Source organism: Micromonospora sp. URMC 103 (assembly GCF_051386435.1).
Taxonomy (GTDB): Bacteria; Actinomycetota; Actinomycetes; order Mycobacteriales; family Micromonosporaceae; genus Micromonospora.
The window spans coordinates 1,472,956-1,529,213 of sequence record NZ_JBPQTR010000004.1; the positions used below are offsets into that span (position 1 = coordinate 1,472,956).

Below are 56,258 nucleotides of genomic sequence, written 5' to 3' on the forward strand. Positions count from 1 at the left end.
GGGCGCCCCGAGGACATGGCGGGCACGGCGATCTACCTGGCCTCGCGCGCCGGCGCGTACCTCACGGGAGCGGTCATTCCGGTCGACGGCGGCATCACCACGCACGGCTGACGCGTGGCCGTCCCGGGGGAGGGCGGTGCGCGTACGCCTGCGGTGTGTGCCGGAGCCGCGCGGACTCGGCAGATCCGCGCGGCTCCTCGTGGCCGAAAGGCCGGTGTTACCCGGTGGAACGGTGTCTCAGCGGCCGGCGAGCAGCCGGTTGACCGCCGTGTCGACGTCCAGGTGCTCGGCCTCGCGGCCGCGCGGGACGACGACGTAGGTCCGCCGCAGGAAGCGCACCAGGACGCTCCTCGGCACCTCGAAGAGAGCGTTGCCGTCGGGTGACGACAGCGCGAGCGCGACGAAGTCGCCGCGCGGCGTGGCCCACGGCCACACTCGGACGTCGCCGATGCCTGCCGGCTCGTCGAGGCCGGTCACCAGCAGCTCGCGGGCGAAGGACCAGCTCACGGCCTCGCCCCCGGCCGACTCGGCGTGGAACAGGACATGGACCGCATACGGGTCAGCAGGGTCGTAACGCAAGCTGGCACGCACCGGCAAGGCGGTGGCGTCAGGCGCGACGAGCCTTAGCGACGTCTCGACCTCTACGGTCGTCGGTCGGATGACACTCATGGACGTTCTCCCCCCGGCACCGCTGCGGAACGCGCGTGTCCCGCTTTTCCCATACTCAGGTGCTACTCCTGGCTACGCTCCGCCATACGCTGACTTCACCCAGTGGTGGGAAGGAGTTCGGAAAGGCCTCCTGAATGTGAAAATTCATGTAGGATTTCCGGTTCTGCCCAGTGCGTGGTCCCGACCGGGATCGGGTGGTTCAGTCGTCGACTTACTCCGGTAACGTCCAGTCGTCGGAAGGGGTGACGGTCCCGGGCGACACTAGGGGGTGAAATGGTCACGAAACGATCCTCAGTGGATCCGATCGCGGCGCCCGGCCCACCGGAAGTCGCAGGTCGAGCAGCCGAAAAGCGGGGGTACGCGGTGCCGATGGAGCGACACGACCGGGCCGGTCGGACGGACTCCGGCGAACCGACGCCGGAGCGCGGCGCCGGCGGTCTCGCCCTGGCGGAGCGACGCCCGCCACGCTGGCGGCGACGGGTCTCCAGCACCCTCGACCTCATCCGCGCCAACCCCACCGGCCGGATCACCCTCAAGATCTTCATTGCCATCGCCGGTGCGCTCGTCGTCACTGTCGGTATCGCCCTCATCCCGCTGCCCGGGCCGGGCTGGCTCCTCGTCATCGCCGGGCTGGGCATCTGGGCCGTCGAGTTCCACTGGGCGCGCCGGCTGCTCGCCTTCACCCGCCGCAACGTGCAGAGCTGGACCCAGTGGGTGCGGCGCCAGTCGCTGCTCGTACGCGTCGTGCTCGGCTCGATCGGCCTGATCTTCGTGGCCGTGGTGCTCTGGCTCTCACTGAAGTACAGCCTCGGCATCGACGTGGTGGCGCGGATCATGCGCTACCTCGCGACGCACTGACCCCCGGATTCGCGGATGGGGGAGCCGATCAGGTACAGTCATCCGCGCTGAGGGCGATTAGCTCAGCGGGAGAGCGCTTCGTTCACACCGAAGAGGTCACTGGTTCGATCCCAGTATCGCCCACACAGGTCAAAGGCCACTTCCCAGCTCTGGGAGGTGGCCTTTTTGCTTCGGTACAGCAGCTAAGTACAGCAGTTTCGTCAGCGGCCGAGCGAGTCACCGAGACGTTTGAGGGCATCTCTGGCCGCTTTCGTCGATACCTGCGTGTAGATCTCCATCGTCACGGAGAAACGGGCGTGGCGGAGGACCTGCATGGCGACTCTGGGGTGGACGTCGAGGTCGGCGAGCAGCGTGGCGCAGGTGCGCCTGGCGTCGTGGACGGTGATCGGCATGACGTTGGCCTTCTCGCACCGGGTTTGCCAGGAGCGCTGGAAGTTGCGCGGCTCGATGGGTGTGCCATAGCGGCTGGTGAATACGAGGCCGGTTTCCTGCCAGGCGTTGCCGGCGGCTGCTCGTGCCTCGTCCCGTTGTTCCTGCCGGAGCTTGAGGGAAGAGGAGGATTTCGCCGAGGGCAGTGTGTCCGTCGGTGGTGATGGCGAGTTGGATGCTGTGGCCTCCGGCGCGGCGAGTGCGGGCTTGGTCGAGGTAGTTCCGCGCCGCCGTCAGGTCGAACGGCGAGGCCAGTGGCGTCCATTGGGCGACGTCGGGGTCGTCGAAGAGTTCGACCATGACGGGCAGGTCGTCGTCGGTCCATTCCCGCAGGTGGAGGCCGAGTCCGGATATGCGGATCGTCACGGTTGTCCTTCCGTTGCTGCTGGGCTTGCTGTCTGGTGCCAGGCGGCTCGGCGGAGCAGACGGAGTCCGTTGAGGCCGACGATGATGGTGGAGCCTTCGTGGCCGGCGACGCCGAGTGGCAGGGGCAGGGTGCCGATGAGGTCCCACGCGACGAGTACGGCGATGAACGTGGCGGCGATGGCGAGGTTGGCGACGACGAGCCGGCGGGCGCGGCGGGCCAGTTGGACGACGGCGGGCAGGGTGGCGAGTTCGTCGCGGGTGATGACGGCGTCGGCGGTGTCGAGGGCGAGGTCGGAGCCGGCGCGTCCCATGGCGACGCCGACGTGGGCGGCGGCTAGGGCGGGGGCGTCGTTGACGCCGTCGCCGACCAGGACCACCCGGTTGCCGCGGCTTTCCAACTCGCGTACCGCCGCGACCTTGTCCTGAGGGAGCAGGCCGGCGCGGACGTCGGTGATGCCGACCTCGGCGGCGAGGCGTCGGGCGGCGGGTTCGTTGTCACCAGTCAGCAGGACCGGGTTCCCTCCGGTTAGAGCGGTGAGCTGGGTGACGGTGGCGGCGGCGTCGGGGCGGAGCGTGTCGGCCAGGCCCAGCACGCCGACGGGTTCGCCGTCGACCTGGACCACGACGGCTGTTCGGCGGGTCTGCTCCAGCTCGTCGACGAGGGCGCGCAGCGAGCTGTGATGGCCGGTGTCGAGTGCGGTGGGGCGGCCGACGTCGACCTGGTGGCCGTCGACGCGGGCGGTGACGCCGCGTCCGGGAGTCGAGGTGAAGGCTTCCGGCGTGGGTAGCGGGAGCTGCGCCGTGCGGGCGGCGATGACCATGGCGCGGGCCAGGGGGTGCTCGGAGGAGCTTTCGGCGGCGGCGGCCAGCGCGAGCACCTCATCTTCGGTGCGCTTGGTGTGGGGTAGGAGCCGGATGTCGGTCAGGTGGGGGGTGCCTTGGGTGAGGGTGCCGGTCTTGTCGAAGGTGACCCGGGTGGCGGTGGCGAGGTGTTCCATCACGACGGCGGACTTGACGAGCACGCCGTGGCGGCCGGCGTTGGCGATCGCGGACAGCAGCGGCGGCATGGTCGCCAGGACCACCGCGCACGGTGAGGCGACGATCATGAAGGTCATCGCCCGCAGTAGCGTCGGTTGCAGCTCGGCACCCAGGGCCAGTGGGATCACGAACAGGGCGATCGTGGCGGCGACCATGCCGACGGAGTAGCGCTGTTCGACCTTCTCGATGAACAACTGCACGCGGGCCTTGGTGGCGCTGGCCTCGGCGACCATGGCGACGATTCGGGCGATGACGGTGTCGCTGGCTGGGCGGGTCACGCGGACGCGGAGCGCGCCGGTGCCGTTGAGGGTGCCGGCAAACACCTCGTCGCCGGGGTACTTGTCGACGGGTGATGCCTCGCCGGTGATGGTTGCCTGGTCGACCTCGCTCGCGCCGTGGGTGACCTCGCCGTCGGCGCCGATCCGCTCGCCGGGGCGGACCAGGATGACGTCTCCCACGTACAGGTCGGCGGCTTCGACGGTGTCCTCGCCGGTCGCGGTGAGGCGGGTGGCCGTGTCGGGTGCGAGGTCGAGCAGGCCGGCGACGGAGTCCTCGGTGCGTTTGGTGGCGATAGCTTCCAACGCGCCGGAGGTGGCGAAGATGACGATGAGCAGCGCCCCGTCGAGGACTTGGCCGATGGACGCCGCGCCGATCGCCGCCAGGACCATCAGCAGGTCAACGTCGAGTTTGCGCTCGCGCAGCGCCTGCAACCCGGCCCAGCCCGGCTCCCACCCGCCAGCGACGTAGCAGGCCAGGAAGAGCGCCCACCACACCCAATCCGGGGCGGGGGACAGGTGAGCCAGCAGACCCAGCACGAACAGGCCAGTTGCCGCCGCGGCCCAGCGGACCTCGGGCAGCGACCAGAGGGCGGTCCGCCGCTGACCCGCTCGGCGCGGGGGGAGCGGCGGTGCGGGTTGGGCGGTAAACGGGTTCTCGACGCTCGTCGTCACGGGGGCATCTTATATGCGCAGTCATGCAGATACGCAAGCAATCGGATGGCCGGTATGCTCCCAACATGCACACGTCGCTGCCCGACTTCGACATGCCCAACGAGGAGCAGGTGCATCTCGCGGCCGAGACGTTCCGGCTCCTGGCCGACCCCACCCGGATCAAGGTCCTGTGGGCGCTGTTGCAGGGCGAATCCTCCGTCGCCTGCCTCGCGGAACTGGCCGGAGCCGCACCCACCGCAGTCAGCCAGCACCTGGCCAAGCTCCGGCTCGCTGGGCTGGTCAAAGGGCGTCGCGAGGGGACTTTCGTCTACTACTCCGCCGCCGACGACCACGTCCGAAGACTGCTCCGGCAAGCCCTGTTCCACGCCGACCACATCGACCGCAACCTCTCCGAAGCGCCTACCGCTTAACCCGGCAGCGAGTAGCCACGCGAGTAGCCAAGGCGGCGAAACCACCCGGACGGTTGCGGACGTCACCGGACCGCCCTACCGGCCCGGGAACACCATGACCACGCCGTGCCCGCTCCTGGCAGTGTGGGGCACACAGGGGGCACAAGACGCTGTCAAACGTCGTCAATCAGCCACCAACGATGGCCGCCCGAGAGGCCGTGTGAGCAGGCGTCGGATGCCGTTCCCGCTGGTGGCAGCGCAGCGGCTCTAAGTTCCGCTTCAACGTATGACGCCTCTTCCCCTACGCTGCGCCGATGGGGATCTTCGATCCGGCCGCGGAATCCGAGGCGTTGGGTGACCGTGACGGATGTTGGACGTTTATCCGGAGGTTCGCCGCGGCTTGGCGTGAGCCTCTAGGACCAGGTGACGGGGAGAGCTGCGCTGCCATCGCCGCTGTGGAACAGCGGTTGCTCGTCCCGCTACCGGCTGCGGTGCACGAGGCGTATGCGTTGTTCGGCCGGCGAGATGACCTGACCCGCAACGAACACGGGATGCGCCGGCTGGACCAGCTGGACTTCTGGAGTCCTCACGGCCCGCACATGCTGGTCTTTCGAGTGGCGGGGCAGGGCGCTTTCCACTGGGGTATCCGCTTGGCGGACCTGCACCTGGACGATCCGCCGGTGATGGTGCGAACGGACATGCGGGGATGGTTCCGTTACCTGGACAGGTTCTCCCTTGCTGCCGCTGAGTTGGTGCTGTACGAGACAGTGGTCGGTGAGGGCATGTACTTGGCCATGGGCGACTACGACGAGGCTCTCGTGGCGCGGCTCACCGGGCAGTACGCCGCGTTGGAGCTACCGCCTGTGCCAGTTGACGAGGACGACCCGGTGGGCAGGGTGCACTGGTACGGGGGCCCGGATGTGCTCGTTTCCCTGCAAGGCGATGCCGCTGTGTGGGTCTGCGGACGTACCGAGCAGGATCTTGTCGAAGCCATCAGGCCCCTGCCCGGCCGGTGGTACCACTTCTTCTGAGGCCACCCACCCACTACCGGTGCCGGTGAACCTGGCGAGGGGCCGGCTGGGCCGTCTGTGGGCCGTCCTGGGACGTCAAGCGCCGACCAACGATGACCGAGGACGACCAGCAGCACCCGAAGAAACACCAGGTCAGCCACCACATGACGGCGGCTGACCTGGTGGGCGACGGACGAGTCGACCTGTACGCCGGATTCCGTTAAAGCGATGGTTCGTGGAAGTAGACGGTGGCCGACCACCAGTCACCGTCGGCAGTGACCTCGCTGTGCAGGATGACGTCCTGGACCTCGATGCCGGGCCGTTGTTCGATGCTGTCTGCGATGCGGCGTAGCAGCGCCGGGACGCTGTCTTGGCCGGGGCCGATTGGGTTGGCTTGCGAGAAGTGCTTGATGGTCCAGGATTCAGGTTCAGACGGCATGGCGGCAGTGTGCCAGGGGTTCGGACGGCGGCCGTCTCCTGCGGTGTGGGGCACATATGGGGCACAAGAACCGTCAAACGTCGTCAACCAGCCACCATCGTTGTCAGCCAGAGGCGGCGTGTGAGCAGGCGTCGGGCGCTGTTCCCGCTGGTGGCGGGACAGCGGCTCCATGTTCCGCTTCAACGTCTGACGCTCGGGCCTGGTTGACTAACTCATTTGATGCCGTCCGTCATCGGCAGATTGCGGGCCGGGGGCAGTGTGACGGCGCGCTGCTGGCGGAAGAACCGGTTCGACGGGGGCATCAGCAACAAGGCCAGCGCCACGAGTGGGAGGACGATGCCTACGGCTCTCGACGGCAGCTCGAGGGCGGACACCCAGCTGGGTTGCGTGGCGACGGTGAGCCGGGCCAGTTCCTCTACGAACAGGGACTCACTGGACTCACTGGTCGAACGGCCGGCAATGCCGGCACCCCAAGAGCAGCAGGTTGACAAGAGCCCAGCCACCGCAACGAGCATGATCCGCGCCGTCTGGTGCCCGCGTTGAACCCAGACTGCCAGCGCCGCCAACACCGCGGCGACCAAACCCTGCACGGCCGTAAGGGCAAGCCCGATCGCGGCATTGATGATGCGTTCCTGGGCCATCTGGGACTGGGTCGCCCCGGTGGCTTTGGCCACCTGCGGCAGGAGGCGCTGGACTCTGATTGTGGCCTCGATCGAATGTGCGGCGGCGGCTAGCAGCGTAACTACCACGATGCCCAGCAGGACCAGGGCCACCGTGACTGTCCAGGGTTGCGTCGGACGGTTGCCCTCTGTTGTCGGCAATCTGCCGGTGGCCGCTGCGCGTTTTGCCATGGCAGCCAATGTAGATGGCGGGCACCGCCTTGGTGTGACCTGCTTGAGCTATGCCAAGGCGCGCCTTCTGCCTGTCCGAACAGGGTCATGCCGAGTGAGTGACAAGCTGGGTGACGATGGGCGGGAAGACGGCCGTGTTCCCTTCCATCTCCCCAACTCAGCGGGTCGGGCCCTCGGCCGCTGTCGCGAGCCGATGAAGCGGATCTCTTACGAGGAGTACATCCTGGCGGCAGCGCTCACCCTCGCCCGGCGCCACCGCCCGGTCTGGTCATGGCGGCACTGGCGACGCATCTGCCCGCTGTGGCGCGGACCTGCCGTGCCGCAGCCGTCACCGCATCCCGATGAACCGCGGCCACTGGCCCGGCCAGGAGAGCCCCCGGTGACCACTCACCACCCGATCACGCCGGCCTGGACGTGCGGCGGCTGCGGTGCCGACTGGCCCTGCCAGACCCGCAGGCGGGAGCTGCGAGCGGAGTACGACAAAGCCCAGGTATCCCTCGCCCTCTACCTGGCCGCCCAGCTCGTCGACGCTGCCCAGGACCTGGCCCATGTTCCTGCCGGCCACCTGCACTACCGATTCGTCGGCTGGACTCGATGAGCATCCTGCGGCCCGGCGACGAGAAGTTCCACTACAGCGACGGCTCCCACAAGTGGACCCCGCCGGACCCGGACTACGACCAGGAGGTCTGGGAGGAACAGGTCCGCCAGCACAAGCAAGGCCACCTCAGAAACGAGCGCCCGAAGGTCCGCATCCAGCGCCTGATCTAGCGCCAGCAGTACAGCAGCGAAGTGCAGCAGCCGTGCCAGTCGAAACCAGACCGAGCAGTGCACCAGCAGGCCGTCTGACCTCGCATCGAGCCTGATCCGACCGGCTCGCCGACAGTTCACACCGAAGGGGTCGTGACAGGCGACCGTGCCATCGCCAGCCGGTGTGGACTGCGGCTGGTTCTCGCAGGCGGCGGTGCGACGCGGGCAGCGAGCGGTGAAGGCGCAGCCGGCGGGAAGGGCGGTGGATATCGGCGGATATGGCGGTCGCGGTGACGTCGGTGAGCCCTCTTGCGGGCACCCACCCGAGAGCCAACGCGAACACGGCTATCGCGGCCAGACCGATCCAGAACACCGGCATCGACTCGACCGTGTACGCGGCGGCCCGCAACACGCGGTCGAACAGCTCCACCGCGCCGGTAGGCGACGAGCGCACCCAGCAGCAGGCTTGCGACCAGGACCACGGCGAGGGTGATGCCGATCAGCAGCAGCGTCCAGCCGACCCGGGCGGCGAGCACCGACGCGCCCGGTTCGTGGCGGCTGGTCGACCAGCCCAAATCGCCTCGCAGCAGGTTGCCGATCCAGCACAGGTACTGCACAGGCAGCGGATCGTCGACCCCAGTTGTCGCGGACCTGCGCCAGGTTCTCCTCGCTGGCGGTGAACGCCGCCGCGCCCGCGTACTGCTTGGCCGGGTCGACCGGCGATGCTGCGCCCAGTGCGAACATGCCGACGCTGGTCGCGGCGAGCACCGGCACGGCGACCAGCAGCCGCCGCCGCACCACCGCCCCCGCCTCGGCCAATCGACCGGGGCGGGGGCGAGGTATGACCGGCCGCTGCGGTCACGGCCCTCCGTCGTGCTGCTAGACCGGTTCGAGGACACCCCGGAAACGGGTCAGAGCCATGAGGCGGACCATCGGAATGAGCGTCTGGGCCTTGCTCAGTAGCGGGTGCTGCTGGATTGCAGTCGCGGCGAGACCGTTGACGCTTGCCCGTCCACCGTGGCTCCGGCAAACTGCATCATCCGGGCCATCATTCGGTTGTTGTCGGCGGGGAAGTTCAATACGGGAGTGGATACGTTATCCAGTGTGGCGCGCTGGGCCTCAGTGAGAGTGACGTTCAAGGCATGCAGGTTGGCCTCGAGCTGGTCCATGCGGCGCGCTCCAATCAAGGTGGAGGTAATGCCGGGACGGCCTTGTACCCACGCCAGGGCCACTGCGGCGGGACTGGCGCCCACCTCGCGCGCGACGGCGTGGAGCGCGTCGATCACGACGTAGTCGGCCTCGTCCGGGACGCCGACCATCTGCGCGCGGGCGGTGTCGACCGGGCCGGTGGTGGCGCTGGAGTACTTGCCAGACAAGAATCCGCTCTTCAGCGGCCCCCATGGCATCACTCCCATGCCCAGGGCCTGAGCCATGGGGATCAGTTCCCCCTCCGAAGTGCGTTCGAGCAGGGAGTACTCCAACTGCAGGGCGACGATCGGCGCCCACCCGCGGAAACGCGCGACGGTGGCGGCCTCGGCAGTCGCCCACGCCGGGATGTCGGAGAAACCGACGTAGCGAACCTTGCCGTCGCTGACCAGATCATCCAGCGTTTTGAGGGTCTCCTCGACGGGGGTGGACGGGTCGAAGTTGTGCAACCAGTAGATGTCGACGTAGTCGGTCTGTAGGCGCCGCAGTGAGTTCTCCAACTGTTGCACGATCGCCTTACGGCCCGGTCCGCCGCCGTTAGGGTCGTTCTGGTAAAGGTTGCCGAAAAACTTCGTACCAATCACCACCCGATCGCGCAGTTCGCGCTGGCGAGCGAAGTAGTCGCCAATAATCTTCTCGGAATGACCGTTCGTGTAGATGTTGGCCGTGTCGATCGAGTTGCCGCCCCGGCCCAGGTAGGCCGCGAGGACATTCTTGGATTCCTCAGGGCTGCTTCCCCAACCGAAATCCTCGCCGAAGGTCATCGTGCCCAGCGTGAAGGGGCTGACGCGCAGGCCCGAACGGCCGAGCGTGACGTAGGAATCGAGCGACATCAGGGAGCTCCAAACTGACAGAGGTACGAGGCGGTGTCACGGACCGCCCCCGGGCGCCCCACCATCCAAGCCCTCGGAGCCTTGATCAACTAGCACGATACGGGCGACTTGTTGCACAATCCGCTCGCCCTCTTCGGGATCGTACGTGCCCCGGAAGATCAATTCGCGCGTTCCGCCCTGTTGACTCCACTGCTGCCGCGAAGTCCTGCTGGCACCTGCCCTCGGTGGTACGGGAGGGTGAACGGGGCTTTGGTTCAGGGTCGGCCGGGATTCGACGTGGGCGACGCGGCGGTGGAGGTCGCGCATCATGGCGCAGTTCGACGCTATTGAGGACGACGAGATCCTCGGCCTGATTGACGAGATCGTTCCACCGAGTTCCGACAGCGCTCCCAGCGTGAGCGGTTTGCACGTTGGCGCAGAAGTCTGCCGTCGAGCAGGTGCCCAAGCCGTTCGGTCTGTCAACGTCGAGGGAATCGGCGGACGGCAGTTCGACCTGGGGGAGAGGGCGGTTCGGGTGGGCGTCCTCGCGCGCGGATCGCGTCGGAAACGGCGATCCCGGCGAGGACCGCGGTGGCGGCGAGGGCGGCCAGCAGCGGCGGGGCGAGGAGCACTGCCGGGGCCAGGGCGGCCAGCGCAAGCACCCCCATCGGTTGATCCCGGGACACGCGGCCGAACACCGTGTGCTCGAAGATGCCGCGCCCGGTCAGGAACAGCGTGGGTCCGCCGAGGAGGACGGCGATCCAGGCCGGCTGTGTGTGCCCGAAGGGGTGGGCGATGACGAGCTCGGCGCCGACGGAGCTGGCCACGACGCCCGCCACCATGATCGGGTGGGAATAGGTCGCCGAGAGGCTGACTCGGAGTGGATCCGGAGCGGCCGCGATGGCTTCCGCCAACAGTTCCCCCGCTCGGAAGATATAGATCCGCCACAGCAACGCGGTGGTGGCGAACGACACCAAGACGGCAGCACTGTGCTCCGCGTCGAAGCCGCTCTCGCTGAACGCCAGTCCGGTGACCAGGATCATCTCGCCGAGCGCGATGATGAAGAACTGCCGGAAGCGTTCGGCCAAGTGCTCGCCCAGGATCGCAAGCTCTGACGCGTTCAGGCGACCCAACCCCGGCGTGGGCAAGCGGAGAGCGCTCGCCGTGTAGTCGGTAGCCACCGCCAGCGTCCACAGCGCCACACGCGCCGTACCGTGCGTGACGGCTCCCGCGATCCACGGCGCAGCGGACACGGCGAACCAGAAAAGTATCCGCTGGAAGGCGCGTTGCGTCTCGTGGCCTCGCACCAGTAGCGCGAGCACGACGCTGGCACCGATCTGGATGGCGACGTACGTGCCCGCGAAGGTCAGGCCATGCTTGCCGAACGCCTCAGGCAGCGCGGCGGCCATGACCAGGCTTCCGAGCATGGACGCGATGACCAGCAGCTGTATCGAAGGTCGGTGCGGGTCGAATATGTCGGTTGTTCCCGAAATGTGGGACCAGACAAACGACAGGGCCAGCAGTAGTACCAACGTCTGGAAGGCGCCGCTCCAGTTGAGATGGTCCAGCAGGCCATGCGAGAGCCGGAAGAGCGCGAGGACGAACACCAGGTCGAAGAACAGTTCCAGGAAGGTGGCCCGCTGCGGCTCCCCGGGTCTCCGCAGCAGCTCGCCCGCCATGCTCGTCGTCATCGGCTCGCCCGTTCTATCGGCTTTGTGCCAAAGTTAGGGCATTCGTACCACGCGCCGACGGTATGACGTACCTCGGTACGGCGTCCTGTTTTCATAGGAGTGCTCAACGGCCGGTCAAGCCGCCGAGCAGCAACAACGGGGCGCTGCGTAGTGCTTGACCTCCCAGTAGGGTCCGAAGTGGTCGCCTCCTGCTGCTCACATCATGCGATGCTCGAAGGCGCGTCTGGGGGCTGGGCAGCCAACAGCGCGACCGCTACGTCTGTCGACGAATCGGCTCGAGGGCGCCTGCTCGTCCGGTCCTGGTGCTCTCCTGCCGATGAGCGGATGTTGGCCGACGGCAGCGATGATCAAAGATGTAAGACATGGGTCACGAGCACCTCACGTTTCACAATCCTCCACCGGCGACGCCGGTGGTGGTCCAGATTGCTCTCGATCGCGATGACATAATCGGCGCTTTGGATGCGATGGTGGGATGCGCCCTATACGGCGATGGCGACTGGAGAGAGTCGCAGGAGCTCTACCTGGCTCTACTCGGTCACGATAACCAGCAAGTGCAGGCGCTCGCCGCCACCTGCCTTGGGCACCTGGCAAGGGTCTACGGTCAGCTCGACGAAGATCGCGTAGTCGCCGCGCTCCGTCGGGCGCGCGTCTTGCCTCACGTCAAGGGGACTGCCACCGACGCGCTGGAGGACATCGAGCGCTTCCTGCATCCTCTGCATGCTCGCTGGCAGGGGCGCCTGTGGCGACTTGTCCGCCCGTGGACTTGGTTCTAACGCAGGGCGCAGAGCCTTCAGCGGCCGCGGACACCTCACCCGGCTACATCCTCGCCGGGCTGCCGAGACGTCGACGATTCCGGTGCCCTCCGTTGGTAGCCGCAACGGTCAGCGGGCGGGTGACGACCAGGCGAGGAGATGTCCGCCTGTGCTGTTACCTTGCCGGCCGTGAATGATCAGCTGTCGTGGATCGACCGGATCATCGAGGTGACCGGGTGGCGCCATGAGCCCGAGGGCGCTGCCGGCTGGGAGCAGGCGGAGGCCGAGCTCGGCGTCACGCTGCCTGGCGACTTCAAGGAGTTGTGCCGGCGGTTCGTGCCAGGCCTGTTCATGGGCGTCCTTGACCTACTGCGCCCGACTGACGATCACGATTCGACTTCGCTGCTCGGGTGGTGGAACTCCGGCCGGCGTTGGGTGAGTGAGCATGACGATCCCGCCGCGCGCTTGTACGCCCCTTACGATCTGTATGGGCCCGACAAGGGGTCCGGGCTGATCGAATGGGGTCACGACTCGTCCGGAGGTCAGTACTTTTGGCTGGCGGACCGCTCGGTGGAGTCTGATCGGTGGCCCGTGCTCGCTCGGCACGACCCGCCCCACCCGTGGCACCGGTTCGACATGTCCATGACGGAGTTCATCTACCGCATGCTCGCGGACCCGGAGCTGGAGTCGTTTTCGATGGTCGCTCCGACGTGGCGACCGTTCTATCTGCCGTACTGGCAGCCGTTTCCCGCCACACCTGAGGAGTGGGACGCTCTCGGCGACCCGAACCGCGAAAACTGAGCAGTACCCGTCTCTGTCCGTCTCGGTCAGATGCCGAGCGAGTCGCCGGGCGGTGTCCGCGTGAGGCATGCCGGTCCTCTAGGAGCGCCAGCTCCGGCCCCGGGAGCCGGGTCCGTGCTGGTCGAGGTTGGGACAACTGCGCCACTGTGGCGGTGTCCGTCGAGGGCGCGGTCCACGGCACGAAAGCCGACTCAGGCTGTGTCAGGCGACGCCCGTACGTGCGTCAAAGCTCGCTTGACGTGGTGGACGGCCACGGCGGCTTCCCAGCCCTTCGTTGGAGGGCCAGTGCCTCTTTGGTGCGGGGAGCTACCGGCTGCACAATGTGCCGGTGACTGAGACGAAGCTTGAGCATCGTGACGACCGAGCCTGGCCGAAGGGCGCGATGCCCGCCTCTCTCTTGATTGGGCTGGCAGTGGTTGCGGCCGGCGTCACGGTGACAACAGCCTCCAGTCACGTGGCGCTTGCAGCGTTGTGTCTGTTGGTTGGCCTCGCGGTCGGCTCGTCATTGATTGTCATCGGAATCCGCCGGTGGCTCGACGGTCAGGCGATTCCGGCCGGGCTCGGCATGGTGTCGTTGTTGTTCGCCGTCGGTGGACTGACCCTCAACTGGAAAACTGGGTTCGTCGGCGCAGGCGGTGCGCTCCTTTTGGGGCTTGGAGGCGGATGCCTCCTTGCCAATGTCTGGGCGATCCGAGCGGCAGGGCGGAACCGTCATCGGTGAAGGACAGCTCGCCGTGGCCGCCGCTTGGGCATAGGTCGGTCTGCCGCACGGTCGCCACCTGTCAGTGGCTCGGCCAACCGTGGCGAGCCCCTGTGTCGAACCGTCGCCCGATGTCTCTGCCGTGCCCGTCTCGTCAGGTGAGGAGCGGTTAGCTTCTCAGTGGCGAAGACGACGGGTTGGCTGCGGGCGTTGCTGGATAGGGGTACTAGGGATCGTCGCGAGGAATCCTCTGACGCCAAGCCCTTCGCACCGGAGTGCATGTCGCTGCTTGAGTTGGCCCGGTTGCTCGCTGGTCGGGGGTACAGCGAGAGAGTTGCCAGTGCGTATGTCGAGGTGGTGACCTTCGCGTCGACTGACGAGATCGTGGCGATGCTGGACGTGATGCTGGAGGAGGACTGGATAGGTCTTCCGGTCTGGGCGCGAAACCTCGCGTTCCGGCTGGCCTGCCTCCAACGGCCGGAGGACGTCGAGTTGTTGCGTGTGGCGGCTACCGACCTACATGCCTTCGGTCCTGACTGGGACGCCATAGCTGCGGAACTTCACCGTCGAGCAGACCGATTGGAGGCCGGGCAGGAAGGGAGCCTTCCCTGACTCTTCTGCTCCTGTTCGGTTGCCCTGGTGCTTCCACAGCAACGGGGCCGGACGGGGATGGGCGCGGGCGGACAGCCGCGGATTGCCGCCCGAGGTCAGAGAAAGACGCAGACCGGCCGGACGGAGCGCCCAGAACTTACAAGCGAGGGGTCTTAGGCACCGTTGCGTCGGCCTGGAAGTTGGCGCGCCGTGTGTGAGGGGTTATAAGGCGGCGGGCAGGCCGGTAGCGTTGGTGCCACGGCGGCCCGGGGCCGATGGTGCATCCCGCGCTATGAGGAGGTTCGGGATGGATTCCTTGCCGGAGTTGACTTTCGGACAGCGGTTGAAGGTCTACCGGGAGCGGTCCGGGAAGACTCGCGCGGTGCTCGGCGGGTTGGTGGGCCGTAGCGCCGAGTGGGTTAAGGCGGTGGAGACCGACCGAATCCTGCCGCCGCGCATTCACATGCTGGATCGCATCGCGCGTGCGCTCAAGGTCGACGTGTCGGCGTTGGCCGGGGAGTTGAGCGACCGGTCTGCCGTGGTCAACGGGCCGGAGCATCCTGCGCTGGCGTCTGTCCGGGACGCCGTGAACCGCTTCGTACTTCCCGACGAGGCTTCCGCGGAGTCGTTGACGAGCCTGAGGGAGCGGCTGACGGTGGCATGGCGGGCACGCCACCATGCGTCGGCTCACCGTACGGTGTTGGGCCGGTTGTTGCCGGGGCTGCTTCGCGACGTGCAGCGCGCCGTGTTGGCGTACGAGGGTAACGAGCGTCGACGGGCTCAAGCGCTGTTGGCCGAGACACTCGGGTTGACGCAGATGTTCCTTGCCTACCAGCCTGCCGCCGAACTGCTGTGGCGGGTGGCTGATCGGGCGATGATGGCAGCCCAGGAGTCCGGTGACCCGGAGGCGGTGGCATGCGCGGGATGGTTCCTGTGCCAGGTGCATCGGGATGCCGGTGACTGGGACACCGCGATGGCGGTGACTCTGGACGTCCTGTCGGCTCTAGAGTCGCGCGCGGCCGACGGGAGCACGAACTTGCTGGCGTTGTGGGGTGCGCTTAACTTCGAGGCGGCCTACACCGCCGCTCGTGCTGGGGAGGAAGGCCGGGCCTGGCGGTACTGGGATCGCGCGGACCGGGTGGCGCAGCGCCTACCGCAGAGCTTCTATCAGCCGCAGACCTCGTTCTCGCGGGTCATCATGGGTGCTCATGCGGTGACCGTGGCGGTGGAGCTGCAAAAGTCTGGGGAAGCGGTACGGCAGGCACGCCGCCACGACTCGGCGGCCATTCCGTCGAGGCCGCGCCGGGCACGCCACCTCATTGAGGTCGCGCGGGCGCACTACGGCAAGGACGACAAGGAAGCGGCCGTGAAGACCCTTCGGCAGGCGTACGAGTCGGCGCCGGAAACGATCCGCTTCAACGGGTACGCCCGTCAGATCACCTTGGACCTGCTCGATGGTCCGCGTTCCACCCGGGACGACGCCCGTGACCTTGCAGTGAAGGTCGGGCTCCTCTCCTGATTCAGGGGTACAGACCATACCCATTCCGCTCCGCGACCCACCGTAGCTTCCTGCTCACGGGATGCGGCGGGCGGTGCGGGTATCGCCTGGTCGCCGCGTCCCTCTCAGCTGCGAGGGCAGGAAGCCGCCCTCGTGACCGACGAGGGAGGGTATGTGCGGCGCGTCTCGTATGACGACTACCTCTCGGCCACCGCGCTGACACTCGGCCGCAGGCATCGGCCGGTGTGGTCATGGCAGCTCTGGCGGCGCGTCTGCCGCTGTGGGGCAGACCTTCCCTGTCGCGCCCGGCATCGGGTTCCGATCAACCGTGGCCATTGGCCGCAGGAGGATGAGCAGTGAGAACCGGGCAGGAGCAGACGATCGTCGCCGTGCATATCCGAGGGCTGGACGGCATGTGCGTCGGCTGCCGCGCATGGTGGTCGCGGCTGGCTCCCTACCCGTGCTGGCAGGTGGAATGGGCGACCAGCCGGCAGGCCTGGATGATCACCGCTCGCTTCCTGGAGAGTGTGCGGTGACCACCCACGGCCCGGTCATGCCGATCTGGAGTTGCGGCGGCTGCGATCTGCCCTGGCCCTGCCCGACGCGGAAGCGGGAGCTGCGGGCGGAGTACGCGGATGCTCCGGTGTCGCTGGTCCTCTACCTCGGGAGCTATCTCGTCCAGGCCACCGAGGACATGCCCTGGACGCCGGCCGGCGTGCTGCACCGCCGCTTCCTCGGCTGGACCAGGGAAGCCGGCGAGCCCATGCCACCAGTACAGCAGCGAAATACAGCAACCATGCCAGCCGAACCGAGCCGAGAACCGCGTCAGCAGGCCGTCTGACCCGGACGCGGCCTTCGCCGCCGAGGGACGTGTGCTGGCGGCGCGTGTTGCGGAAGAGCTACCGCAGGCGGTGGTCTGGTTTTACGACGGCAGCAGCGCCGACACGGCTGGACCGGACTGAGCCGCGCCCAGGGGCGCGGCTGTCGACAGCAACGGCGACAGCAACGGGCCGGGACGAGGACGCCCGCCAGCCGGGCGCGGACAGTCGCCCGAGCTCACGGAGCGGACGGACCCGCTTAGACGGAGCGGGCAGAGCTTGTAAGCGGGCCGCCTTGCCGCTCGGGTCAAGCGCCGAATCTGATTTCCACCTCGGCTTTGGCCAACAAGGGGATTGCCTTCAACTCACCCTTGATCGACCATTCCTTCGGTTTCAGTAGGCCCGATATGAGGTTCCACAGATACCCCATGGCCTTTCGAATTAGCTGCAGGATTCTGGTGAAGGCTGCGGCCTTGCGGGGAGGCGTTACGGTGATCTCGTGGTCGGCCCAGTCGGGGCTGGATAGCTCGTCTTGAAACTCCGTCACCTCAGTTTGCAGGGACTGCATTGCCAACGCCATTGATGCTACGGCCCGACTTTGTGCGTCGGTGTCCTGAGTCACCAGGATCCTAAGCTGGTCAGTCAGGAAGTCGCAGCTAACGCTAACATCTTCCATGAACTGCTCCAGCTTGGCGACCGACACTTCGTCTGCCAAATTGCGCACTAGTGTTTGTGCGGCCTCTTTGACGCTGTTGACCGCCTCGATAAAGCGGGTCTCCCGGTTCCGGAAAAACTCTTGGGCGGCCGCGCTCTCTCCTCGAACCTCGCGTGGCCTCGGTGTTTCGGCGCCCTCCGCTGGTCTAGTTGCCTCAGCCGCCTCGAGCGGGAGCATGCGAGCGTCCACTGTAGGTTCAGGAATCGTCTCAGACGATCGTGTTGACGCAGGCGGAAAGATCCGGCGACGTTCTGTCCGTCGCAGCATCTCTATACCTGAAAGTGGGCTTTCGCGCTCGTCGCCGCCGAACTCCCTCATAGATGGATCGTCCTACAAGTGGCGTCAACATACTGTCGGGTTGTTGTCTAACGGTTGCCACGGGTCGTACCCGTGCTGCCCCATCTCGCCGTTCCTCAAGCCCCGCCATGCCGCGAGCCGATCAACCCGGCGGCATCGGCCGACCTAGGGGCTGCGGCAGCACCTTCGCTTGGAACTCGTCGGCCCCTACCCGTCCTACGAGATGCAGGAGTGCGGTGAGACGCAAGTAGGCTCCGCGCGGGAGCCGGACTTGCTGGCCTCGTTCGTTGGCCAGCGCCTGCTCGACGCCTCTCTCATCCGCGGCTACCAACAGAGCCGTCGGTCGGTGGTCTCCGACTGCGATTCGAACACGACGACCTGGTGGTGGCTTCGCTTGGTCATGAGTGGGTGCTCCGGCGCTCAACTCGGCGTCACCCGGTCACGTTGCCACCGACCTCACCCACCACGGCAGTCCGCGTACCGCCGCCGAGGGCGCCCGGATCATCGTGCGCCTGACGACGCTGGCCGCCGACGCCCCGAGCGGCGGCTACTTCAGCGACGCCGGCGCCCAGCCCTGGTAACCGCAACGGTGACGCACCGAGAGGTACGAGGAGACCGTCACCCTGCGGGATTGCTGCGCCACCCGCCTGACGGCCGCCGGTCCGGGGCAGCGGGCGGCCCGGCCCGCCACTACGGTGCGGAGGATGGACAGTTCCCATCCGCCGGTGGCCGGCATCGTGCACCAGGCGTCCGGCTCGACCGTACGGCTGCGCCCGGTGGCCGAGGACGATCTGGCGATGTTGCGCCGGTTCGCGGTCGAACCCGGACTGATCGGGCTCGACTGGGCCGGCTTCCGGGACGCCGCCGCGCCGGCCCGCCGCTTCGCCGAGGACGGCTATCTCGGCGAGCGGACCGGCGGCCTGGTCGTGCAGGTGGAGCCGGCGGCGGATGTCCGGGCGGGCTACCTCAGCTATCTCCAGGGTCAGTACGGTGGGCGGGCGCCCTACTGGGAGATCGGCATCGCGCTGCTGCCCGAGTGGCGCGGCCAGGGCATCGGCTGGCGGGCCCAGGCGCTGCTCTGCGACTACCTGTTCAGCCACACCCCGGCGCAGCGCATTCAGGCCACCACCCATGCCGAGAACGCCGCCGAGCGGCGGTCGCTGGAGAAGGCCGGCTTCCAGTTGGAGGGGGTCCTGCGGGCCTGCGAGTTTCGGGCCGGTGCCTGGCGCGACGGGTGTCTCTACAGCCGGCTGCGCGACGACCCGTCACCGCTGTGACCCCTCCTCAACTGGGAGGAGCTTGTCGAGGGTGATCGGTAGCTCCCGGATGCGGACGCCGGTGGCGTGGTACACGGCGTTGGCGATCGCGGCCGCCGCACCGACGATGCCGATCTCGCCGACGCCCTTGGTCCTCATCGGGTTGACGTAAGGGTCGTCCTCCTCGATCCAGTGCGCTTCGACGGCGCCGACGTCCGCGTTGCTGCTGATGTGGTACTGAGCGAGGTCATGGTTGATCACGTGACCGAACCGGAGATCGGGCACGCTCTGTTCGTGTAGCGCCATGGACAGACCCCAGGTCATTCCACCGATCAGTTGTGAACGGGCGGTCTTCGGGTTGACGATCCGGCCGCAGGCGAACACTCCCAGCTGCCGGGGTACTCGTATCTCGCCGGTGTCCTCGTGTACCCGTACCTCGGCGAACTGCGCGCCGAAGCTGTGCATCGCGAACTGCTTGAGGTATGGGTTCTCCGGCGTGTCGGCGGTGACCTCCAGGCCGTCCGCCGGCACGGTCCCGCCGTGCTCGGTGCTCAGTCGCTGACGCAGCTGGTCGGCGGCCGCGTATATGGCGGCGCCCCAGCTGGTGATCCCCGCCGATGCTCCCTCCTCGGCCGCGGGAGGGTATGCGGTGTCTCCGAGTCGCAGGTCGATCTGCTCGACGTCGACCTGCAGCGCGTCGGCGGCGACCTGGGTCAGCGCGGTGCGGGTCCCGGTGCCGATGTCCACGGCCGCGATCAGTACGAGGTACCGGCCGTCCGCGCCGGCCCGGATGGTCGCCTTCGATCCTGGCAGCCGCAGTACTGGGTACGTTGCGGCTGCCACTCCGGTGCCTACCAGCCAGCCTCCCTCCCGACGTGCCCGCGGGGTGGGATCGCGCTGCTCCCAGCCGAAGCGGCGGGCGCCCTCACGCAGGCAGGTGACCAGGTTTCGGCTGGAGTATGGTAGGCCGAAATGTGGGTGTTTGTCCGGCTCGTTGCGGATCCGCAGTTCGATGGGATCCAGGCCGCAGGCGATGGCCAGCTCATCCATGGCCGACTCGAGCGCGAACATGCCGGACGCCTCCCCGGGCGCCCTCATGATCGTCGGCGTCGGAACGTCCAGCTCGGCCACCCACTGCTGAGTAAGGCGGTTCGGTGCGGCGTACATGCTCGGGGTGCCTCTGGTGCTGTGCTCGGCGAACTCCTTGACCTTCGAGGTCTGCTCGATCGAGCGGTGGTCGATTGCGACCAGGCGGCCGTCGCGTCCGGCGCCCAGCCGGACCCGCTGGATCGTCGGTGGCCGGTAGCCGGTCAGGGAGAACGTCTGTTGCCGGGTGAGCACGAACTTTACCGGTCGGCCCGAAACGAGCCGGGCGGCCATCGCGGCGAGCACGACGTCGGCGCGCGGAAGTACCTTCGACCCGAACGCGCCGCCGACGTGCGGCGATATCACCCGTACCCGGCTGGGGTCGAGCCGGAAGGCGCCGGCCACCGCCCCCTGTATCCCGGTCACCCCCTGGGTCGACAGATGCAGAGTCAACCCCTCGTCGGTCCAGCAGGCGATCGTCGTGTGCGGTTCCAGCGAGTTGTGGCTTATCCACTGGGTGCTGTAGACGTGGTCGACGCGCACGTCCGCCGAAGCCAGCGCACCGTCGACGTCACCGTCGGCGGTGTCCATCGGAAAGAGCGGCAGCACCTCGTTCGGCACTCGTAGCTTCTCCCGGTGGCCCGGTACCTCGGCCTGGAGGTCGACGTTGTGGGGTCGCTTCTCGTAATCCACACGCACCAGGCTGGCGGCGTGCCGGGCGATCTCCGAGGTTTCCGCAATCACCGCGCCGACGATCTGGTTGCGGAAGGCGACCTCGTCGGACTGCAGGACGCGCAGCTCACCGTCGTCTGTGCCGAGCCGGGGAGCGTTCTGGTGCGTCAGGACGCCCAGCACGCCCGGCTGCGCGCTCGCCTGGCTGCAGTCGATCCCGGTTATCCGGCCAACCGCGACGGTGCTCAACACCGGGAACAGATACGCCGGGTGCTCAACCGGGTGCTCGAACGCGTACGGGGCCAGGCCGCGCACCTTCTCGGGTCCGTCGAACCTGTCCAACGCCTGACCGATGGCCGGGGTGGTTGTGCTCATCGCTGTCCTCCGGTCAGATCCAGCAGCGTTCGCACCATCGTGTTTCGGGCCAATGGGACCTTGAACGCGTTGCCCCGCAGCGGCCGGGCGTCGGCGAACTCGGCGTCGGCGGCTTGGCGGAACAGTTCCTCGCCGACCGGTCGGCCACGCAACAGTTCCTCGGCCCGATACGCTCGCCACGGCTTGTGCGCCACAGCGCCGAACGCGATTCGCACGTCACCCACCACACCATCTACGACGTCGATCGCGGCGGCCACCGAGACCAACGCGAACGCATACGAAGCCCGATCCCGGACCTTGCGAAAGTACGAGCAGGCCGCGAACGGCAGGGGCGGCAGATCAATCGCGGTGATCAACTCGCCGTGCTGAAGCACGGTGTCCCGCTGCGGATCCGCTCCGGGCAGGCGGTGGAGGTCGGTCATCGGTATCAGCCGCTCCCCGTCCGGCCCTTCGGTGCGCACCACCGCGTCGAGCGCGGCCAGCGCGACGGCCAGATCCGACGGGTGGGTCGCGACGCACTGCGGTGAGGCGCCGAGGACGGCGAGGTCTCGATGATGTCCCTCGATCGCCGAGCAGCCAGTCCCTGGTTCGCGCTTGTTGCACGGCGTTGTGACATCTTGGAAGTACGGGCAGCGGGTCCGCTGCAACAGGTTCCCCGCGGTGGTGGCGAGATTGCGTAGCTGCCCGGACGCGCCGGCCAGCAGGGCCTGGGAGAGCATCGGGTAACGTCGGCGAATCAGCGGGTCGGCGGCAAAATCACTGTTGGAAGTACCGGCGCCGATCCGTGCTCCACCGTCGGGCAACTCCTCGATCCGGTCGGAGGTCAGCCGCCGTACGTCAACCAGCAGGTCCGGCCGGGCCACGTCGAGCTTCATCAGGTCCACCAGGTTGGTTCCCCCGCCGAGAAAGGCGCCGTGCGGCGCCTCGGCGAGTAGCGCAATGGCCCCGGACGGGCTGCTGGCGCGTTCGTAGCGGAAAGGCTTCATCGCCGTGCCGCTTCCTGGACCGCTGGCACGATATTGGCGTACGCGGCGCAGCGGCACAGGTTGCCGCTCATCCGCTCGCGCACCTCGTCGTCGGTCAGTTGTTCCATGGTCGGGCGGTCACCCCCGCCATCGCCCACGGCGGCAGGCCGGTCCGCGGTCACCGCACTCGGCCAGCCGGCCTCGACCTCGCGGAGCATGCCGACCGCCGAGACGATCTGACCCGGTGTGCAATAGCCGCATTGAAAGGCATCGTGGCGGATGAAGGCACGCTGCATCGGATGTAGCTCACCGTCTGGGGCCAGCCCGGCCGCAGTCACCATCTCGGCACCATCGTGCGCCACCGCGAGGGCGAGGCAACTGTTGACCCGCCGGCCATCGAGCAGCACCGTGCACGCGCCGCACTGCCCGTGGTCACACCCCTTCTTTGCGCTGGTGATACCCAACCGCTCCCGCAGAGCGTCAAGCAGGGTTGTTCGCACATCGACAGTCAGCCGGTGCAGGGTTCCGTCCACGCGGAGGGTGACATCGACTTCCATGCTCAATAGCTCCCGACAACGTCCAGCCAACGGATGGTCCCGAAAGTAGTCTGTTATGCCCTCATCCGACCTATAAACAGGGGAAAGCGCGCTATATCTTGTGCGGGGCACCTCGGTGAGGAGTTGGTCGCCGTCGTGGATCCGGGAGGTGGTGCCGTCGCCATCGTCGGTACGCCGGCTCTGGATCCCGCAACGCCAGTCGCCGGGATGCTACTTGCGCCCGAGCGTCGAAAGGCGAGATCATCACCCATGCTCGACCCCTCGCCCGAGGACGAACGACCTTCACCGACGGTTACTACACCGGATTTCGTTGGTCGTGATCGGGAGTTGGCGGCGCTCCGGGCCGCCTTGGCCCGGCCACCGGCGATCGTGCTGGTCGAGGGTGAGGCAGGGATCGGAAAGAGCCGACTGCTGCGAGAGTGGTTGGCCGCGCCGGACCAGCGCACCGCCCTGGTCTCGGTGTGCCCACCGCTTCGAGAGTCGCTGACGTTGGGGCCGATCGTCGACGCGTTCCGTGGGATCGACCGGCCGGTGTCGCGGCTGCGGCTCACCGGCCTCGCGGGTGCGTTACGGCCCCTGTTCCCTGAATGGTCATCGGATCTGCCGCCCGCCTTGCAGCCCCTGGACGACGCGAAGGCGGCCCGGCATCGTCTGTTCCGCGCCCTGGACGAGCTGCTTCGGGCTCTGCGTGTCGACGTTCTCGTGCTCGAGGACGCTCACTGGGCCGACGAGGTGACGTTGGAGTTCCTGCTGTTCGTCGCCTCCCGACAGCAGTCGGACGGGCCAAGCCTCGTGATCTCCTACCGGCCGGAGGAGGTGGACGCCGGATCGCTGTTGCTGCGGCTGACGTCCCGGCTGCCTGCTGGCGTGACCCAGCTGAGGATCGCCCTGGCGCCGATGCGACCCGACGACACGGCGGCGCTGGTGTCCTCGATGCTCGATGGCAAGCCGATATCGCAGGAGTTCACGACGTTCATGCACGAGCGGACCGGTGGCGTTCCGCTGGCGCTGGAGGAGTCGGTTCGCCTCATGTGCGACCGTGCCGACCTCGTCTTCCGCGACGGGCAGTGGGTTCGGTTGAAGCTGCGCGAGCTACAGGTGCCGCCAACGGTGCGCGACTCCACCCGGGAGCGGGTGGGCCGTCTGTCGCCGACGGCGCAGCAGGTGTTGCGGGCCGCGGCGACGTTGGCCGAGCGGTCATCGGTGGCCACGATCGCGGTGACCGCCGGTCTGTCCCCTGATGCGTGTCGGGACGCTATCGCGGAGGCGGCCGATGCCGGTGTGCTGGACGGGGACGACCGCGGCCAGTGGCGATTCCGGCACGTGCTGGCCGCGACGGCCGTCTACGAAGCGATCCCGTTGACCGACCGCAGGCACCTCCACCTGCTGGCCGGCCGGGCGTTGGAGGACATCCAGCCGCCGCCTGTCGCACGCCTCGCCCGCCACTTCCGTGAGGCGGGCGACACGCAGTCCTGGGCGCGGTACGCCGAGCAGGGCGCCGAGCTGGCCATGGCCTCGGGTGACCACACCAGGGCGGTCGCCCTGCTGGTCGATCTGTTGTCGTGGTCCGGGCTGCCGCCGGCGGATCGGGCACGGGTCGCCCGCATCGCCGGCGTGGCCGCTCTGGGCCGTCGTGAACCGGTCGACGAGGTCTACCACCGCGTGATCCGCACCCTGCGCTCGGTGCTGGAGACCCCCGGTCTCTCCGCACGTCAGCAGGCCGAGATCCGCAACCCCCTGGGCCGGCTCTTGATCACCGGGGGTGAGGCGCAGGCCGCACTCGGCGAGCTCGAGCAGGCGGTGGCCAACCTCGACCATGACCCCGTCGAGGCGGCTCGGGCGATGACCTATCTCGGCTGGGCCTACGCGGGACCGTGGCCGGCGTCGACCCATCGGCGTTGGCTGGATCGCGCCGCTGAGCTCGCGGCCGAATTCGATTCTCCGGCGGAGCGGCTGAACCTGGCCGGCAACCGAGCCGCCGCGTTGCTCATGCTCGGCGAAGAGGAGGCCTGGGACGTCGTCGCTGGTCTGCCCATCGACGGCGCGACCCCGGCGGAGCGTCTCGACGTGGCCCGCATCCACGCGAACATCGGGACCGGCGCCCTGATCTGGGGTCGGTACGCCGACGCGGAGGAACACCTCGCCGTGGCCATGCGCCTCGCCGAGGCCGAGCAGGCGTCCCGGTTGCAGCACAACGTCCGACTCGAACAGGCCAACCTGGCGTGGCTCACCGGTCGGTGGGAGGGTCTCGCGGAGCGAAGCGCGGCACTCGCCGATGCCGACCGAGACCGGCCGGCGCACTACCTCGGCAGCGTTCGGCTCGCGGCCCGGCTGGCGGCCGCGACCGGACGACGGCGCGCAGCGGAGGAGCAGTTCCGGCTGGTGCTCGAGGAGTCCGCCCGTCTCGGCGCAGCCGACGACACGATGGAGGCCGCCGCCGCGCTGGCCAGACTGTGGCTGGCGGACGGAAACAGCGGCCGGGCGCTGCAGATCACGAACGAGCCGATGGACACCGTCCGGAGAAAAGGCATCTGGGTCTGGGCGACGGACCTCGTCCCCGCCCGGATCGAGGCGCACCTCGCGGCGGGCGACCTCAAGGCCGCGACACGCCTGGGCGACCAGTTCGCCAGAGGACTGCGTGGCCGTACGGCGCCTGCGCCTCGCGCCGCCCTCATCGTCTGCCGTGCCCTGCTGCTCGCCGCAGCCGGCGAGCACGCCCGCGCGGCGACGGCATACGACCGGGCGGCGCGCGCCTGGAGCGCGTTGCCGCGCCCCTACGACGCCATGCTCGCCCGCGAGCGTCAAGCCGAGGCGCTCATCGCGCACGGCCAGATTGAACCTGGCCGAGAGCTGCTGGCCGCACAGTACGAGCACCTGTTCAGGATCGGAGCACGCGGTGATGCGGACCGTGTCGCACAGCGGCTTCGCGAACACGGTGCCGAGGTTCCACGATTGTGGCGCGGTGGCCGGCGAGGGTACGGCGACCAGCTCTCACCTCGTGAGCTCGACGTCGTCCAACTGGTTGTCGCCGGCAAGACGAACCGGGAGATCAGCCGGATCCTGGCCAAGTCACCCGCCACGGTGGATCAACAGCTGCGGGCGGCGATGCGCAAGTTGAAGGTGACCTCCCGGACCGCGCTCGCGGTCAAGGCGGTCGAGGCCGGAGTGTTCGCCGAAGAGAACTCTCGATGACCCGTCGTGAAAATTGACGCATCCGCTGGATAGCGACGGCCGCTCGTCCCGCCGGAGCATGACTCCATGATCCATAGACCCAGGGCAGTGCATGCCTGAGCGACCTGCCGCGCGTGAGGACTCCGCCGGCGAGCACCAGCCGCCACTCGAGCTGCCGCGCGAGCCGCGCGTCAGCGCCCACGACATCCCCGATGCCCACGACGCCGACGGTGCCGAGAGCCACGACCCCTACCAACCCCTGTAGGCCGAAGGACCCATATGAGACTCAAAGCCCTCGCGGCTTCGCTGGCCGCTGCGGTCGGCCTGTGCATGATCCAGCCACCACCGGCGTTCGCCGCTGAGCCGGACCCCGGCGCGGCCGACAAGAAGATCGCGTCGAACCTGAAGGACCGCTTCCGCACGCAGCCGGCCGCCGACTTCTGGATCACGTTCGACACCAAGGCCGATCTCGCCCCCGCCAAGAGGATCGCGGACTGGACTGCCCGCGGTCAGTTCGTCTACGACGCGCTGAAAGCGGCAGCGAAAAGCTCCGCGGCGTCCGTCTCCGCCGAGCTCGACGCGGCGGGCGTGAAGTACACGTCCTACCCGCTCGTCAACGCCGTGCTCGTCAAGGGCGGCACCCAGAAGCTCGCGCTCGACGTCGCCTCGGTCCGGCAGGTCGCCGAGATCCACGCGGCGCCGCAGGTCGCGCTGGTGGAGCCGGTGGACGAGAAGGCGCCGGCCGACCGGGCCGCCCGCCCCGCCGCCCCGAAGGCCGCCGCCGAGGCAGGCACCGTCTCGTGGGGTCTGGACGCCATTCACGCTCCCCAGGCGTGGGCCATGGGCGCCACCGGTGCGGGCATCACCGTGTCCAACCTCGACTCGGGCGTCCAGTTCGACCACCCCGCCCTGATGCACCAGTACCGCGGTACGAAGCCCGACGGCACCGTCGACCACAACTACAACTGGATGGCCACCCGAGGCACCTGCGTCGATGCGCCGTGCGACGACAACGGGCACGGCACGCACACCATGGGCACCATGGTCGGCGACGACGGCACCAACCACGTCGGCGTCGCCCCGGACGCGCAGTGGATCGCGACGAACGGCTGCTGCGACAGCACCGGCGCCGAGTCGCTGCTCGAGTCCGGCTGGTGGCTGCTCGCCCCGACCGACGTCCACGGGAACAACCCTGACCCGTCCAAGCGCCCCCACGTCATCAACAACTCGTGGGGCCAAACGGCCGAGCACAGCTTCGACGACTTCTTCCGAGCCATCGACGAGGCCTGGAGCGCCGCGGGCATCTTCAGCGTCTGGTCATCGGGCAACACCTCGCCGTACGCGGCCTGCGACACCGTCTCCTCGCCCGGCTCCGCCGAGAGTGCCTACTCCGTGGGCGCCTACGCGTCGGACGGCACGCTCGCGTCGTTCTCCCGCAAGGGCGAGGGTGAAGGCGGCCGGATCAAGCCCGAGATCTCCGCTCCGGGCGACGCCGTCCGTTCGTCCTACCCGAACGACAGCTACACCGAGATGTCCGGCACCTCGATGGCGGCACCCCACGTCGCCGGCGCCGTCGCGGCGCTGTGGAGCTACGACCCGACCCTCATCGGGCAGGTCGAGGAGACCCGCCGTCTGCTCGCCGAGTCGGCCGTCGACGTCGACGACACCGAGTGCGGCGGCACCGCCGACTTCAACAACTCGTACGGCGAAGGTCGGCTCGACCTCGTCCGCCTGCTCGAGCTCGCGCCCCGGCAGGGCGGCACCCTCACCGGTGTCGTCACCGCCAACGGCGCCCCGGTCCCCGCCGCCGACGTGACGATCAGCGGACCGTTCAGCCGGTCGATCGGAACGGACAAGGACGGCCGGTTCACGACGAACCTCCCGGTCGGCGACTACCAGATCAGCACCAAGGTCTTCGGCTACCTGACCGCGACCGCCAACGTCACGATCTCCCTCGGCCAGGACACCTCCGTCACGCTGCCGCTCACGGCCGCCGCGAGGCACGACATCAGCGGCAGGGTCGTCGACGACAGGAAACAGCCGGTCCCGAACGCCGACGTCTCCGTCAGGGGCACGCCGCTGAAGCCGGTACGCACGGATGCCAACGGCGCGTTCACGATCAGCGCTGTCCCCGAGGGCGCCTACACGCTGGACGTCAAGCCCAACGCCTGCTTCTCGTCCACGACCGTCCCGTTGACCGTCGGCGCGCAGAACGAGTCGCCCGAGATCCCGGTCGGGCTCGTCGTCGACAAGGGCGGCTACAGCTGCGCCGTCTCCGACGGCGAGTACCTGCGCGGCAGCGACCCGGTCGCGTTCACCAGCGGCGTGTGGGCGACGGTGAAGCTGCCGTTCCCGATCGCGCTCTACAACGGCAGCCACGACACCCTCGGTATCGGCCTGCGCGGCGTGATCTCTCCGGACACGTCCACCGGGCCCGGCAGCGGCGGTGCGGGCATCTTCCCGTTCTGGGTCCAGAGCCCCGTCGAGTTCGCCCCCGGCGGGGGAGTCTTCACGGCGGCCACCAAGGTCAACGGCGAGGACGCGTTCGTCGTCGAGTTCCGCAAGGCCAAGCTCTGGGCCTATCCGACCCGGTCGGAGTACACGGAGCCGGTCAACTATTCGGCCACGCTCACCCGCTCGGGCACCGTGATCTTCGGGTACGGCGACGGCGTCGGGACCGACGACCCGGTGACCGCCGGCGCGCACGCCGTCACCGGCATCCAGGGCTGGGCCGGCGTCGACGGCATCCGGTTCTCCGACAGCACCCCGGTGCTGCGCGACGGGATGGTCGTCACCTACGACATGCCTGACTTCGGGTACCTCGACGCGACCGTCGTCGACAAGAACGACGGGCTGCCGGTGGCCGGGGCCAAGGTCTCGTTCACGAACAAGAACGGGCTCGTCGAGACCGTCACGACCAACGGGACGGGCGTCGTGCACCGGCAGCTTCCGGTCGGCGACTACACCATGACGGTCGACGCGCCGAACTACGCGATCGCGGCATACCCCTTCACCCTCGACAAGCTCTACGCGAACGCCAAGATCGACGCGCGTCTGACCACGGGCGTCGCGGGCGTGAAGACCGACGGCCTCGACGCGCTGTTGGGCACCGACCAGAACGGTGTGGGCTCGCTGACGCTGACCAACAACGGTTCCGCCCCACTCACGTACAACCTGAGCGAGGCCGCGCGCCACCCCGAGCTCGACGCCGCCGGCGCCACCGCGCGCACCGGGACGGGTGCGGCCAGCACGATCGACCTCACCGCGTGGAAGGCCGGTGCGAGCGGCATGAAGCCGTCGAACGTCGACGGAAAGGCCGCGACGGCGAAGGCCGCCGAAGCGCAGGCGGCCGGCAAGGTCGGCCCGACCTCCGGCGGGGACGTCATCACCCGGATCGCCATCCCGGGCACGATCGCCGAGAAGGAGCCCTCCGGCGTCGGGTACGACGGCGACGTCTGGGTCCACGACTACAACAAGCGGACCAACACCGCCTACACGGTGGCGGGCAAGCCGACCGGCAAGGTCTTCGACGCGTCGTGGAACCCCGCGTACCGGGCGTTCGACATGGCGCTCGACACCAAGACCGGTGACATGTGCCAGATGGAGGACAGCCCGGCCAGCTACATCCACTGCTTCGACCGGAACACCGGGAAGGAGACCCGGCAGATCAAGGGTGACTGGTCCACGCTGCAACTGACCGGACTCGCCTACAACCCGACGGAGGACGTGTTCTACGTCGGCGGTCGCGCGAACGGCATGATCGGAACCGTCGCCGGTACGTCGCACGACAACGCGGGTGCGCTGCTGTCCTTCTGCGCCCCGCCGCTGCCCGAGGTGATGGGCCTGGCCTACAACCAGGCGTCCGACACCATCTGGTACACCGACCTCACCTCGAACCGGCCCACCCGCCTGCTACAGGTCGACCCGGACGACTGCTCCCTCGTGAACGCGTGGTGGTTCCCGGGCCAGAAGGCGGGCCAGGGCGGCGGCCTCGAAACCGACTCGACCGGGGCGCTGTGGGCGGCGGACCAGGTCGCCGATGACGTCGTGCTGGTCGACGTCGAGGACGACCTGCTCACCGACCTGCCGTGGCTGTCGCTCTCCTCGGCCGGCGGCACCCTTGCCCCGGGTGAGTCGACGACCGTCAAGGTCTCGATCTCCTCGAAGGACGCCAAGCCCGGCGTCCTCGGCGCGAACATCGTGGTGAGGTCGGACTCCGGACGCCAGTCCAAGACCTACGTCCCGGTGACGCTCACGACCACGAAGTACCAGGTCGGCGTCAACGCCGGCGGCTCGAAGTTCACCGACGGCTCCGGCTACACCTGGTCCGGCGACCACGCCGCCGGCAAGGCGACGTGGGGCTACGACGGGAAGACGAAGGTCGCCACCACGACCGCCGAGATCGCAGGTACGACGGACGACGCCCTGTTCCAGTCGCAGCGCACCACGCCCGACAAGCAGTTGTTCTACCGCTTCCCCGACGCGCCCAAGGGGACCTACGCGATCGATCTCGGGTTCGCCGAGATCGAGAAGGTGGCCAAGGGCAAGCGGGTGTTCGACGTCCTCGTGGACGGGTCGCTGACGGAGTACGCGTACGACCCGGCCGCGGCCGTGGGGCCGAACACCGCCGACTGGCGCACCGCTGTCGTGAAGCACGAGGGCGGTCCGCTCACCGTGGAGCTGCGGGGCTCGAAGGGCCTGAAGGCCCCGACCATCGCCGCGCTGCGTGTGACGCTCGACCCGCGCGCGGACGCCGCGGAACCGGAGCCGCAGCCCGAGCAGCCGGAGCCGGGCCCCGTGCCGGTGGCTCCCGCCGGTCGCTCGTACTCGATGAAGGTCACCGAGGGGCTCTACCGCCAGGGCACGGAGGAGTCCGGGTGGCACGGCGATGACGTCTGCGGCGTGCTCTGGTTCGACACCAGCTTCCTGTTCCCGTTCTACGACACGGCCTGGGACGGCGTGTGCGTGACGACGAACGGCCAGCTGATCTTCGACCAGGCCAGCGCCGTGGGGAACAACACGGAGCTGCCGTCGCCGTACGCGTTCGACGCGATCTATCCGCTCTGGGACGACCTGGTCGTGGACGACCAGGCGGGCATCTACTTCGGCAGGACCGAGGTGGACGGCCTGGCCGCTGAGGTCATCGAGTGGCGCAACGCCACCTTCTACAGCGACCAGACGGCTCGCGTGAGCTTCTCCGTCACCCTCATCGCGGACGGCCGGATCCAGATCGGGTACGGCGACGGCGTCGGCGGCGACAACCCCCTCACCCGCGGGTCGTCGGCGACGGTCGGTGTGGAGAGCCTGACGCGCAACCCCGCGGGCCAGTACTCCTTCGACCAGCCCGTCCTGAAGGCCGGCCTGGGGCTGGAGTACACCCTCCCGGCCGCGGGCACGATCGAGGGCACCGTCACCGACAAGAACGACGGCAAACCGATCGAGGGCGCGATCGTCACGCTCAAGGGACCGAACGGTGAGCGGGTCATCACGGCCGACGCGAAGGGCCGGTGGAAGGCCCAGGCGCTGGTCGGCGAGAACACCGTTCAGGTCGAGGCGCCGAACTACGTCACCGCCAGCCACCCCGTGACCATTGCCAAGAAGGATCAGGCCGAGGTGGTCGACACGGCACTGACCACGGGCATCGCCACCGTCACCGGAGGTGACTTCGACTGGCTCCTCGACAAGGGCCAGAAGGCGACGGCCGACGTGACCGTGACCAACACCGGCTCCGCCCCGCTCGAGGTGCGGCTCAGCGAGCAGAAACGCACCAGCGACGGCGGGCACGAGGCCGCCGACCTTCCGTGGCTGGCCCTCACGGGCGCGGCCGCAACCGGCACGGTCACGCTCGCGGTCGGCGAGTCCACCACGGTCACGGCGACGGCCGACAACGCCGACGTCGAGCCCGGCGTGCTCGTCGGGGACGTGCTCGTGGCGTCGAACACCGGCAAGAGCGAGGCCCAGCTCAAGCCGGTCCGCCTGGCGACCTCGGCCTACTGGAAGGGCGTCGACGTGGGCGGATCCGGGTACGTCGGCAGCGACGGCTTCGTCTGGTCGCCCGACCAGGAGCTCGGCTCGCGGCCGTGGGGCTACGTCGGCGGCACGGCTCGTGCCACCAAGGCCGACATCGGCCGCACGGAGGACGACGACCTGTTCCGCAGCCAGCGGACCGGCAAGACGTTCACCTATGTGTTCAAGGACGCGCCCGCCGGGACCTACCGGATCGGCCTCGACTTCGCGGAGATCGAGAAGGTCAAGGCCGGCATGCGTACCTTCGATGTTGTGGTCGACGGCAAGGCCGTGCTCTACGACCACGACGTGCAGGCGAAGGTGGGTGCGCTGACCGCGGACGCGAACGCGGTCACCGTCGAGCACGCCGGTGGCGATCTGAAGGTCGAGTTCCGCGGCGAGATCGGCGAGCGCGACCCGATCCTCAACGCCCTGAAGGTCCAGGAGGACCCGCGCCTGTGAGATAGCCGGACCGGTCAGTGGTCAGAGCCTCCTCGGATCGCCGTGGAGGCTCTGACCACGACCACCGGGTTCGCGGCTCTGGGCCGTACTCGCGCACTCGGCCCGCCTTGGATCCTCATCACCGCACCTTCGGAGCCCCCCGACGCGACAGCTTGTCCAGGTCGCGCACGCAGAAACCGTGGTGTTGCCACTCCTCGTTGAGCACGGTGCCGAGGCATTGCCGCACGCGCCGGCCCTTGGCGTACGGGGGCCATCTGTCGTCGTCCGGCACCGGCGCGGGCCTTGCGAGCTGCTCGGGTGTGACCTCGGCCAGCCACGCCTCAATTTCCGAGGCCTGCCGATCGCGCACGGTCAGCACCTCGTCGAGACTCGGCCGGGCGGACCTGTCCAGCCCCAGCCCCTTTTGATCCGGCACGAACGGAGATGCCAGTCCCATCGCCGTGAACGGCTCGGTCAGCCCGAGTACGCAGCGCCGAAACCACGAGTCGTGCACGAAGACGAGATGACGCAGAGTCTCGACCATCGACCACTCGCCGTCGACGCCGAGATCCTCGCTGCCCTCGGCCATCGACTGACCCGCTCGGTGGTCGTCGCCCACGCCTTGCGCAGCTGTCGCCAGGCCTCGCGCAGGTCGGCCGGTTCATCGGAACGGATCAGCAGCCGCACCGGGTGCCGGCGGTCGAGCTCCGCCTCGACGTACGACATCACCTCCACCCCGTTGACCACGAGGTTGGTGACCAGACCGTCGATCTCGACGTCCTGCATGACCACACCGACCAGTCGCGCCCTGCTCAGGTCGCACTCGCGGAACTCCGCGCCCGTGAGGTCTTCGTCGTCGAAGTGCCGCATGCGGACAGACTAAGCCGCACCGCACCCACACAGACGACCAAAGTCATTTCCCATATTCCGATGTATCGATCATCGGGCGCCTGAACCGTTACTCGAAAGGCTCGTTGACAAGCTGGGAAGGGCCTGAAAGGGTCTTGTATACAACGAAGATCATCAGATTTTTTTGGGTCTGACCATTCAGGGGGATCACGGTGATGCGGAAGAAACGTCTTGCCCTGACACTTGGCGTGTCGTTGCTCCTGTCCATGGCTGTGGCGGCCAACGAGCCCGCGAACGCCGCCGGCCGGGGCCGCGTCGCACTGGGAGAGACCAGCGCCGGCGCGGAGCGCTTCCAGCCGAGCGTCACCTACGACCTGTCGGTGACCGACGCCGAGCGCGACGCGATCCACGCGGAGGTCGAGGCGTTGGCCGGCCGCGTCAACCGCGCGCGGGCGGGGGACGGCACCTACGACCCGCTCAGTCTGATCGGGGCGATGCTGGACGGGTCGAGCTACGACTCCATCTCCCGGGGCGGCACGGCCGCGACGGCGTATCCCTTCCCGGTCAGCAACACCGCAGCCAACCAGAACGAGTACGACCGCAAGGTCGCCAAGCTCGCCTGGGTGGTCAAGCTGGCCACCGACCTGGGTTTCCCGGTGGTCGTCCAACGCCAGCCCGACAAGTACGTCTACGCGGAGATCGGTGACCCGGACGCCCCGGAGATGGTCATGGCGTTGAGTCACCTCGACTCGCCGACGGCTTCCGTTTCGCCAGCCCAGTTGGCACGCTGGCGGGACGCCGACGGCAATCTCGGCACTCCTGGTGCGTACCACTCGCCCTACGTCCAGGACGGCTGGGTATACGGGGCGGGCCTGCAGGACGACAGCGGCCCGACGCTGGCGACGCTGCTCGCGGCCAAGGCGCTGCTCGAGGCGGGGTTGCCCCTCGACCGACGCATCCGCATCGTCATGGGAATCTACGAAGACGGCGGTCCCGGCACGCCCTCGACGACGAACACCGCCACCTTCCAGTCCATCCCGTACAACTCGAACCCGAGCTTCTACGACAACTGGGCCTACAAGAACCTCAACCGGGAGGAGATCCCGGTCGCGGCCTACACCTCCGACTCCCGGTTCCCGGTCATCGTGGGCAATTCCGGATCGGTGACCCCGTCGGTGTCGATGAGCCTGTCCGCAGACAGCACGAAGGCCTTCCGGCTGACGGGCGCCACAGCCGGCGTCACCCTGCGTGAAGGCGATCCGACGCTCAAGGACATCGCCTACGGCAGCACCACGCAGATCGCCTCCCGGGCAATCTTCACCCTCGACGTGGCGGGGGCCGGCTCCACCGAGCGCGACCGGTTCGTAGCCGCGATCACCGACGCCGCGACCACGAAGGGTTGGCTCCCGGCTGCTCCCCGCACCACCCCCAAGGTGCAGACCACGATCACCGGTGACTCGCTCACGCTGGAGATCAACACCGATGTGGCCATGGAGATGCCGACCCCGCAGTACGGCAAGAACGCCGTCGTGTGGGGGATGTTCCTTCTCTCCAAGGGGCTCGGCGCGCTGGGAGACACGGCCGCCGACATGCAGTTGAAGAAGGCCGCCGACGGCATCACCGACCTGTTCTTCCGCGACGGCGTCGAGGGCGAAGCCTATATCGGCAAGTACATGGGCATCCCGGCGAACCTGTTGCGGAACCCGAGCAACGGCACCCCGAACCTGACCTTCGCCCTCATGGGAGGCATCAACTCGGAGACCCCGACGAGCTTCTACACGGACGCCTCGGGCAGCCTCAGCATTCCGATGTACGTGCGCAGCATGCACGTGACCGCGGCCGACTCCAGCCAGGCCACGACGGCGGTCACGGCCGCCTTCCAGGCGAAGGGTTTCAGCATCGACAACCTCGGCGCGCCCGTCGGCGCCGGGTTGTACGTCACTCACGACAACCCGCTGACGGCTCTGCAGTTCGGGAGCTACCAGGCCTCGGTCAACCGCAACCCGGAGGAGTTCGCGGACCCGTACTCCCTCAGGGACGTGGTCTATCCGCAGGGCACGACCGGCGGCACCCTGGCCAGCAGCTTCCGCAACAAGATGACCGCCTTCGGCGCGGTGATCCCGGGTAACGAGCGCTGGTGGCACACGGCCAACGAGCGGATGAAGGTCGACTCGGCGGTGCAGATGACCAAGATCATGGCCGATGGCATGCTGGAGATGGCCCGGTACTCGGGACCCGCCGGTGCCAAGTTCATGTGGGCGGACATGCCGGGGCTGAACGCCGACCGGGCGGACCTCGACCTGCTCGACGTCACGATCGGAACCTACAAGGACGCGTCGGCCGCCGTCGGCACGAGCCAGTTGGGCAACCAGGCCCTGCTCGGCGCCACCTCGTTCAACATTCCGATGTGGAACGGGCGCGGCAACTCGACCCCGACCGCCTCGGCTTACGCGCTGGGGCACGCTCCGGGAGGGGTCTATCTGCCCCTGAACGACACGGAGTACCTGAACAGCACGTACGTGGCGCCGATGCGTCTGGAATTCAAGGTGGAGCGCCCCGACCACATGTCGGACGCGGCTTGGGCGAAGTTCGTGGCCGGGGGCTACGGCGACTTCCAGTTCAACATTCTCGTCGGCGACAAGGTCGTGCCGCTGGCGGTTCCCGCGGGGCAGAGTGCGGACAAGTACTTCTCCTCGCGCATCTCCGCCAACAACCCCGACGCCATCTACCTGTCGGTCAACCTCGCGATCACCGATGCACCGTACACCGGGGTGCAGGCCAAGCTCGCGGATTCCAAGACGGACCTGTACACGGTCAATCCGACGTACCTGGCCTCGAACCCGGATCCGTTCCCCGGCCGCGGAGCCATCGAACAACGGGGCTTCTTCGTGTTCGGTGACGGGCAGAAGAACGCGGAGTTCTCCTCGCCCGACGCGGTCTACGTGACAGTCGCCAACGCCGTCGTCGATGCCAAGCCGTCGGCGGTGGTGAAGAAGCTGAAGGGCAACAAGAACGAGTTGACCGTCACGGTGACGCAGACCCACGTCGACGGCACTGAGTCTCCTGTGACGGCCACGTTCACCATCGACAACAACGCTACCGGCACGTACACCGTCGGCGATTACAAGGTGTACGTCGAGACCAAGGGCAACACCCAGGTGCGGTCGATCCGCATCGTGTGACGGGTGTGAACCGGAGGTCCTGCCACCGCGCACGAGAGGGCATGCGCGGTGGCAGGACGCCTCGACTCCGGGTCAGCGGCCGCGGGGTGGGGCGCGCCGGCGAGATGACGACGTCTCCGCACGCCAATCGGGTGAGCGCTATCGGGGATCTGCGACCATGAATCATGACCTCCGGATCGCGGAACGGCTGGGATCCCTTGGCGGCGACTGCGGCGGTGATCGCCTCGATCATGATCGGTCTCTATGTCGGGCTGATACGTCAGCAAGGCGGCCAGGCGGCGGCCTGGTTCCTCGCCGGACTGGCAATGGCAGCACTTCTTTCGATCTATGGTGTAGCTCGCGCGGCGCCCGGGCGCCGATTGGTGCTGGCGGTGTCGGGCGTGATGATGGTGGTGCTCGGCCTTCTCGGCATCCTGTCGATCGGATTTCCCATCCTCGGTGCGGGGGTGTTTGCGCTCGTCGCTGCGTCGCGCACAGCAGCGACCGGGGCAGGCCCGCGCCCCGGGTGAAGGTTGACCTGAACCCCAGTCCCATTCAGGTGGGTGGCCTTCCTGCTGCCCGTACAGCAGATGGCACCTGCGCTCGTCGTTCACGGCGCATTTGATGTGGGCCGCATCGACGTCCGGCCTCACATCCGGGCTTTGAGCACGTCGACCTCACAGCCCGGCGAGGACGGATCGAAGCCGTGCTCGGCGAGCCAGCGGACCGCCAACAGGCTTCGCAGCGACCACCACCCGCGGATCACGTCGAGATCGACATCGGTGCCGTAGCCGGCCACCACGTCACTCAGGTGCTCGTCGTGTCCAAGGGTCAAGCTGGCAAGGTCGTACAGGGCGTCGAACCTGGCCGCCTCGGACCAGTCGATCACGCCGGTGATTTCGTCGCCGTCGACGAACACGTGGCTGATCTGGAGGTCGCCGTGCGTGAACACCGGTGTCCACGGTCGGAGCGCAGCCTCGGCAACCTCACGGTTGCGGCTCACCAGCTCGGTGGGAAGGACGCCGTTCGTGACGAGCCACTCGCATTCGTCGTCGAGGCGCGACGCGATCTCGTCGAGGGTCCGACCGGGCCATGGGGGCAGCGGCGCATCGTGCAGCATCCGTGCGGCGGCACCCGCCGCGGCCCACGCCGCGGGCGACGCGGTCGACGGCTCGCCGAGGCGGCCGAGTGCCGTCCCCGGAAGGGCGGCGAGCGCGAGCACGGGCGGCTTGCGCCACAGGACCTCCGGAGTCGGGATCGGTGCCATGGCCATCGCCTCGACCTCGACGTCGGTGCGCGTCTGATCAGAGTCGATCTTCAGAAACACGTCGCCGACGCGTACGGTCGCACGCTCGCTATGGGCGACAACGACCTCGACCTCTTCCACGTCGGCCATCTTCGTGGGAACGACCATCGACGTCACCGGGTTTATCGCCTGCCGCCGTGTCGACTTTCAGTTGATGCGGCACGGATCAGTGTCACTTGATCCGTGACACCTCCGGCCGACGGCATTCACGGTGGTGAAACTGGCTGCCGTGCTCGAACCACTGCGCGGCGCAAGCGCCACCGGGGTTGATGGGTTCGGCGCGATAGCGTGTCGGCATGAACGAAGCGCCCGGGATCGACGAGCACGAGGCCCAGCCCAAGCCGGTGCGGGCCTTGCCGGAGGCGGCCGTCGCGGGGGACTGGTACATCCTCGCCGCCATCGCGGCCGCAGTCGCAGGTCTGCTCATGTGGCGTCGACGGAGCCGACGAGGCTCTAAGGCGACAGCCTGAATCAATCATCTCGACTGCTCACGTCGTGTGGCCGGCCGCAAGTCCCGCATCGAACGCGGCCAGGAAGTGCAGCAGCTGACGCCGCGCGGCATCGTCGTGCGTGCGGTGGTTCAGGAAAGTCGACGTGACGCCTCACGGCGCGATCGGCGCGGGAACGGGCGCGGCCCGGCGAAGAGCCGGGCCGGCCGGTCGTACCGATGCTCGCCGCGCCCGTCGACCAGGTGCCGGCGGCCCTGGCGACGGACGACGGTGTTACTTCTCGTTCGTGCCGGGCTTCCGGCTGATGGACTCCTGGTAGACGTCCGCATAGGTGCGGGAGTCCTTGATCAGGTCATCGCAGAAGGCGGCGACGTCGTTGCCGATGAGTTCCAGAACCCCCTTGCCGGCCGCGACGCCCTCCTCGAAGAAGTCGACGATCCCGGGGAGCAGGCGCCCGTCGGGCAGGTCGACCGGTCCGACCTTGAACAGGTATTTCTGCATCTCCTTGTAGACGATCTGGTAGTCCGGCGGGAGCGCCTTGACCCGAGCCACGTGCGCCCGCCACTGCTTCTTGCCCTCGATGATGTCCTGGATGCCCACGTCAGCCTCCCAGCCGGCCCAGTTTCCGTGCGACGTTCCTGTTCAACTGCTCGCGCCACCGGTCGCGATAGGTCCGGGCTCCCTCTCCGCCGGCCAGCGCCGTGCAGAAGCCGGCGATGTCGTCGCCGAGCACCTCGTGGGCGCTCTGCCCGTCGGCCGCTGCCTCTTCGAGCAGCCCCAGGGCGGCGTCGAGGATCGGCATCAGGTTGCGACCCGTGAAGCTCCCGTAGGGGAAGAGGTTGCCCTTGATCTGTTGCCACGCCGCCTGGTGGTCGGCCGGCAGCGCTGCCGCCCGGGCTTCGAAGGCCTTCCATTCCCTGGTGAGATCGCTGCCGGTGATGGTCTCCCAGAAGCTCATTCCCCGCCCTCCTTGAGCCTGTCGATGCGTGACGAGACGTACTGCCATTTCGCCCAGAACGTCGCGAGTTCCTTGCGTCCGGCGTCGTTGAGCGCGTAGAACTTGCGCGGCGGGCCCACCTCGGATGGTCGCTTCGTCACCTGGACGAGCCCGTTCCGCTCCAGCCGCAGCAGGATGGTGTAAACGGTCCCCTCGATGACATCGGCGAAGCCGAGCTCGTTGAGCCGACGCGTGATGGCGTACCCGTAGGTCTCCTCGCGGCCGATGATCTCGAGCACGCAGCCTTCGAGCGTGCCCTTCAGCATCTCCGTCAGGTCGTCCATCGCCGCTCCTCTTCGACCTCCCGGTACCTCGTACCACCGGGTACCGCTATACGGTATCACCGAGTACCGGTATGCGGTAGCACCAAGTAGCGCGTGGGATCTCCAGGGCCGGGCTACGCCCGCGTGGCGTTCGACGGTGGGATGTTGTGATTGACGCGGAACATGTTGTGCGGGTCGACCGCGTCCTTGATCTCCACGAGTCGGCGGTACGTGTGTGGTTCGTAGGCCCGCGCCACCGCCTCGGCCGTGGTGTCGTAGCCGGTCAGGAAGTTGGCCTGCTTACCGCCCGTCGTCCATGGCGCCATCGCGTCGGCGATCTCTGCCAACGGCGTACGGAACTCCTCCGCCCGGCCCGGTGCGCCGAACATCGCACCGGAGAGCTGGAAGCCAACGTCCCGGTTGCCGACGGCGTTCGGCACGCGCGGTGCGCGGGCGAGCGCGCCGCCGAGCTGGCGGACCTCGACCACCCCGCCCGGGATGTCGACGTCGGGGCCGGCAGCGACGATCAGCGCCTCGGCGGCGTCCGCGGAAAGGTCCCGGAGCAGGGTCGACATCTCGTACGTCGGCGTCGGCTCGACCGGGTCCGCGTGGATCGCGGGGATCGCCGTGTACGGGATCTCGGCCACCGTGTCGATCAGTGCCGGCGCGACGGCGCGCAGGTCCGCGATGATCCGGTCGCCGTCGGTGGCCGGACCCAGGTAGGCGATCCGCACGTGAACGGTGAAGCGGTCGCGCAACGGTTCCGGCACAGACGGTCCGGACGGCAACCGCAGGAACGCGAACGAGACGGACAGGTCCTCGGACGCGGTCGCGGTCAGCCGGCGGTACGCGTCGACCGCCGGCCGGACGTGCTCGCCGGCGAAGTAGAGCCCGCCGCCGTACAAACGCGTCACCGGCACCAGGCCGAGGGTGAGCGAGGTGACCACCCCGAAGTTGCCCGTGCCGCCCCGGATCGCCCAGAACAGGTCGGGTTCGTGGTCGGCGTCGATCCGTCGAAGCGCGCCGTCCGAGGTGACGATCTCGGCGGCCTGCACGTGGTCGGCGGAGAAGCCGTACCGGCGTCCGAGGGTCGGGCTGATCCCGCCGCCGAGGCTGTAGCCGACCACGCCGACGTTCGGTGACGAACCGGCCAGCGGCGCCAGGCCCATCCCGGTGCCCTTCTCGATCAGCTGCTGGGCTCGGACGGCCGGCCCGATCGTCGCCGTGCGCGAGTGCGCGTCGATGCTGACGCCGTTCAACCGGCGCAGATTGATCAGAACCGCGCCGTCCGACGGGACGACCGCGCCGTGCCCCGTGGAGATCGTGGCGACCGGCAGAGCGTTCGCACCGGCGAAGCGTACGGCGGCCTGCACGTCGGCGGCGGACGTGGCACCCACCGCGACGGCCGGGCACTGCACCAGGGCCGTGTTCCAGGCGGCGGTCTCCGCGGCGTACCCCTCGTCACCGGGGGCCAGCACCGGGCCTGCGACCTCCGCGGCGAGCTGGGCGATGACGTTCCGGGGGATCACGTACGTCATCCCGTGGCCTTCCTGACCTCGCAGGTGATCTCAGCTCGCGCCCACACGATCTGATCGTCGCGGGGCAGCCGGTCGCCCGGGCCAGGTTCGCGGAAATCGCGACGATGATCGCGCCGGGGAGGGAGGAAAACCCCCAGGCGGAGTCGGGTGGTTCCCGGCTTCCGACCGCCCACGGCGCTGCCTAGCGTCGATTGAGTGATCGAACTACGTGAGCTGACCAAACGCTACGGCAGGCGGGTCGCCGTCGACGGGCTGAGCCTCCGGGTCCAGCCGGGGATGGTGACCGGCTTCCTCGGCCCGAACGGATCCGGCAAGTCGACGACGATGCGGATGATCCTCGGCCTGGATGCGCCGGACCACGGCGAGGCACTGATCGGAGGCGTCCCGTACCGGGAGCTGAACTGGCCGTTGAAGACGGTCGGTGCGCTCCTCGATGCCGGGGCGTTCCATCCCGGTCGCAGCGCCCGCGCCCACCTGGCCGCGCTGGCCGCGAGCAACGACATCCCCGGTTCCCGGGTCGCGCAGGTGCTGCGTGTCGTCGGCCTGTCCGACGCGGCCACCCGTCGCGCCGGTACGTACTCGCTCGGCATGCGCCAGCGGCTCGGCGTCGCGGTGGCCCTGCTCGGCGACCCGGGGGTCCTCCTGCTCGACGAACCGGTCAACGGACTGGACCCGGAGGGCATCCGGTGGATACGGGACCTGCTGCGCGGACTCGCCGCCGAAGGCCGGACGGTGTTCGTGTCCAGCCACCTGATCGCCGAGATGGCGCTGACCGCCGACCGGCTGGTGGTCATCGGCCGCGGCCGGCTGCTGGCCGAGACGACCGTCGCCGAACTGGCCGCCGGCGACGACAGCCTGGAGGACGCGTTCCTCCGGCTCACCTCGCAGGCCACCGACTATCGCGGAGTGGGAGCGTCATGAAGGGGTACGGATTCCGGCACGCGGTCCGGATGGAGCGAATCAAGTTGAGCAGCGTCCGGTCGACATGGTGGCTGGCGACCGCGGCGGTGGTCTCGATGGCCGCGGCCGGTGCCGGGGTGGGTCTCGGGTACCGGTCGCACACCCCGGTCGCCACCGCCGCTCAGATCCTGAACAACAGCCTCGGCGGCGCCATCCTGGCCCAGCTGCTCCTCGGCGCGCTCGGCGTCCTGATGGTGACCGGCGAGTACGGCACCGGGATGATCCGCTCCACGCTCGCCGCCGTCCCGCGGCGTCGGACCGTCCTGGCCGCGAAGGTCGCCGTGTGCGGCGGCACGGCTCTCACCGTCGGTCTGGTCGCGAGCTTCGCCGGCTACGTGGCAGGGCAGCTCGCGATTCGCGGTACCGCGATCCCCGCCGCCTCCCTCGGGGAGCCGGCGATCCTGCGCGCGGTCCTGCTGACCGGCGTGTACCTGGGCGCCACCGCGCTGATCGGTGTCGGCATCGGCGCGATCGTGCGGCACTCGGGCGCCGGGATCGGCACGCTGTTCGGTCTGATGTTCGTCCCGATGATCGTGGTCGGCCTGTTCGGCGAGAGCGGGATCCAGGTCGGCCGCTTCGTCCCGCTGCTCATGCTGCTCAACTCGATCGCGGTGACCTCACCCATACCCGGGCTGTTCGCCGGCTGGATCAGCGTGCTGCTGGTGTGCGGGTACGCGGCGGTGGCGATCCTGTGCGGCGGAGTGCTGCTCCGCCACCGCGACGCGTGACCCACGAGAATGGGCCGATGACCGCGCTGCGCGCTCCGTTCACCACACTGGCTCTGCGCCAGGCGGTGTTCTGTGTCGCCGGCGCGGTCAGCGCCGCCGCGATCCTGGCCGTACCGGCCATCGTGCCGGCTCTGAGCGTCCTCGTCCTCTGGGCGACCGGAGCCATGGACGACCGGCCCGCACCCACCGTCGCGCCGGTGTTCCTGGTCCTGTTCCCACTCGTCGTCGCGTTCCTGGTCGTGCTGGCCGCCCCGATCGGCCGCGCGATGGGAGCCGTGCACCGCTCGCTCGCGGACCGGCTGCTCGACGTGCACGTGGACGCCCCGCCGCCGCGGCTCTCGAAGCGGATCAGCGCACTGGTCGCCGACGGACCGGGCTGGCGCGCCGTCGGGTACGGCCTGCTCAAGGTGCCACTGGCCATCCCCGAGGGCTACGGCGCCTTCTGCTACGTGTTCGGCCTGGTCAACCTCAGCTACCCGGTGTGGTGGCCGCTGTTCCGCAACCACCCGCCGGGCACGCGCCTCGGGCCGGTGTGGGCGTTGACGCCGTTCGGCGCCATCGGCACGCGGACGTTCGCGGGAACATTCCTCATCGCCGCGGCCGGCCTCGCCATGCTGCTGGTCGCACCGTGGTTGATGCGGCTCGGTACGACGACGGACCTCGCCGCGATGCGCCGGCTGCTCGGCCCGCGTCGACTCGCCGAGCGGGTACGCGAACTCCAGGTCAGCCGGGCCCGCGCGATCGACGACGCCGCCGCGATGATGCGCAGACTCGAACGGGACCTGCACGACGGCGCGCAGATCCGGCTGGCCACGCTGGCGATGAACCTCGGCATGGCGACCGAGAAGCTCGGTGTCGACGGCCCGCCACCCGACCTAGCGCAGGCCCGCGAACTGGTCGCGCTCGCCCACCGCGGAGCGAAGGACGCCCTCGCCGACCTGCGCGACCTGGTGCGCGGGATCCACCCGCCGGTCCTCGACAACGGTCTCGGCGACGCGCTGGCTACGCTCGCGACGAGCAGCGCCATCCCGGTCGCGGTGCACGTCGAGCTGCCCGACCGACCGGCACCCGCGATCGAGACCATCGCGTACTTCTGCGCCGCCGAGCTGCTCGCGAACGCGGCCAAACACAGCCGGGCGGCCCGTGTCGCGCTCGGCGTCGTCCGATCCGGTGACCGCCTGACGGTGACCGTCGAGGACGACGGCGTCGGCGGGGCGCACCCGGACGGTCCCGGCCTGTCCGGCCTCGCCCGCCGCATCGCCGTCGTGGACGGCCGGATACGCGTGCACAGCCCGACCGGCGGGCCGACCCGGGTCGAGATCGAGCTGCCCACACACGTGTGAACGGAGGCGACGGGATGCGGGTGGTGATCGCGGAGGATGCCGCGATGATGCGCGAAGGCCTCGTCCGGCTGCTCACCGACCGCGGTTTCGAGGTGTGCGCGGCGGTGTCCGACGCGGATGCGCTGCGGTCCGCGATCGCCGCCGTCGTACCGGATGTGGCCATCGTCGACATCCGGATGCCACCGACGCACACCGACGAGGGACTGCGGGTCGCAATCGACATTCGGCGCGACCACCCCGACGTGGGTGTGCTGGTGTTCTCGCAGTACGTGGAGACGCGCTACGCGGCCCGCCTGCTCGCCGACCGGCCGGCCGGCGTCGGATACCTGCTCAAGGACCGCGTCGCCGACGTCGCCGACTTCGTGGACGCGCTGACCCGGGTGGCATCCGGCGGCACCGCGCTGGATCCGGAGGTGGTCGGCCACCTGATGCGGGCCGGGCAGGACACGGCAGGGTTGGCGTCGCTGACGCCGCGGGAGCGTGCGGTGCTGTCGCTCATGGCCGAGGGACGATCCAACGCCGGGATCGCGGCCTCCCTCGTCATCACTCCCGGGGTCGTGGAAAAGCATGTGGCGAGCATCTTCGCGAAACTCGGCCTGCCGTCCTCGGACAGCGACAACCGCCGGGTCCTGGCCGTCCTTCGCCACGTCGGCGGCTGAGCGTCACGCCGACTCCGTGGCGACGCCGACGCCGACGCGGTGCGGTCCGGCGCTCGCCGTCGCCGCCGAACCGGTCCGCCTGCACGACTGCTGGCCGAGCATGCGACCCAGCTCGCCAAGCACACCGCGCCCGCGCCGCCCGCGCCGCTGGTGCCGGACAGTGACCACGGTTCGAGGGCCGGCGGATCCTCCGCCGGCCCTCGACCGCCTACTTCGGAGGCGGGCAACGTCAGTCGTCGCGTCCGACACCGCGGTCGGGCGCGCTCATGTCTCCCGTCCGGGGCGTGCCGTCGGCAAGCCCGTAGCGCAGGTGCACGGTACCCTTCGGACTGGCCGCGGGCGGTTCGAGGAGTGTGAGGTTCGCGGGCACCGCCCCACCGTCGAACACCTTCTTCCCGACGCCGAGCACGATCGGGTGCACCCAGAGGTCGAGACGGTCGAAGAGCTTCTCGCGCAGGAGGGTCTGCACCAGGTTGAGGCTTCCGACGACCTTCACGTTCTGGTGCCGGTCACGGATCTCACGCACCGCGCCGGCCAGATCCGGGCCGAGCTGGGTCGAGCCGGCCCAGGAGAGGTCGGGCCTGCCGCGGGAGGCCACGTACTTCGGGACGCTGTTGAAGAGGGTGGCGATGTCGTCGTCCTCGCCGCCCTCCTGGTGCGGCCAGTAGGCGGCGAAGATGTCGTACGTCCGCCGGCCCAGCAGGAGGGCGTCCGTGCCCTCGTACGCGGCGGCGACCTGCGCCCCGGCCACCTCGTCGAACAGGGGGGCCTGCCAGCCGCCGAACGGGAACCCCACCGGGTCCTCGTCGGGGCCGCCGGGCGACTGCCCGACGAGGTCGAGGGTCGCGAACAGCTCGATGTGGATGAGGCCCATGCCGAACTCCCGGTCAGTCGATGTCTCGGTCGGGAGGTAGACCTGCCGGCGCCGGCAGACTCATCGCTGCGGCGGCCCCTCGTTTCGTACCCGTCGCCCGCCCGGGGGCGCCGGTCGTGTTCCCTACGGGCTAGCGAGGAGCCGCCGCGGCGCGGCGACGCCTCCCGTACGCGACGGTGACCGCGCCCAGGAGGGGTCCCCAGAGGAGCAGCGGAGCGTAGCAGGCAACGAGGACGACGAAATGCCAGTCGTACGTCGTCAGGAAGCCCTCTCCCGGGATCGGCTCGCCGGTGATGGTGCGCCCGGCGAACAGGAGCGTGAGGCTGACCCCCCACAGGACCGTCAGGGTCACGGCGCCGACGGTGGCGGGAATGACGGCGGCCGGCGTCGGCACCCGGCGTCCACGCAGGACCGGAAGCCAGCCCGGGAACCGCTCACCCCAGCGGGCGATCAGCCCGACGGCGGTGAACGCCAGCACCTCGGAGACGACCGACAGGATGATCACGTACACCTCCATGGGCAGCCATGCGGGGACGTCGCCGGCGCCGCGGTCGGCTCGACCGCCGTCGAGAGGTACGTGGAAGACGACCGCCGCGAGCCGCCAGGCGGCGGACGGGAGGACGGTGAACGGGATGGCGTACGCGGCGATCCGTGCCCAGCGGGGAACGCCGGGGACGGGAGCGTGCGCAGCCGACCAGGCGGCCCGGAGTCGCGCGGTCGTGGGTCGTGTTCCCGTGAGCGTGGCCATGTGAACGACGATCGCAGCGGGTCACCGCCGCGGACCTCCCTCGCCTGGGGGAACCGGGTCCCCCAGGCGAGGTCAGCGCGACTGGTCGTCAGTCGGAGGTGCCCGGACCGGAGGGGGTGAAGGGGTTCTCCGTCGGCCCGCCCTGCCCGCTACGGTAACGGAACATTCCGCTCCGCTCAAGCCGACGCCGGCCGATCGGTAGGGTCGTCCGCGTGGATCTGGATGACATTGCCGCCCGGCTCGGGGTGCCCGTCGAGGACATCGACCGCGTTCATCGACTCGCCGGCGACCGGCCCTCGGCTCCGCTGCCCGCCAAGACTGACGCGCCCGCGATGCTCCACCGGCTCGCGGTCCGGCCGGACGACGCGGCCGAGATCATGGCGGGCTGGCCCGACGCCGGATCTCCCCTGTGGACTCCGGAGCTGCGCTGGCTGCTCGACCGCTCGGTCGCCCTGGTCCGCGCCGATCTCGGGGGCCACGGCTGGCTGCCGCCCGGTCCGGCGCTGCCGCGCGAACGCGGTCCTGCCTGGCGGCATCTCTACGTGTACGCGTACCTGGCCCTGGTCGATGTCGTCAGGGGATACCACCGCGACCACGGCATCCCCGACGCCGTTTCGTGGGCGACCCTCGCGGACCTGGGTCGCAACCTCGCGATCGACCGGCGGATGCACCGCGAGGGCTGGCCGGTCATGCAGAGCTGGCTGACGCTGCACGCGCGCGGCGGCATCTACGAGCTGGGCCGGCTACAGCACCAGCGCGGCGGCCCGGCCATCGACCTGCACATCCCCGAGTCGGGGCCGCTGACCCCGGAGGCGGTCACGGCATCGCTCGACGAGGCCCGCGCGTTCTTCCCGCGCCACTTCCCCGACGAGCGCTACACGGAGTTCTCCTGCGGCTCGTGGCTGCTCGACCCGCAACTGTCGGAGTACCTGCCCGAGGACTCCAACATCGTCCGGTTCCAGCGGAGGTTCGAGCTGGAGCCCTACGAGGAGCCGGAAGAACTGGACGCGGACGTCGAGGTGCTGCGGTTCGTGTTCCGTACCCTGACCACGCCGCTCGACCAGCTGCCGCGCCGGACCGCGCTCCAGCGGGCGATCGTCGACCACCTCAGGGCGGGCCGCCACTGGCACATCCGCCGCGGCCGCTTCCCGATCTAGTCATGGGTCCCGCCGGGTCGGGACCGTGGCAGCAGACGGGAGACGCGCGCCGCGACCCGGCGAGCGAAGGTCACGGGGAGATAACACAGGGATACATGACCTTCGAAGATCGTTAGCGTCGATGGCGGACCAGGCGACCTCGTCTGGAGTTAGGTGGAGGATTGATGAACCTTCGGAGGAGGGTGGTCTCGCCCGTCGCGGCGGCCGGCGCGCTGGCCATCATCACGAGCCTCACCACGGCCGGCCTACCCTCGGCGGCGCACGCCGCTCCGCCGTCCGCGGCAGCTGACGCCCCGATCACCCACGAGGAGAACCCACGGGTGCCCGTGGGGGCCGCGTGGACGGAGACGTACTTCCCGTCCTCGGACGGCAGTGACGTCGAGCTGCACGCCGACATCCTGCGCCCGGCGCACCTGCCGGCGCGCGCGAAGACGCCGGTGATCCTGTCCGTGGGTCCGTACTTCTCGCACGCGGGGGAGACGTCTCCCGGCGGGTTCGACCAGGTCGGGCCGTCGGGGCGCTTCCAGGACTTCATCGACGGCGCACGGCTCATGGAGCGTGGATACACCTTCGTGATGGTCGACCTGCGCGGCTTCGGCGGCAGCACGGGATGCCTGGACTTCCTCGGCCCGGGCGAGCAGGCCGACATCAAGGCCGCCGTCGAGTGGGCGGCGCGCCAGCCGTGGTCGACCGGCAAGATCGGCATGTACGGCAAGTCGTACGACGCCAACACCGGGCTGGCGGCCAACGTCCTCAAGCTCAAGCCGCTGCGGGCGATCGTCGCCCAGGAGCCGACCTGGGACCGGTACAACTACCTGTTCAGCAACGGGGTGCCGCGTTCCAACGCGACCAGCAGCCCGCGGAGCTACTACTCGATCGCCACGATGTCGCCCCTCGCCGACGACAGCGACCGCTACAAGGCGAACGCCGAGTACGAGAAGAGCCACCCCGAGTGCCAGATCAACAACTCCACCGACACCCAGAACCCCGACCCGAAGTCGTCGTTCTGGCGTGCCCGTGACTTCGCCTCCCGCGCCGCCGGCTCCCACACGCCGCTGTTCGTCACCTCGGGCTTCATCGAGGACAACACCAAGCCCGAGGACATGCAGCAGTACCTGGCCAACCACCACGGTCCGGAACGCGGTTGGCTCGGCCAGTGGGAACACGTGCGCGGCAACGAGACCACCGACGACGGCCAGCTCAAGATGGGACGGGCGGGCTGGTTCGACGAGGTGATGCGCTTCTACGACCAGCACCTGCGCGGGATCAGACCGTCGGTCACCGACCCGGCGTTCGCCGTCGAGGACAGCCTCGGCAACTGGCGTGCCCAGCCGACCTGGCCGGTGGTCCACAACTCGTACAAGGTGCGGCTGTCGTCCGGGCGGTACGTCGACGACGGCGGCCAGACGCCGGGGACCGCCCGCTCGCTGGCGGCGCCGCAGGCCGACGTCTGGGACATCGAGTACGCGCCGGAGGCCGGCGCGCCGCCCTCTGAGCAGGCGGGTGCGCTCAGCGCCGAGGCGCCGGGCAACAGCTACTGGACCTTCTCCACCCGCGTGTCGAAGCAGGTGCGCATCACGGGCACGCCGGAGATCAGCCTGAAGACCAGGGGCCAGGGCAACGTCTGGGTACGGCTGTGGGACGTCGCCCCGGACGGCAAGGCCACCATGTTCAACGAGAACGTCGCGGCGCTCGACCACGGGTCGACCTCGTTCGCCCTGAAGGCGACCGACTGGACCTTCGAGCGGGGGCACCAGCTGGGGGTCCAGATCGGCACCATCGCCTCGCGGGGCTGGCGTCCGGTGCCCTCCGGCCAGACCGTCACGGTCACCGACGCGCGGCTCGCCCTCGAGGTGCAGGACCCGCGGTTCGACTCGCCCACCCAGGGCGACCGATCGCCGTACCTGGACCGGTACGTGGCCGCCAACACCATCACGCTCGACGAGGTCGGCGCCCCGACCTTCCCGCTGACGGTTTCCCGGAGGGGATGACCGAACGGCCGCTGCCCGGCACCCGTCTCGCGGGTGCCGGGCAGCGCGTCCGGCGGCGTGAGTAGTCGCTGGTCAGTTCGCCTTGCGTTGCATGAGGGAGATACCGAGCAGGAGATACTGCCAGCGTTGTACGGGCCGGTAGTCCCTCCCGATGCGGTCGCGTTTGCCGGCGGGCATGCCGGCAAGGGGGTCGCTCGAGTTGTCGGCGCGCACGACCCAGATGCGGGGTGGGGTGCCGAGGCACGCGGCCTCGGGGCATTCCTGCGCGAGGAAGCGCCCGTCGGTGCGTTGCGGGGCGGTCCGCAGAACGTCTGGCGGGCGGGGGGCCGGCAGGTAGCGCTCGTAGATGTCCCGTGGAGACCACGGGATGCTCGGGTGGGTGTCGGAGAAGACGACGACGTCGCCCGGTTGGTAGCGGGGGCCGATGACCTGCGCGATCTTCGCCGAGTCCTGGCTGTGGCCGGGAGCCTCGCGGATCGTGACGTGGGCGGGATAGGCGAGGACGGCGGCGAGGCCGGCCACCAGGATCGCCCGGGGCGTGCCGAAGCGGAGCAGGGTGGTGGCGGCGAGGACGGCGAGCGGTGGCAGCGTCACCAGGACGTAGCGGGCGACCCAGACCGGTGCCTGCGTGCCGGCGAGCAGCAGCAGGGCCAGGGGCACGAACGCGGCGCCGGCGAGGCAGAGGTACGCGGGGCTACGGCGTACGGCGAGGAGACCGAGCGCCAGGACGATGCCGCCGACGGCGGGGGTGAGGAAGAGCCGTTCGGTAAAGACGTGCAGGGCGTTGAGGCCGACGAGGGGGATCCAGGAGACCTGGGCGGTCTGCCCGGAGCCGAGCACCGACAGGGTGGCCGCCGGGAGGACGCCGACGACCGCGGCCGCGAGCCAGCGTCCCGTGGTGCGCCATCGCCGAGGGCGTCGGGTGAGCTGCCAGACCGCGACCGCGCTGGCGTGGCCGGCGAGCAGAAGCAGCCCGTTGAGCGGGTGCAGGAGCCCGGCGGCGGCCACCGCGGCGGCGTACGCGGCGAGCCGACCGGGAGCGGGCCGTTCCAACAGGCGGATGAGGCCGAGCACCGCGAGTGCGGCGGCGCAGATGACGAAGGCGTACGAGCGCGCCTCCTGCGCGTAGCGTGACGTGACCGGCAGGATCGCGAAGATCAGACCGGCGAGCAGGCCCAGGCCGGGCCCGCCGACGCGGCGCCCGAGAGCGGTCACCGTGAGCGTCGCGACGGTGATCGCGACGACGGAGGGCAGCCGCAACGCGACGGTGCCGGTCCCCGCCACGGTCGCGTAGGCCTTCATGAGCGCGTAGTACGGGGTGAGCACCGCGTCGACCGAGCCGGAGAGCTGCCACAGCTGCGTCCAGGTGAGTCGTACCGCGCCCCAGGTGGCCAGCTCGTCGGCCCACAGCGCGGCGCCGGTCAACCGCCACAGGCCGAGCAGCGCGGCGAGCAGCGTCGGCGCGGCCCACACCAGCACGGGGATCGCCCGGGGGAGACGAGCGTGTCCGCTGTCCTGCGCTGCCTTGGCGCCGTGTCGGCGGGAGGGCGCGGACGTCGGGTCGGACGGAGCAGCAATGGTGGCGGCGCGGTGCAACGGCCAACTCGCGGTGATGATGGACTCCAGGCGGGGATCGGGCGCGGGCGCACACGGTAGCCCTGCGGGAATCCGTCCGGGGTGCTTCCAGCGGGACAGCCGGTGAACAGCAGGTTGCCGCTGCCGTGCGTGAAACCTGGAGGCACCGCGGTGCGTTGCCGCGGCTCAGCCGCAGGCCACCTCCGCGCCGGCCTCGTCCGCCCTGGGCATCTGGAGCACCTGGATCTTGTCGACCGAGGGCAGGTCCCGGACCGGCGCCAGGAGGGCGCAGTCGAACGTCCGGCTCCTCGTCCTGAGCCGGAACGACTCGGGCATCGCGTCCAGCGAGCCGGCCGCCAGCGCCTCGGGATGGTCCTTGAAGAGCTCCTTGTAGTGCGCCCACGCCTGTTCCCGGGTCTCGAACCTGCGCTCCACCGGCTTCAGGACGTCGAGGGCCGACCCGATGGCCGCCTTCTGCTCGGGCGTGGCGTCCTGTTCCAGGTACACGTTGACGGCGTACTCGTGCGGCTCGCTCCTCGTGACGGCCAGGGTGACCGCCGTCGCGGCGCCCGCGCCGACGAGCATCGCCACCACGCCCACGAGCACCAGCGGAATCCACCGCCTGCGACGGGGAGCCGGCGACTCGGGCGCGCCGGGCGGGACGTCGAGGGGGAGCGGCTCGGGCGGGGACGGGAGGGGATACGGCTCTGACACGGCGCACAGTAAAGCAGGGCCCGCGCTCTCGCGGGGCCCGCAGCCGCAGCCGTAGCCGCGGTCGTCAGGACGCCTGGCGGACGGGCATGTCGGCCAACCAGACGTCGGCCAGGTCGCCGAGGGGGACCTCGAGTGCCTGGCTGAGGCAGACCACCGTGCCGAACGCCGGTGCGGGAAGGCGGCCCGCCTCGATCTTCCGCAGCGTCTCGGGGGAGATGCCGGCTGCCACGGCCACCTCGACGAGGCTGCGGCCGGCCCGGGCGGCCCGGAGGGCGGCTCCGAGGCGCTGACCCGCGGCGACCTGTTCGGCGGTGAGTGGTTGGCGGACCATGCCAGCAGGATATCCCCCCGGGCACCCACGCCGGACGTGGTATAAAAATACCGCTTACGAAGAGGGAGGCTGTCGTGATCGAGCTGAAGTCCGCCGAGGAGATCGGCCGGATGGCGGTGACCGGCCAGTTCGTCGGTGGGCTGCTCGCCGAGCTGAGCGGCGTCGCCGCGGTCGGCGTCAACCTGATGGACCTCGAACACCACGCCCGTCGCCGGATCGCCGAACGCGGCGCCGAATCCTGCTACTGGGACTACGCCCCGTCCTTCGGCCGCGGCCCGTTCCGCAACGTGCTGTGCCTGTCGGTCAACGACGCGGTGCTGCACGGCCTGCCGCACGACTATGTCCTGCGCGACGGTGACCTGCTGAGCATCGACATGGCAGCCGGCATCGACGGCTGGGTCGCCGACTCCGCGCTCTCGATCATCGTGGGCACCCCCGACCCGGCCGACCTGAAGCTGATCGAGGCCACCGAGGTCGCCCTGGAGGCCGGCATCTCCGCCGCCCAGCCCGGCGGTCGCCTCGGCGACGTCTCCGCCGCGATCAGCGAGGTGGCGAGCTCCTACGGCTACGGCGTCAACGCCGAGTTCGGCGGGCACGGCATCGGCCGCACCATGCACGAGGCCCCGCACGTCCCCAACAGCGGCCGCGCCGGCCGCGGCATGAGACTCCACCCCGGCCTCACCATCGCCATCGAGCCCTGGTTCTGCCGCTCCACCGACAGGATCACGGTCGACGACGACGGCTGGACGATCCGCTCCGCCGACGGCTCCCGCACCGCCCACTCCGAACACACGGTCGCCATCACGGTCTCCGGACCCCAGGTCCTGACCCGCCGCCCCACCGACGGCGCCACCTCGGCCGATCCCACCAGGAAGCCCGCCACCGCGGCCTGACCCGCCGCCCTCCAGGCGACGTTGCCGTAGCCGCCGGGGCCTCGAACGGCTCCGGACGGCGGTTCAGCGGAGGGGGATCCCCGCTTGCCGGGCGGCCTGGTGGCCGCCGAGCACCGGCAGGGAGAGGTGGCTGACCTTGGTGTTGACGGTGATGGTCGGCCGGGACGCGAGCGTCTGGGCCGAGTAGCTGCGGTAGCTGCCGACGATGATGACGCCGATCCGGTTGCCGGCGGAGAAGACGTAGTCCTCCGGCAGCAGGGGGACGCTGATCTCGTACATCTGGTTGGGCGTCATGGGCTCGGGGGTCGCGACCGAGTCGCGGTTCTGCCCGTCGCGGATCCCCTTGGTCACCCGCCACTGGGTGACGCTGGTCGGCCGGTACGCGACGGGCCGGTAGCACCCGTCGTCGGATGGGCTCGACTCGCCGTAGCACTCCTCGGGCAGCGTCGTCTGGAGGACGCCGTCGCCGGACCGGTCGTTCTGCGTGCTCGGCCCGTACTCGACGAGGATCGCACCGAAGTAGGCCTCGGCGAGACTCGACGACGCCACGAGGTCGACCACGGGAGTGCCGGAGATCCGCAGGTCCTCGGTCAGCGGCGGGGACAGGAAGGCCAGGCGGTTCCCGTTCGGCTGGCTCGGGTTGCTGATCATCGCGGCTTCGGTCTGGCTCGGGTTGTCGAGGAACGAACGGGTCGTCGGGGCGGCCTTGGCCGGGGTGAGCGCGAGCGTCCCCGCGCTGTCGGCGCCGGGGCGCAGCCACACGTCGACGTTGCCCGTGCCCGGGATCGGCCAGTCCGCGTGCTGCTCCCAGACGCCGCTGGAGGGTTCGACGTCGACCTTCGGCTCATCCATGATCCCGTTGTCGACGCCCTGGAGCCAGTAGTCGAACCAGCGGTGCAGCGTGTCCACCCACACGTCCCGGCGGAAGTCGAACGGGTCGATGTGCCCGACGCGGCCGAGCCACAGCTTGCGCGGCACGTCGTACGTCTTCAGCGCCTGCCAGAACTTGCTGACGTGGTCGGCGCGGACGTTGTCGTCCTGGATGCCGTGCACGAGGAACACACTGGCCTTGATCTTCGCGGCGTCGTCCAGATAGTTGCGCTCGTCCCAGAACGGCGTGTAGTCGCCGTGCTCGTCGCCGTCGTTGGCCGCGATCTCGTTCCAGACCGGCGCGCACCGGGACTGACGGGCCGGGTCGTCGTCCGTGATGGTCCGGGCGAGAGACCCGAGGTAGTTGTTGCCGCGGGTGACGATGCCGTTGCCGCGGGTGTAGTCGTAGTAGTTGTAGGGCCCGGAGATGGGAACGACGGTGGACAGGCCCTTCACGCCGGACACCGCCGCGGCCATCGCCAGGGATCCGTCGTACGACTTCCCGATCATCCCCGACTTGCCGTTGTGCCAGTCGACCACCACCGGATCGCCGTGGGAGTCGTGCGCGGTCCGGCGGCCGTTGAGCCAGTCGACCACGGCTGGTCCGGTGGCGTTCTCGTTGGCGCCCTGGATCGTCGGGCAGCCGGTGGAGCCGGCCGTGCCGACCATGTCGACGAGCGCGACCGCGTAGCCGCGGGGCACGAAGTAGTTGTCGTAGAACAGCGGCCAGCGGTCGAGGAGGCCGTCGTTGTCGATGTCCGCCTTGAGTTCGGACTCGTTGCCGCGTCCCAGCGTCGTGTAGTACGGACTGTTGTCGATGATGACCGGAGCCTTGAGGCCCCGCTCCGTGGCGGCCGGGCGGATGAGGTCGACCCGGACGACGTCCTTGACGCCGTCCCGGTCACTGTCGAAGTCGGTGTCCACCCACACCCGTTCGCGGATCGCGTCGGCGTATCCGAACACCGGCTGGGTGACTCCGGCCGCCACGGTGACCGTCGGCGTCTCGACCCGCTCGGCGGCGGTCGCCGGCGCCGGCACGGCCAGCATCGCCATCACCACGCCGACCGGAATGATCGCCCTCATGACGTCCCTCCTCATCCGGCCCCGGACGACGCTTCTTGACGCGCCGGCGCGACCACCACCGGACGCTACGAAAAGCCCGCGTGGTCGTCATCAGGCAGATGCACGAAGTCCATGGCACGCCGCATGGACATCTGCCGAGACGCGGCACGGGTCGTCGCCGACACGGTCTGCGGTAGCGTCGTCGACCGTGGACAGTGACGATCTCCGACTCGCGTTCGACACGTCGGATCGTGCCGCGAACCTCGCGCTCGGCTACTTCACGTCGGGCGTCTCGGCGACGCGGAAGGCCGACGGCACACCGGTCACGGAAGCCGACCGGGCAGTCGAGCGATTGCTCCGCGAGACGTTGTCCGCGGCGAGGCCGGACGATGCGTTCCTCGGCGAGGAACTCGGTCGACTCGGGACGTCCGACCGGGTCTGGATTCTCGACCCGATCGACGGCACCTCGTTCTTCAGCCGCCGTGACCCGAACTGGCGCGTTCACGTGGCGCTGGAGGTCGACGGGCACACCGAGATCGCGGTCGTCACCGCTCCCGCGCTCGGACGCCGCTGGTGGGCCACCCGGGGCGGCGGTTCCTTCGAGTCGCCCTGGCCGCGCGGGGAGGCCGAACCGAGGCGACTCGACGTCAGCACCACCTCGGTGCTGGCCGATGCGCGGCTCGAAGCCCTGGACGACGTGGCCGGAGCCCGTCTCCCACCGGGCGTGGCCCGCGCGCCGGCGAGCCCCCTCCCGCTCGTGGAACTGGTTCGTGGCGAGATCGACGCCTTCCTGGTCGAGCGCTACCACATCTGGGATCACGCGCCGTGGATCCTCCTCGTCGAGGAGGCGGGGGGCCGTTTCACCGATCGCACCGGAGGGCGCAGGGGCGACCGGGGCGGCGGCCTGTATTCCAACGCCAACCTGCACGGCGAACTGCTGACAGCGCTTCACTACCCGGTACGCCCCTGACCGGTCGTACCGGCAGCCGCGCCGACGCTCCCATACACCGATCAGGAGTGCTGCGGTTCCTGCTCGTCCGCGACCTGGATGATCGTCTTGCCGGGGGCGCGATGGCGGCGGCTGAACGCGGCGGCGGTTTCGGGAAGCGGTCGTACGGCGCTGACGACGGGGTTGAGCCGTCCGGCCCGGACGCGCTCGGCGAGGTCGGTCAGTCGGGCGCGGTCGGGTTCCACGACGAAGAAGACGGCTCGCCCGTCCCTGGGCTGCACGGTGGGCGGCATGGCGATGGTGACGAGGGTGCCGCCCGGGCGTACGAGTGCGGTGGATCGCTCGAGGACGTCGCCGCCGATGACGTCGAACACCACGTCCACCTCGCCGACGTGCCGCAGGTCGTCGGCGTCCAGGTCGACGAAGGCCTGCGCACCGAGCCCGAGCGCGACCTCCCGGTCGGCGGCCCGGCCGGTGCCGATCACGCGGGCGCCCACCTCTCGCGCGAGTTGCACGGCGAGCGAGCCCACGCCGCCCGCGGCCCCGTGGACGAGGACGGTCTGACCGGCCCTGAGCTGCGCGTGGTCGAACAGTCCCTGCCACGCGGTCAGCCCGGAGATGGGCAGCGCGGCGGCCACGGTGTGGTCGATGTCGGCCGCGAGGGGAGCGAGGTTACGAGCCTCCA

53 protein-coding genes, 1 tRNA gene and 2 pseudogenes (2 of these 56 only partly in view) are annotated in these 56,258 nt (G+C 69.2%); 30 read left to right on the forward strand and 26 right to left on the reverse strand.

Features of this window, described 5'->3' with window-relative positions:
• A protein-coding gene (locus tag ACSNOA_RS10480) for a glucose 1-dehydrogenase (RefSeq protein ID WP_436657755.1) crosses the window boundary here: on the forward strand, positions 1-111 show its end. Its footprint begins 666 nt before the window's first position; 111 of the gene's 777 nt are visible here — the last part of the coding sequence; its start codon lies beyond the left edge, outside the window; its stop codon occupies positions 109-111.
• Positions 112-237: 126 nt separating this feature from the next.
• Here ACSNOA_RS10480 and ACSNOA_RS10485 read toward each other — a convergent pair whose 3' ends face one another.
• Positions 238-669, reverse strand: a complete 432-nt coding sequence (locus ACSNOA_RS10485; protein ID WP_007457244.1) for an SsgA family sporulation/cell division regulator — start codon at positions 667-669, stop codon at positions 238-240.
• A 294-nt stretch (positions 670-963) separates the two neighbouring features.
• Between ACSNOA_RS10485 and ACSNOA_RS10490 the strand changes: the two genes are divergently transcribed.
• Together ACSNOA_RS10490 and ACSNOA_RS10495 are read left to right on the forward strand one after the other, a co-directional pair.
• Positions 964-1,527, forward strand: coding sequence for a TIGR02611 family protein (locus ACSNOA_RS10490; RefSeq protein WP_436657756.1), 564 nt, complete (start codon positions 964-966; stop codon positions 1,525-1,527).
• A 51-nt stretch (positions 1,528-1,578) separates the two neighbouring features.
• Positions 1,579-1,650, forward strand: a tRNA-Val gene (locus ACSNOA_RS10495).
• Positions 1,651-1,727: 77 nt separating this feature from the next.
• Here the strand turns inward: ACSNOA_RS10495 and ACSNOA_RS10500 are convergent.
• From ACSNOA_RS10500 to ACSNOA_RS10510, 3 genes and pseudogenes are all read right to left on the reverse strand, one after another.
• Positions 1,728-2,066: pseudogene (locus ACSNOA_RS10500) on the reverse strand (tyrosine-type recombinase/integrase); the annotation flags it as partial.
• Between the two features lie 58 nt (positions 2,067-2,124).
• Positions 2,125-2,256 (reverse strand): annotated as a pseudogene (locus ACSNOA_RS10505) (GNAT family N-acetyltransferase); the annotation flags it as partial.
• A gap of 62 nt (positions 2,257-2,318) precedes the next feature.
• A complete protein-coding gene (locus tag ACSNOA_RS10510) occupies positions 2,319-4,310 on the reverse strand; it encodes a heavy metal translocating P-type ATPase (RefSeq protein ID WP_436657757.1) in 1,992 nt (663 codons plus the stop codon).
• A 65-nt stretch (positions 4,311-4,375) separates the two neighbouring features.
• Between ACSNOA_RS10510 and ACSNOA_RS10515 the strand changes: the two genes are divergently transcribed.
• Positions 4,376-4,720: an ArsR/SmtB family transcription factor gene (locus ACSNOA_RS10515; RefSeq protein ID WP_436657758.1), complete on the forward strand. Its 345-nt coding sequence runs from the start codon at positions 4,376-4,378 to the stop codon at positions 4,718-4,720.
• A gap of 293 nt (positions 4,721-5,013) precedes the next feature.
• Positions 5,014-5,730 (forward strand): hypothetical protein, encoded by a 717-nt coding sequence (locus ACSNOA_RS10520; RefSeq protein WP_436657759.1) that lies wholly within the window; start codon positions 5,014-5,016, stop codon positions 5,728-5,730.
• Positions 5,731-5,929: 199 nt separating this feature from the next.
• Here ACSNOA_RS10520 and ACSNOA_RS10525 read toward each other — a convergent pair whose 3' ends face one another.
• The gene (locus ACSNOA_RS10525; RefSeq protein ID WP_436657760.1) at positions 5,930-6,148 is read right to left on the reverse strand and encodes a hypothetical protein; all 219 of its coding nucleotides are present in this window, start codon (positions 6,146-6,148) and stop codon (positions 5,930-5,932) included.
• 212 nt (positions 6,149-6,360) lie between these two features.
• Positions 6,361-6,999 (reverse strand): hypothetical protein, encoded by a 639-nt coding sequence (locus tag ACSNOA_RS10530; protein WP_436657761.1) that lies wholly within the window; start codon positions 6,997-6,999, stop codon positions 6,361-6,363.
• 379 nt (positions 7,000-7,378) lie between these two features.
• Between ACSNOA_RS10530 and ACSNOA_RS10535 the strand changes: the two genes are divergently transcribed.
• Complete coding sequence (locus ACSNOA_RS10535) at positions 7,379-7,597, forward strand: flavin reductase (RefSeq protein WP_436657762.1); 219 nt, start codon at positions 7,379-7,381, stop codon at positions 7,595-7,597.
• Entirely contained in the window at positions 7,594-7,767 is a 174-nt protein-coding gene (locus tag ACSNOA_RS10540; protein WP_199496078.1) for a hypothetical protein, read from the forward strand. Before ACSNOA_RS10535 ends, ACSNOA_RS10540 begins: the two co-directional genes overlap by 4 nt.
• Positions 7,768-8,702: 935 nt before the next feature.
• Here ACSNOA_RS10540 and ACSNOA_RS10545 read toward each other — a convergent pair.
• Positions 8,703-9,785 (reverse strand): aldo/keto reductase, encoded by a 1,083-nt coding sequence (locus ACSNOA_RS10545; protein ID WP_436657763.1) that lies wholly within the window; start codon positions 9,783-9,785, stop codon positions 8,703-8,705.
• A gap of 458 nt (positions 9,786-10,243) precedes the next feature.
• Positions 10,244-11,455 (reverse strand): low temperature requirement protein A, encoded by a 1,212-nt coding sequence (locus ACSNOA_RS10550; protein WP_436657764.1) that lies wholly within the window; start codon positions 11,453-11,455, stop codon positions 10,244-10,246.
• A gap of 362 nt (positions 11,456-11,817) precedes the next feature.
• On the opposite strand from ACSNOA_RS10550, the gene ACSNOA_RS10555 reads away from it, so the two are divergent.
• The 7 genes from ACSNOA_RS10555 to ACSNOA_RS10585 all read left to right on the forward strand — a co-directional run bounded on the left by ACSNOA_RS10555 (position 11,818) and on the right by ACSNOA_RS10585 (position 16,638).
• A complete protein-coding gene (locus ACSNOA_RS10555; protein ID WP_436657765.1) occupies positions 11,818-12,228 on the forward strand; it encodes a hypothetical protein in 411 nt (136 codons plus the stop codon).
• Positions 12,229-12,396: 168 nt separating this feature from the next.
• Positions 12,397-13,008, forward strand: coding sequence for a hypothetical protein (locus ACSNOA_RS10560; protein ID WP_436657766.1), 612 nt, complete (start codon positions 12,397-12,399; stop codon positions 13,006-13,008).
• Positions 13,009-13,336: 328 nt separating this feature from the next.
• Positions 13,337-13,729, forward strand: coding sequence for a hypothetical protein (locus tag ACSNOA_RS10565; RefSeq protein WP_436657767.1), 393 nt, complete (start codon positions 13,337-13,339; stop codon positions 13,727-13,729).
• Positions 13,730-13,888: 159 nt separating this feature from the next.
• On the forward strand, positions 13,889-14,320 hold the full coding sequence (locus tag ACSNOA_RS10570) for a hypothetical protein (protein WP_436657769.1): 432 nt from the start codon (positions 13,889-13,891) through the stop codon (positions 14,318-14,320).
• A gap of 286 nt (positions 14,321-14,606) precedes the next feature.
• Positions 14,607-15,818, forward strand: a complete 1,212-nt coding sequence (locus ACSNOA_RS10575; protein ID WP_436657770.1) for a helix-turn-helix domain-containing protein — start codon at positions 14,607-14,609, stop codon at positions 15,816-15,818.
• Between the two features lie 335 nt (positions 15,819-16,153).
• The gene (locus ACSNOA_RS10580) at positions 16,154-16,333 is read left to right on the forward strand and encodes a hypothetical protein (protein ID WP_436657771.1); all 180 of its coding nucleotides are present in this window, start codon (positions 16,154-16,156) and stop codon (positions 16,331-16,333) included.
• The gene (locus tag ACSNOA_RS10585; RefSeq protein WP_436657772.1) at positions 16,330-16,638 is read left to right on the forward strand and encodes a hypothetical protein; all 309 of its coding nucleotides are present in this window, start codon (positions 16,330-16,332) and stop codon (positions 16,636-16,638) included. The genes ACSNOA_RS10580 and ACSNOA_RS10585 overlap by 4 nt, the downstream gene beginning before the upstream one ends.
• A 284-nt stretch (positions 16,639-16,922) precedes the next feature.
• Here ACSNOA_RS10585 and ACSNOA_RS10590 read toward each other — a convergent pair whose 3' ends face one another.
• On the reverse strand, positions 16,923-17,648 hold the full coding sequence (locus ACSNOA_RS10590) for a hypothetical protein (RefSeq protein WP_436657773.1): 726 nt from the start codon (positions 17,646-17,648) through the stop codon (positions 16,923-16,925).
• A 383-nt stretch (positions 17,649-18,031) separates the two neighbouring features.
• Between ACSNOA_RS10590 and ACSNOA_RS10595 the strand changes: the two genes are divergently transcribed.
• Both ACSNOA_RS10595 and ACSNOA_RS10600 read left to right on the forward strand, forming a co-directional pair.
• A complete protein-coding gene (locus ACSNOA_RS10595) occupies positions 18,032-18,208 on the forward strand; it encodes a hypothetical protein (RefSeq protein WP_436657774.1) in 177 nt (58 codons plus the stop codon).
• A 123-nt stretch (positions 18,209-18,331) separates the two neighbouring features.
• Complete coding sequence (locus ACSNOA_RS10600) at positions 18,332-18,904, forward strand: GNAT family N-acetyltransferase (protein WP_436657775.1); 573 nt, start codon at positions 18,332-18,334, stop codon at positions 18,902-18,904.
• On the opposite strand, the gene ACSNOA_RS10605 is transcribed toward ACSNOA_RS10600, so the two are convergent.
• From ACSNOA_RS10605 to ACSNOA_RS10615, 3 genes are read right to left on the reverse strand one after another with little or no spacing between them, the layout of a single operon-like run.
• Complete coding sequence (locus ACSNOA_RS10605; protein ID WP_436657776.1) at positions 18,893-21,016, reverse strand: xanthine dehydrogenase family protein molybdopterin-binding subunit; 2,124 nt, start codon at positions 21,014-21,016, stop codon at positions 18,893-18,895. The genes ACSNOA_RS10600 and ACSNOA_RS10605 overlap by 12 nt on opposite strands.
• Entirely contained in the window at positions 21,013-22,002 is a 990-nt protein-coding gene (locus tag ACSNOA_RS10610; RefSeq protein WP_436657777.1) for an FAD binding domain-containing protein, read from the reverse strand. The genes ACSNOA_RS10605 and ACSNOA_RS10610 overlap by 4 nt, the downstream gene beginning before the upstream one ends.
• Positions 21,999-22,538: a 2Fe-2S iron-sulfur cluster-binding protein gene (locus tag ACSNOA_RS10615; protein WP_436657778.1), complete on the reverse strand. Its 540-nt coding sequence runs from the start codon at positions 22,536-22,538 to the stop codon at positions 21,999-22,001. The genes ACSNOA_RS10610 and ACSNOA_RS10615 overlap by 4 nt, the downstream gene beginning before the upstream one ends.
• A 249-nt stretch (positions 22,539-22,787) precedes the next feature.
• On the opposite strand from ACSNOA_RS10615, the gene ACSNOA_RS10620 reads away from it, so the two are divergent.
• The 3 genes from ACSNOA_RS10620 (at position 22,788) to ACSNOA_RS10630 (ending at position 32,177) form a co-directional block, all read left to right on the forward strand.
• A complete protein-coding gene (locus tag ACSNOA_RS10620; protein WP_436657780.1) occupies positions 22,788-25,730 on the forward strand; it encodes an ATP-binding protein in 2,943 nt (980 codons plus the stop codon).
• 91 nt (positions 25,731-25,821) lie between these two features.
• On the forward strand, positions 25,822-25,974 hold the full coding sequence (locus tag ACSNOA_RS10625) for a hypothetical protein (RefSeq protein WP_436657781.1): 153 nt from the start codon (positions 25,822-25,824) through the stop codon (positions 25,972-25,974).
• Between the two features lie 14 nt (positions 25,975-25,988).
• A complete protein-coding gene (locus ACSNOA_RS10630) occupies positions 25,989-32,177 on the forward strand; it encodes a S8 family serine peptidase (protein WP_436657782.1) in 6,189 nt (2,062 codons plus the stop codon).
• A gap of 118 nt (positions 32,178-32,295) precedes the next feature.
• Here ACSNOA_RS10630 and ACSNOA_RS10635 read toward each other — a convergent pair whose 3' ends face one another.
• Together ACSNOA_RS10635 and ACSNOA_RS10640 are read right to left on the reverse strand one after the other, a co-directional pair.
• The gene (locus tag ACSNOA_RS10635) at positions 32,296-32,745 is read right to left on the reverse strand and encodes a DinB family protein (protein ID WP_436657783.1); all 450 of its coding nucleotides are present in this window, start codon (positions 32,743-32,745) and stop codon (positions 32,296-32,298) included.
• Positions 32,631-33,026 (reverse strand): pentapeptide repeat-containing protein, encoded by a 396-nt coding sequence (locus ACSNOA_RS10640; protein WP_436657784.1) that lies wholly within the window; start codon positions 33,024-33,026, stop codon positions 32,631-32,633. The genes ACSNOA_RS10635 and ACSNOA_RS10640 overlap by 115 nt, the downstream gene beginning before the upstream one ends.
• 227 nt (positions 33,027-33,253) lie before the next feature.
• On the opposite strand from ACSNOA_RS10640, the gene ACSNOA_RS10645 reads away from it, so the two are divergent.
• Positions 33,254-36,187, forward strand: a complete 2,934-nt coding sequence (locus ACSNOA_RS10645) for a M20/M25/M40 family metallo-hydrolase (RefSeq protein WP_436657785.1) — start codon at positions 33,254-33,256, stop codon at positions 36,185-36,187.
• 215 nt (positions 36,188-36,402) lie between these two features.
• Positions 36,403-36,696 carry a hypothetical protein gene (locus tag ACSNOA_RS10650; protein WP_436657786.1) on the forward strand — a complete coding sequence of 98 codons (294 nt, stop codon included), beginning with the start codon at positions 36,403-36,405 and terminating at the stop codon, positions 36,694-36,696.
• Positions 36,697-36,815: 119 nt separating this feature from the next.
• On the opposite strand, the gene ACSNOA_RS10655 is transcribed toward ACSNOA_RS10650, so the two are convergent.
• The gene (locus tag ACSNOA_RS10655; protein WP_436658376.1) at positions 36,816-37,562 is read right to left on the reverse strand and encodes an aminoglycoside phosphotransferase family protein; all 747 of its coding nucleotides are present in this window, start codon (positions 37,560-37,562) and stop codon (positions 36,816-36,818) included.
• Positions 37,563-37,768: 206 nt separating this feature from the next.
• On the opposite strand from ACSNOA_RS10655, the gene ACSNOA_RS10660 reads away from it, so the two are divergent.
• Positions 37,769-37,942 carry a hypothetical protein gene (locus tag ACSNOA_RS10660; protein ID WP_436657787.1) on the forward strand — a complete coding sequence of 58 codons (174 nt, stop codon included), beginning with the start codon at positions 37,769-37,771 and terminating at the stop codon, positions 37,940-37,942.
• A 252-nt stretch (positions 37,943-38,194) separates the two neighbouring features.
• Here the strand turns inward: ACSNOA_RS10660 and ACSNOA_RS10665 are convergent, their stop codons facing one another.
• The 4 genes from ACSNOA_RS10665 to ACSNOA_RS10680 all read right to left on the reverse strand — a co-directional run bounded on the left by ACSNOA_RS10665 (position 38,195) and on the right by ACSNOA_RS10680 (position 40,719).
• Positions 38,195-38,521: a DUF1048 domain-containing protein gene (locus ACSNOA_RS10665; protein WP_436657788.1), complete on the reverse strand. Its 327-nt coding sequence runs from the start codon at positions 38,519-38,521 to the stop codon at positions 38,195-38,197.
• Between the two features lies 1 nt (position 38,522).
• Positions 38,523-38,879 (reverse strand): DUF1048 domain-containing protein, encoded by a 357-nt coding sequence (locus ACSNOA_RS10670; protein ID WP_436657789.1) that lies wholly within the window; start codon positions 38,877-38,879, stop codon positions 38,523-38,525.
• Complete coding sequence (locus ACSNOA_RS10675) at positions 38,876-39,202, reverse strand: PadR family transcriptional regulator (RefSeq protein WP_436657790.1); 327 nt, start codon at positions 39,200-39,202, stop codon at positions 38,876-38,878. Before ACSNOA_RS10675 ends, ACSNOA_RS10670 begins: the two co-directional genes overlap by 4 nt.
• A 113-nt stretch (positions 39,203-39,315) precedes the next feature.
• Positions 39,316-40,719: an FAD-binding oxidoreductase gene (locus ACSNOA_RS10680; protein WP_436657791.1), complete on the reverse strand. Its 1,404-nt coding sequence runs from the start codon at positions 40,717-40,719 to the stop codon at positions 39,316-39,318.
• 195 nt (positions 40,720-40,914) lie between these two features.
• Between ACSNOA_RS10680 and ACSNOA_RS10685 the strand changes: the two genes are divergently transcribed.
• The 4 genes from ACSNOA_RS10685 to ACSNOA_RS10700 are packed head-to-tail and all read left to right on the forward strand — an operon-like array spanning position 40,915 to position 44,409.
• Entirely contained in the window at positions 40,915-41,640 is a 726-nt protein-coding gene (locus ACSNOA_RS10685; RefSeq protein ID WP_436657792.1) for an ABC transporter ATP-binding protein, read from the forward strand.
• 29 nt (positions 41,641-41,669) lie between these two features.
• On the forward strand, positions 41,670-42,407 hold the full coding sequence (locus ACSNOA_RS10690; RefSeq protein WP_436657793.1) for an ABC transporter permease subunit: 738 nt from the start codon (positions 41,670-41,672) through the stop codon (positions 42,405-42,407).
• A gap of 17 nt (positions 42,408-42,424) precedes the next feature.
• Entirely contained in the window at positions 42,425-43,750 is a 1,326-nt protein-coding gene (locus tag ACSNOA_RS10695) for a sensor domain-containing protein (RefSeq protein WP_436657794.1), read from the forward strand.
• Positions 43,751-43,764: 14 nt separating this feature from the next.
• On the forward strand, positions 43,765-44,409 hold the full coding sequence (locus ACSNOA_RS10700) for a response regulator (RefSeq protein WP_436657795.1): 645 nt from the start codon (positions 43,765-43,767) through the stop codon (positions 44,407-44,409).
• Positions 44,410-44,638: 229 nt separating this feature from the next.
• Here the strand turns inward: ACSNOA_RS10700 and ACSNOA_RS10705 are convergent, their stop codons facing one another.
• On the reverse strand, positions 44,639-45,283 hold the full coding sequence (locus ACSNOA_RS10705; RefSeq protein WP_436657796.1) for a dihydrofolate reductase family protein: 645 nt from the start codon (positions 45,281-45,283) through the stop codon (positions 44,639-44,641).
• A 130-nt stretch (positions 45,284-45,413) separates the two neighbouring features.
• On the reverse strand, positions 45,414-46,031 hold the full coding sequence (locus ACSNOA_RS10710) for a hypothetical protein (RefSeq protein ID WP_436657797.1): 618 nt from the start codon (positions 46,029-46,031) through the stop codon (positions 45,414-45,416).
• Between the two features lie 212 nt (positions 46,032-46,243).
• On the opposite strand from ACSNOA_RS10710, the gene ACSNOA_RS10715 reads away from it, so the two are divergent.
• Entirely contained in the window at positions 46,244-47,188 is a 945-nt protein-coding gene (locus ACSNOA_RS10715; RefSeq protein WP_436657798.1) for an acyltransferase domain-containing protein, read from the forward strand.
• 164 nt (positions 47,189-47,352) lie between these two features.
• Positions 47,353-49,179 (forward strand): CocE/NonD family hydrolase, encoded by a 1,827-nt coding sequence (locus ACSNOA_RS10720; protein ID WP_436657799.1) that lies wholly within the window; start codon positions 47,353-47,355, stop codon positions 49,177-49,179.
• Positions 49,180-49,251: 72 nt separating this feature from the next.
• Here ACSNOA_RS10720 and ACSNOA_RS10725 read toward each other — a convergent pair whose 3' ends face one another.
• The 3 genes from ACSNOA_RS10725 to ACSNOA_RS10735 form a co-directional block, all read right to left on the reverse strand.
• A complete protein-coding gene (locus ACSNOA_RS10725) occupies positions 49,252-50,658 on the reverse strand; it encodes a glycosyltransferase family 39 protein (RefSeq protein WP_436657800.1) in 1,407 nt (468 codons plus the stop codon).
• A 282-nt stretch (positions 50,659-50,940) separates the two neighbouring features.
• Entirely contained in the window at positions 50,941-51,468 is a 528-nt protein-coding gene (locus ACSNOA_RS10730; protein ID WP_436657801.1) for a permease-like cell division protein FtsX, read from the reverse strand.
• Positions 51,469-51,532: 64 nt separating this feature from the next.
• Positions 51,533-51,799: a helix-turn-helix domain-containing protein gene (locus ACSNOA_RS10735; RefSeq protein WP_436657802.1), complete on the reverse strand. Its 267-nt coding sequence runs from the start codon at positions 51,797-51,799 to the stop codon at positions 51,533-51,535.
• Positions 51,800-51,873: 74 nt separating this feature from the next.
• Between ACSNOA_RS10735 and map the strand changes: the two genes are divergently transcribed.
• On the forward strand, positions 51,874-52,692 hold the full coding sequence (gene map / locus ACSNOA_RS10740) for a type I methionyl aminopeptidase (RefSeq protein ID WP_436657803.1): 819 nt from the start codon (positions 51,874-51,876) through the stop codon (positions 52,690-52,692).
• Between the two features lie 63 nt (positions 52,693-52,755).
• Here map and ACSNOA_RS10745 read toward each other — a convergent pair whose 3' ends face one another.
• A complete protein-coding gene (locus tag ACSNOA_RS10745) occupies positions 52,756-54,645 on the reverse strand; it encodes a CocE/NonD family hydrolase (RefSeq protein ID WP_436657804.1) in 1,890 nt (629 codons plus the stop codon).
• Here ACSNOA_RS10745 and ACSNOA_RS10750 point away from each other — a divergent pair.
• Positions 54,644-55,594 (forward strand): inositol monophosphatase family protein, encoded by a 951-nt coding sequence (locus ACSNOA_RS10750; RefSeq protein WP_436657805.1) that lies wholly within the window; start codon positions 54,644-54,646, stop codon positions 55,592-55,594. The two genes, ACSNOA_RS10745 and ACSNOA_RS10750, sit on opposite strands and share 2 nt — an antisense overlap.
• 41 nt (positions 55,595-55,635) lie before the next feature.
• Here ACSNOA_RS10750 and ACSNOA_RS10755 read toward each other — a convergent pair whose 3' ends face one another.
• Positions 55,636-56,258: the 3' portion of an NADP-dependent oxidoreductase gene (locus tag ACSNOA_RS10755; RefSeq protein ID WP_436657806.1), read on the reverse strand. The gene runs 316 nt beyond the window's last position; only the last 623 of its 939 coding nucleotides appear in the window; its start codon lies off the right edge, out of view — the gene reads right to left on this strand; it ends in the stop codon at positions 55,636-55,638.

Coding starts and splice junctions, on each gene's coding strand:
- ACSNOA_RS10540 (WP_199496078.1), top strand. CDS start 7,594: ATGAGCATCCTGCGGCCCGGCGACGAGAAGTTCCACTACAGCGACGGC.
- ACSNOA_RS10615 (WP_436657778.1), bottom strand. CDS start 22,538: ATGGAAGTCGATGTCACCCTCCGCGTGGACGGAACCCTGCACCGGCTG.
- ACSNOA_RS10640 (WP_436657784.1), bottom strand. CDS start 33,026: ATGCGGCACTTCGACGACGAAGACCTCACGGGCGCGGAGTTCCGCGAG.
- ACSNOA_RS10700 (WP_436657795.1), top strand. CDS start 43,765: ATGCGGGTGGTGATCGCGGAGGATGCCGCGATGATGCGCGAAGGCCTC.
- ACSNOA_RS10655 (WP_436658376.1), bottom strand. CDS start 37,562: ATGGCCGACGTGGAAGAGGTCGAGGTCGTTGTCGCCCATAGCGAGCGT.
- ACSNOA_RS10680 (WP_436657791.1), bottom strand. CDS start 40,719: ATGACGTACGTGATCCCCCGGAACGTCATCGCCCAGCTCGCCGCGGAG.
- ACSNOA_RS10710 (WP_436657797.1), bottom strand. CDS start 46,031: ATGGCCACGCTCACGGGAACACGACCCACGACCGCGCGACTCCGGGCC.
- ACSNOA_RS10635 (WP_436657783.1), bottom strand. CDS start 32,745: ATGGCCGAGGGCAGCGAGGATCTCGGCGTCGACGGCGAGTGGTCGATG.
- ACSNOA_RS10515 (WP_436657758.1), top strand. CDS start 4,376: ATGCACACGTCGCTGCCCGACTTCGACATGCCCAACGAGGAGCAGGTG.
- ACSNOA_RS10745 (WP_436657804.1), bottom strand. CDS start 54,645: ATGAGGGCGATCATTCCGGTCGGCGTGGTGATGGCGATGCTGGCCGTG.
- ACSNOA_RS10545 (WP_436657763.1), bottom strand. CDS start 9,785: ATGTCGCTCGATTCCTACGTCACGCTCGGCCGTTCGGGCCTGCGCGTC.
- ACSNOA_RS10660 (WP_436657787.1), top strand. CDS start 37,769: ATGAACGAAGCGCCCGGGATCGACGAGCACGAGGCCCAGCCCAAGCCG.
- ACSNOA_RS10555 (WP_436657765.1), top strand. CDS start 11,818: ATGGGTCACGAGCACCTCACGTTTCACAATCCTCCACCGGCGACGCCG.
- ACSNOA_RS10600 (WP_436657775.1), top strand. CDS start 18,332: ATGGACAGTTCCCATCCGCCGGTGGCCGGCATCGTGCACCAGGCGTCC.
- ACSNOA_RS10735 (WP_436657802.1), bottom strand. CDS start 51,799: ATGGTCCGCCAACCACTCACCGCCGAACAGGTCGCCGCGGGTCAGCGC.
- ACSNOA_RS10485 (WP_007457244.1), bottom strand. CDS start 669: ATGAGTGTCATCCGACCGACGACCGTAGAGGTCGAGACGTCGCTAAGG.
- ACSNOA_RS10625 (WP_436657781.1), top strand. CDS start 25,822: ATGCCTGAGCGACCTGCCGCGCGTGAGGACTCCGCCGGCGAGCACCAG.
- ACSNOA_RS10605 (WP_436657776.1), bottom strand. CDS start 21,016: ATGAGCACAACCACCCCGGCCATCGGTCAGGCGTTGGACAGGTTCGAC.
- ACSNOA_RS10675 (WP_436657790.1), bottom strand. CDS start 39,202: ATGGACGACCTGACGGAGATGCTGAAGGGCACGCTCGAAGGCTGCGTG.
- ACSNOA_RS10690 (WP_436657793.1), top strand. CDS start 41,670: ATGGAGCGAATCAAGTTGAGCAGCGTCCGGTCGACATGGTGGCTGGCG.
- ACSNOA_RS10720 (WP_436657799.1), top strand. CDS start 47,353: ATGAACCTTCGGAGGAGGGTGGTCTCGCCCGTCGCGGCGGCCGGCGCG.
- ACSNOA_RS10525 (WP_436657760.1), bottom strand. CDS start 6,148: ATGCCGTCTGAACCTGAATCCTGGACCATCAAGCACTTCTCGCAAGCC.
- ACSNOA_RS10630 (WP_436657782.1), top strand. CDS start 25,989: ATGAGACTCAAAGCCCTCGCGGCTTCGCTGGCCGCTGCGGTCGGCCTG.
- ACSNOA_RS10705 (WP_436657796.1), bottom strand. CDS start 45,283: ATGGGCCTCATCCACATCGAGCTGTTCGCGACCCTCGACCTCGTCGGG.
- ACSNOA_RS10695 (WP_436657794.1), top strand. CDS start 42,425: ATGACCGCGCTGCGCGCTCCGTTCACCACACTGGCTCTGCGCCAGGCG.
- ACSNOA_RS10520 (WP_436657759.1), top strand. CDS start 5,014: ATGGGGATCTTCGATCCGGCCGCGGAATCCGAGGCGTTGGGTGACCGT.
- ACSNOA_RS10590 (WP_436657773.1), bottom strand. CDS start 17,648: ATGAGGGAGTTCGGCGGCGACGAGCGCGAAAGCCCACTTTCAGGTATA.
- ACSNOA_RS10620 (WP_436657780.1), top strand. CDS start 22,788: ATGCTCGACCCCTCGCCCGAGGACGAACGACCTTCACCGACGGTTACT.
- ACSNOA_RS10530 (WP_436657761.1), bottom strand. CDS start 6,999: ATGGCAAAACGCGCAGCGGCCACCGGCAGATTGCCGACAACAGAGGGC.
- ACSNOA_RS10575 (WP_436657770.1), top strand. CDS start 14,607: ATGGATTCCTTGCCGGAGTTGACTTTCGGACAGCGGTTGAAGGTCTAC.
- ACSNOA_RS10550 (WP_436657764.1), bottom strand. CDS start 11,455: ATGACGACGAGCATGGCGGGCGAGCTGCTGCGGAGACCCGGGGAGCCG.
- ACSNOA_RS10610 (WP_436657777.1), bottom strand. CDS start 22,002: ATGAAGCCTTTCCGCTACGAACGCGCCAGCAGCCCGTCCGGGGCCATT.
- ACSNOA_RS10670 (WP_436657789.1), bottom strand. CDS start 38,879: ATGAGCTTCTGGGAGACCATCACCGGCAGCGATCTCACCAGGGAATGG.
- ACSNOA_RS10750 (WP_436657805.1), top strand. CDS start 54,644: ATGACGTCCCTCCTCATCCGGCCCCGGACGACGCTTCTTGACGCGCCG.